This is a genomic window from Prevotella sp. P5-64 (genome assembly GCF_002251285.1).
Taxonomy (GTDB): Bacteria; Bacteroidota; Bacteroidia; order Bacteroidales; family Bacteroidaceae; genus Prevotella.
The window spans coordinates 1-48,648 of record NZ_NPJK01000031.1; the positions used below are offsets into that span (position 1 = coordinate 1).

Below are 48,648 nucleotides of genomic sequence, written 5' to 3' on the forward strand. Positions count from 1 at the left end.
TTATTTACAAACTTTATGTCACAGTTTCGCATCGGAGTATATTCTTTTTTTCGTGGTAAAGTTAGTAAATATTTATAAATCAAGCATATACAAAGCTGTTTTTCTAATGGCGGTCATTAGAAAATGACAAGAAACTTTTTCTAATGACCGATTTGGGTTTAAGGTTTGTCACATAACCGAGTTTCAAGAGACCGGTCTTGGAATTGATGTTGGATTTGTTTTCCATAGTTTCAACATTTTTGTTCCTACCAACTTGTTTGTAGCGTCAATCACCGTGGTAGTTTCGGTGTTTTGACGTTGCAAAGATATATACTTTTTTTTGTGCGGTCAAGTTTTTTTCCAACTCTAATGGTTCTGCTCCATTTGGAACCATTAGTCATATATACAATAGAGTTGTTAATGTGTTTTTCATGCCGAAATCCCCTGCTGTTTCCATCATGATTTGCTGTCAGGAACCTCTTTCTCGTCGCATGTGTCTTTTCGTGAACTTTCATCGGTACGGTAGGGCGAAGAATGACGGCCGCCGTCCTTGTCGCTTTTCAGCAAGTTTTATCATATTGTACATAAAAGTGTATAATAGGTGTATAAATCAAAACAGGGAGAAAACGCAGTTGCTTTCTCCCTGTTTAGATCGTCGCTTACTCTATTCTGGCATACTCGCCGAACAGGTCTCTCATCTCTTCGGCTATCTCGGGCAGAGTCACCACATTCACCACGCCTGTCCTTGGGTAGTTATTGTGGTCAAAGGCGTTTCTAATCAGACGCAGTGTCTCCTTTTGTGCTTCTCCTATCCTTTTGTTTTCAAGGAGCACATCCAGGATGTAGTTGAAACCTACCTTGTTGTCCTCTCTGTCGTTCATTACCTTGGCTTTCAACTCTGGGAAATTGTCAAAGGCCCATTTCTCGAGGTCAAGAATCATTTTCACCACTTCCGGACGACAGACATCATAACGCTTCAGCTCTTGCTCTATCTCGTCTTTTGACACGCGGTCTTGGTTGACCAGTGCCAGCAGATTTACCAGACGCTTGTCGTTGGCCAGAACGAAGAAATCTCCATAGTTCTTTATCTTCATTTCCTGGGCGTATATGATATAGGTCTTGCCGTTTTTCTCGAACTTGAAGTCCATCGACATTTTCTCTGACAAGATTCCACGCTCGGCATCAGGAGTGATGTCTTTGAGCTTGAACTGCTTGCCTTTGAAGTCCATGTGCTGGGTCAGCGTGTCGTTGGCGGCAATGAACAGCAGTGCGTCTTGCACCTTGTAGCGCCTTATCATCTTCTCGCTCCTCTGATAGTCGTTGCGGCTATTGCTTAGCCTCTTGGCGATAATCTCCCCACGCTCGTCCTCTGTCAGCCTTCTGGTCTGAGGATTGTTCTTCATCTGTCCATCAGCCCAAGAGCGGTATTCCTTTGCCAGCTTTTCACGTTCCTTCCATATCTTCTCCCGTTCTTCGGTCGTAGTCCATGTTTCAACCAGTTTGGGGATTCTCTTTGTACGGTCCACCTCACATTTCAACAGGTCGATATAGCGGTAGTTGCGTCGCCAGGCATAGAACTCCTGGAAGGCATCGTCGCGCACACGCTTCATATATTCGCCTATGAGATAGGTGACATTGGCGTGGTCAAAATCAACATCCTTCATCTGGTCCAGAGTCTTGAGATGGTTCTTGATATCCTCGTCAAACATCTGCCGTGGCAGTTCTATTGCTTTGTCTGCCATGTATTCTGCGCCCAAGTATTCCTGCGTGGGTTTCTTCCACTTGCTCTGGTCTCTGTTGACAAAGGGCACATTCACCACTTCTCCCTGTTTGGCCTTCTTGAGGAGAGAATTGATGTAATACTTCTGCTCATTGAGGTATTTCTCATAAAAGTCCACGATGTCTGCAGGCAGCCTATAGCCGAAGACTTTATAGAGGAACGGGTGGTTCTTCTGTCTGTCACCGCCTATCAGATTAGCCCGCTCAAACATGGCCTTGAAGCGTCTTGCCTCTTCGTCTTTGCCACGACTGTCATAAGTGGCGATAGCCGCCTGCATCACCCTGTAGTTGAGTCCCGTCAGTCTGTCGGTGCCATAGTCGTCTCCAGCAGACAGCGTGGGCTGCCATCTTACGATGTCCTGTATCAGATATTCTGCCAGTTTCCCGGGTTTTATCTGTCGATAGCCGCGCTTGCCCATCTTGTTGGCAGCCGAACCTATAGCCCGCTTGTCCTGGCGCAGATTGTCTATCCGTTTGCAGGCATGGTCATACAGCTCCTGCAGCGTCTTGAGGATATACTCATTTGCGTTCTTGCCTTGGGCATTCCCGTTGATTACGTCAAGCACCTTCTGCGGCATGTCCTGTTCCTTGATGCCAAACTCGCCGATATTCTCCTTGCTGACAGCGCCTTGCTTCAAGGCGTCAAACAACTTGCAGTACCGCTCATAGAAGTCTATTATCCGGGCTTCGGTACGCTTGCTGCCCAGCAGGTGCATGTGAAACATCATGGCCGGCAACTCCAAGGTGCTCATCCTGCACGAAGGCACCGTCTTGTTGACATACCATTTGCCGTCATACTCTTCTATCTCGGGCATATCCATTGGCTTGCCTATCAGCATCTCCACATGATTGTCGTCGAGCATGTAGTGGGTATAGGTGTCTACGATGTAGGGGTAGTTGGCAGGATTGGCATCGTCGCGCTTCACGTTGTCAAAGTCACGTATCTGTATGCCGGTCTTGCCGAAGGTGCCGTCTTCCTGCTTGCGCATAGCTTCCATCTCGGCCATACGGCCGAAACCATTGAGGGGATGCTCTATCACGCGGACGCGCACCTGCCCGTCTACACAGGTCTTCTCGGCATTGAAGAGGTAGCGCAGTTTGCCCATGTTGACATGGAAACGTATACGGTCAAACTTCTCGCCATAGTCGATATACTGCAGCGTCAACTGGGCAAAACGGTCAGAGCTACGCTTGAGCAGCACCTCGTTGTGGTCAGACGATATCAGTCTGAAACTCGACTGTCTGTCGGCAGAGAGTGTGTCAAACAACTCGTTGGGACAGCGCTTGATTTCGCCCAGCATGTCCATGGCTATCGACATTTCGCCCTTGTCAGAGTGTATGCGGTCCTTGGGCAATACGATGTTGTGTATGCCCAACGAGCGGCGTATAATCTGTGCCTCTTTGGATGAGGGCAGATGCTTGCTTGTCAGTTCCAGATTGCTTGCCAACTGGTTGATATACTGCTTGTCTAAGAAGAGACATACCAGCTGTGCTACGCCTACTCCAGAGAGATGCAGCTTCTTGCCCGCGTCTCCGTTATAGTCCACCATGCTCAGATAGAAGTTGGTGTTCTTACACATGGTTGGTTTGCCATCGGGCATGCGTACTCTTTTATAACGATAATACTGGATAAATCTCAGGTCATCGGTGGTATAGCTGTATCTTTCTTTCAGGTCGCGCAGAGCCACTTCATAATAGTTGTCTATCATGAAGGCCAACCGTTGTTCCTTTGCCAGAAAGTCGCTTCCGTCATTCCAGCATGTATCATTGGTCATGTAGTGCGTCGTCGTGTCCCTGTACTTCTTGATTACCCTGAACACTGTGTTCAGTATGCCATTTAGGTCGGTACTGTTTACCTCAAGTCTGTGGGTATTGTTTTTCTTGTTCCAATAATCACGTTGGTTCTCTGCCATGATCTTCAGGAAGGAGAAGTGATGCAGCAGCTTCTCGATGACAGCCTGAGTCTTTTCGGGCTGGTCGTCTTGCTTATATGCCACATGGTTTATATAGCGCATTACGGGATGCTGCCACAGGTCCTCCTCAGGAGGAGTAAATTCTTTTCCTTCTTTGTTTATTGCCGGGATAATGGGCAGCTCCGTCACCTTCTGTATGTGGTCCAACACTGTCTGCGCATTCATCAGCGCCATTACCGTATACGTTCCAAAATAACGCTTTTTGTCTTCTACTAATTTAGGTATGTTCATAAGATTCTTAGTTAGTGAATGTTTTACAATATAACAAATGCAAATATAGGAAAAATATTAAGCCGTTGTTCCGTTTTTCTCGTTTTTATTGTATTTTTTCCATAAAGTCCTAAGTTTTGGCGATGCCCATCGTGTTTTTCATGTCTGTCTGGGAACGCGGACATCGCCTCGGCTCAGCCTATACCATCCTCGGGAGAATTCATTCCCTAAAGAACCATTCTCTCCCTATTCTGGCAGACGGTCATGGGAGTTTTACGACCGGAGGATACAACGGCGATAATAGACGTTGCCATTACTGGAGACATACAGGGCTTCGCCGTAGTCTATATTTTCGTGTATGGCCTGTGCCTGGCGCTTCTCTATGATGCTGCGCAGAATCTCGTGCTGCATTTTCTGGCTTTGGTCGCCGTTGCGCTTGCTCTGCTCGAGCATGACTCTGTCATAGAGCTTGTCTTTGGCTTTCTTGATAATCTGCTCGTTTGACTCTCTGGCCAATGCACGTTTGTAACTCACCTCCTTCGAGGCTTTCTCCCAAGACTTTGCCAACTGGGTGGCAATCTTTTTTTCATCTACGCTCATGTCGTTTTGCGTTTAGGTTCCCGCCATTTGTTATCTTCAGTCTCCACACCAGTGGCGGTTTCCAGTGTTTTGACATCGCAAAGATACGATGGTTTATTGTCGGCTGCAAACTTTTTTGCCTCTATAATGGTACTTTTGTTTTTGGAACCATTCCTGTACCATGTTATTACTATGTTTTTCACTTCCCGTCAGTTTTTCCTTGCCTTGCAATGGCTGCATCTGGCATTCTGCCGACCGAGAACAATCCTTATTGCGACGCTGCAGAAACCGCGTTGCAAGTTGCGTAAAAAAGACAAACCTGTCGTGACCGTTTGTCTTGGTCTTGGCGACTGAGCCGCCTTGAGCGTCAATTCCTCTCCGGGCTGCGTGCCTTTCAGTCTTCCGTTGGGAGCTGATAGCGTGCGTGCATCCGGCTTATGCGTTGGGCTATCATGTCTCTTGCTTCATCGGGCGCTATTACTTCCAGACTGTCGCCCATCTGCAGGATACGGCCTATCAGCTCGTTGTTGAGTTCTACATGCAGTGCAAACTCACCGTAACATCCATCCGCATATTCGCCATAGTCCTTCACACATCGCTGCGAGTGGTGTATGGGCTTGGTCTCCGTGAGCTTGAACATCTTCTGTCCGTAGGCTCTTATTGTTACATTGTGTGCCGTGCGGTCTTTGCCCTGCGACACTCCCACCTTGTCTTCCAGATAGCTGGCATAATATCCTTCGGGGGCAGAGTGCCATGTCATGCGGGGATTGTTCTTGAAGTTTCCCTCTATACGGTCAAGAGCCATTATGAATCCCATTTCTGGCTCACAACCTTCGGCATAGCCCATCAGAAACCATCGTCCATTATATTCTTTCAGGAAGTGAGGGCAGAAATTTATTACCCTCTCCTCTTCGCCGAAAGGTTTATAGCAGATGATGAGTGCGCGCTGGTCGCGTATGGCCTGATAGAGTCTTGGTAACAGGTCTATGTTTTTCAGTTCGCGGTTTTGGTCGGCGCTTATCATCTGCTCGCCCTTTTTGCGTCGACGATTTATTTCCAGCAGGTCTGCGCTCCCTTGCAGGAAGTGTTCGAGCCACGAGGTGGGCAGCAGTCCAGCTGCGTCTTGGCAGAAATACCAGTATTGGCGTATGTCGTTGATGGCTTTGGCCATACGCATTTCTCTCAGCGGGTCTTTGTCCTCGCCCACGTATCTCATCTTCTGCCGACGATTGTTGCCCTCTATCACTATGCAACCTGGGTCCTTATCTTCTATGGCGCTGCGTAAGAGAGGGATTACCTTTTTGAGCTCGCCGATATAGGGCCATTTTGATATGCCATTCTTTAGTACCTCCTCTTTCTCTACCTTGTCTGCTTTGACCACGATATCAAGGTTGGTTACCCAATCGCCGGTCATCAGCAGCTCGTAGGCGGTTTTGGCATACGTAGCCTGCTTGCCTGCACCTCGGAATATGTTGTTTCTCTCCATGTTCTTCTCCTCCACTTATTATCAATATGCAATATTCGCACTTTTTGGCCATATATGCAAGATTTTCGTCCGAAAAATGTTGGGGATGGGAGAAGTTTGTGTTGTTATGGCCCTTCAAAATAAGGCCTTCTACAACGCGACAAACACAGGCAACTACTCCGTTGCGGTTGTAATAGCCTTTCAAAATAAGGCCTTCTACAACATGGAGGTAATAGGTAAAATTAAGAGTGAAGTTGTAATAGCCTTTCAAAATAAGGCCTTCTACAACGTTATGAACCGAATCAAAGCTCAAGAGGAGGTTGTAATAGCCTTTCAAAATAAGGCCTTCTACAACACACTCATCGGCAAATACATACTCCCACTAGTTGTAATAGCCTTTCAAAATAAGGCCTTCTACAACAAGAAGAGTCATCAACAAATAAAGTAGGGTGTTGTAATAGCCTTTCAAAATAAGGCCTTCTACAACAAGAATTGCGATGATTTAATGAACAAGGGAGTTGTAATAGCCTTTCAAAATAAGGCCTTCTACAACATCCCGTCTGACCAAAATGGTCTTGACCGCGTTGTAATAGCCTTTCAAAATAAGGCCTTCTACAACTCGTGTGTTATATTTCTCTCATTTTTAATCGTTTTTCTATCATTCTTATCCATAAAAATAAGAGATTAATGGTTTATAACGCTGCAAAGATAGGCATTTTTTCGTATATCCAATACCTTTTTGCTATTTTTCTTGCTTCGCCCAGCATTTTTTGAATATATGACGAGCCAAGGCTAATGTTGCCTGATTTCTATGCTGGCTTCACGGGGCGTGCCAAGGAGACTCCCTGTCATTTGCCCATGACGTATGGGCAGGCAAGCGAAAAAGGCATAGCTGTTTCTGAAAGCCACGCCGTTGTGGAGATGACACTGATACCACTCGGAGCAAGCGCTGCGTCACCAGAAGCAGCCCTACGCAACGGCAACACCGAACCGAAGGCCACCATCGCTACCCACGCCAACACAAAGGGCCAGATTCCAAACACGGAATCCAGCCCTGACAGTAAACGCGATGACGAGGCTGGCTTGGTGTTGATTGCCAGACCCCGGCTGTCATCGCTTGTGCCTTTTCTGATATTAGAGCGGCCAAATGTTCTAAGCCTCAGCCTTTGTCTTCTCATCTTTAGCCGCCGCGACATCCCTCATGTGGCTATACGATGTCGGGCTGTCACTCTTCTTGTTATGCGCATTTGGGCTTAGAGCCACTGATGAAGTGAGTAGTTTGATAGTATTGTGTCCGCGTTCTCTGATACTACTTATATATACATCTTCAGTCCCAGAATGTCCCAGAATTCTGAGGGCAGGGCTACATTCTCCAGCGACAGACAGTCATTGAAGAGTGGAGCGACCTGACCTACGGTATAGCCGGCTGCCCCACAGCCTACCCTCGTTACCAGGAAGCGCAATTCAGGGTGCGCTGCGGCGTAGGAGGTGAACCTCTTGACAGCCGCGCTCATCTCTGCGATGCCTCCGGTGGTCGGGATGGCATAACTCTGTCCTTGACGCCCTTCGCCCTGACCCCAGATGGCTCCGAAAGAGTGCATCGCCTGGGCAGCGGCACCTCCGTTGTGCTGGCCATTAGCGTTGCTGCCAAATACGAAGATCTCATTCTCCTCAAGATGGTCCACGTGGTCGCTTGTCACTCTTGGTCCATAATATTCCTGGGCATATTTGCGTTTCCTTTCCAGTATTTCCGATCTTGACAACGAGCCTTCTATCTCGTACATCATGTTTATCTTCCCATAATATGAGCGTCTTGATGCCCGTTCGTGTTGCCAGGTGCTGCCAGACCCCATCTCGCTGTGGCTGAACTCGACCACATTCTCGATAGAGAGCAGGTCGGTCACTTCCTTCACATTATGGGCAGAACCCATATAGGCGAATGACCAGCCCTCCGATTTCAACATCTCTATCAGCCGACGCAGTCGGGCGGCATCCCATTCCGTAGATGTGTTTTCCATGCCGTCTGTCAGTACCGTTACCACCGCTGTCGCATCCTTGTCTCGTCTGATGCGTTGGTGCAGACGGGTCAACGACTGCCCCATAGCATCGTATAGCGGAGTGCATCCTTTGGGCATGTAGTCACAGAAGTCTTCTACCTCAGAGATGGGCTTGTCGTCAATCATCGTACGCACGTCGGGCCTGCTGCCCGAGTTGAAGGTGACCAGGGTCAGGGTGTGCTCCTGCGTGGCAACAAACTCCTCTTGCGCACTGCGTATCGTGCTGATCGTCTCGTTGATGCCCGACAGCGTAGCCTTTCTGAGGTGGCTCATAGAGCCGCTCTCGTCTACGATTATCAGATTGTGGATTCTTGCCTTGTTGTCCTTCGTCGTGCCTTCTTCCGAGGCTGTCCCGGCTGCAGCGCCTTCTGCTTCGCTCTCGTTGACCGACGTGTTCTCCATTGAGGCTGTCTGCTGAGCCTCAGCTCTCTCTGCGGTTGACGCAGCGTGGTTGTCGACCTTGCCAAACAACTTCCAGATTTTCCTGATTTTCTTCATTTCGTTTCGCCTTTACTCTTACCAAACTTTTTTTCAAACTCATTGACAATCTCCCGCAACTCTTCAGGCAGATAGTCCATAGCCCTACTTCTCAGGTCATCGCCGACGCCAAAGTATGCCTCGGCGATGCTTCCCGTTATACACCCTATGGTGTCGCTGTCGCCACCTATGGAGATTGCGTTTCTCACGGCGTCTTCATAGTCCGCTCCGTCGAGGAAGGCGACGATGGCCTGCGGCACGCTGTCTTGACATGTCGCGCCCCAAGTGTAGGTCGGCCTTATCTGGTCGCACGTGAACTGCAGGTCATACCCGAAGCGACGCTCTATCTCTGCCTTTATCTCGTTCTTGCTGCACCCCTGTCTTGCCATCATTATCGCCAGAGCCGTAGCCTGTGCGCCCTTGATTCCTTCTGGGTGATTGTGCGTACACTCGGCACTCTCTTTGGCCTTGGCCAGAACCTCTTCGACGGTGTCAAAAGCCCATCCCACGGGGCCCACGCGCATAGCCGAGCCATTGCCACAGCTGTTGTAAGGCTGAAAATCATTCAGTCTGACTGTGCCGACAAGCCATCGCTTGAAGCCGCTGCCATATCCACCCATCGGCCAGGGATAGTCATTACCATACTTGCTATAGTAGTGGCCAGCCTCGCCTCCGTGGAGCAGCCAGTCTGCCGTTGCCACAGTCAGGATGCTGTCGTCAGTATAACTGCCATGGGGGTTGAAAAATTCAAATTGCTTTGTCTTGTTGGGCTCGAACTCATATACGCTGCCCACGATGTCACCAATAATGCTGCCTATCATAATCCGTTGTTTTTAGGTTGTTAATCTATATTCTTTTAAGCGCCAACCGCGCCACCGAAGGCGTCGCCAGCCGCGTCGTCGCTATAGTCCGTTCCGTATTCACCATTGCAGGAAGCGTCCCGATGCATGTCACTATCGCACAAGTCATTCATATTCATTCGTCGTTGGATGTTAGTCCATTCTTTATTGTGTATTATTAACGCTATGGCCATCAGCGCCATTAAAACCTCCCATTCCGGGAGGCTATTGATGGTCTTCCTGTTAGAATTCCAGTCTCATGCCGAGCTTCTTTACGTTCTTATAGGCTTCCTCGTCAAAGACATACAGCTTGGGAGAACGATGCGGGTTGCCGGTGAGCTTCTTGCCGGTCTCCTTGATATAGCCGAGTTTCAGCATCTTCTTCGGGAAGTTACGTCTGTCACGTATGGCCATGTCGTCTTCGGGCGGGTTGAGGATGGCTATGTATATGCTTTGCAACTGAGGCATGGTAAACTCCTTGTCGAGCAGATTGAAACCGATGGGTTCAAAGTGTATTCTCTCGCGCAGCCTCTCTATGGCGTCCTCTATAATCTGGGCATGGTCGAAGGCGAGCCTCAGCCCTTGCAGTTCGCCGATGGAAAACCATTTGGCCTCGGCAGCGTCGTCGCCACCCCTTATGTCATACCTGTCGCGCTTTACCAGTGCATAGTATGCCACCGTCACCACAAATTCTCGTGGGTCTCTGCCTCTTGCCGAGTAGGTCTTCAGCTGTTCGATGAACTCTGGTTTGATGCCGTCGTCGCTGTCGAAGAGGCGCATGGCCGACTCCTCATACAGCTCTCTGTACACGCACTCGTCGGTGGGCTCGTCTTGCTTGAGGAATCCACCCGGCAATGCCCAGCAGCCCTCATACGCCCCCACCTCACCGGCTTTGGCTTTGCCGCGCTTGATTAGCAGCACCTGCAGAGAGGCGTCCTCTTTGTCGAAGCCGAAAACCACTGCGTCGGTGGTCAGCGCAGGATGCCAGAACTTTGACTCCCATTTGCCAGTCGTCTCATTGTATTCCATACTACTGTCTGTGCTTTGTGTAATATTTACGCTGCAAATGTACAAACTATTTTCGCAACCGTCAAATATTTCTGCGTAAAAATTACACATTATTCGAAAAAAGTGGAGATCCGCCCTACAGACCTTGCGCCCCTCTTCGTCTGATTCCCCTTCGTGGTCACCGCCTTGCGAGCTTGATGCCCATTGGCGATGCTGCCCTCTGCCGGCGCCGGGCTATGCTATCAGCAGGATAGTGGTGATGAAGACGGGCAGCAGCAGGCAGATGATGACAGACCATAGATAATAGTTGCCAAAGGAGAGGATAAACACCTGCGAGAGTTTGAAGAGGGTGTCGCAGAACCTGTTGAACTGCTTGCGCTGCAGTATGATTACGGCGATGCAGAGCAGCAGCCACGCTGGCGCAAACAGGATTTGGTGCAGCTTGTAGTCCAGTATGGCAGCCCAAGCCAATGGCAGGAGCATATACCACACGATGATGTTCACCGCATTATAGGTCAGGCGGAAGGTGCGGCCCAGAAACAGCAGTACGTTTACCGTGGCGTCAAACACCTTGTCTATCATTTGTCTTGTTGTAACAGTTTTATTTTTTATTTATGTTTCCGTTATTTTTTATGTGGTTTCAGCCCGCGCCGTTGGCAGCTTCGCCGCTCTGCTCTCCTGACTCGGCCTGCTCCTTCAGTGCGTAGTATTCGTGGACGAGGCTGCGGTAGCCCAGCTGCTTTATCATGTCGTAGCCAAACTTGAAGCGGCCCTTCGTGCGTTGCTCAGTGACGATATATCTTATGCAGTCCTGCATGTAGAGGTCCAGCATATGGAGCGACCGGGTGGTGTTGATAATCGGGAAGTACCATCTGCTCCATGTCAGTTCCGAGCTCTTGGGGTTGTCATAGAGCTTGATGTTAAACGACTTGACAAAGGCCCTGGCGGCATGGATGTTGTCTACCTCCTTGCGCCGTTTCCACCGCAGCAGTGCGCGGCTCTTGCGCCACATCTTCTTCTTGAGTTTCGCCACCGACACGGGAGAGACGTCGAATACGCCGTCCTGATAGCCGATGCCCAGGAAGTCCCACCGCTCATGGGGCTCGCTGGTGCGCTCCTTGTCCTCGTTTACGGTCAGCGCCATACGGGCCAGACAGTCGCGTATGTAGGCCATGTCTTCCTGGCGCTCGGCGCTGCTGCGGGCAAAGACGATGATGTCGTCTGAGTAGCGGGCGTAGCGGTTGCCTCGTTCGGCGAAGTGCCAGTCCATCTGGCTCAGATACACATTGGCAAGAAACGACGATATGGGCACTCCCGCCATGATACCCTTGCTCTCGCAGACCGTCGCCCCGTCGGCCAGCACCGCCCGAGGGTCGCTCAGCAGTCGCTCGATGAAGGCGTAGGCCTCGCTGTCGTCGACCATCAGCTGCCGGAGCTGACCGAGTAGAATGTCGACATCCACCGTGTTGAAGTAGTTGTGTATGTCTACCTTGTATACATACCGGTCTGACAGGTGGCGGTCTGAGCGCAGATAGTCTATGGCCCTCTTTACGCCCTGTCGGGCACGAAAGGAGTAGAGGTTGGGGGCAAACACGTGGTCATACTGTCTCACCAGGAGATAGGTAAGCAGCTTGAGCACATAGTTTTCTGCCCTCGAAAACGAGTATACCACCCTCTTCTTCTGACTGTTCTGCTTGCTTATCGACTTTTTCAGGGGCGGCTGGAAGTTTTCGCCACGCCTTATCTTGCCGACAACGTCCATATAGCCCTCGTCCTGGATAAACGCCTGCAGGTCTTCGGCCCGCCGCTTGTCCATATTGCCCGTCGCCATCCTCTCTTCCATGAAGGACAGCCAGAGCTCTTTGCTGTCTAATCGGTCTATTACGCTCATAATGAAAGGGCACCCCACGGTGAAGACCACAGGAGGTGCCGCTGGATAAAGGAAATGTTAAATACCGACAGTTCGGTATACGGGACCGTACATGCAGAGGTTACCTGCACAACCATGGCTTGTTTTCCGCATGCTGGGCCCTTCGCAGGTGCCACGAGTGGCATCCTTTAGTTTTCTTTTACAGATGTTTGCTGATTTTGGTCACCAGCCAGTTCTTGCAGAACTCGACCGTCTCGGGCGACACGGGCTCTGACGTCTCGGCGCTATAAGTGCCGGGATACTTCGTGCCCACTATCCAGTCGGCATAGCAGCCTTCGGCAAACACTCTCACATACCTGATACCGTTCTGCTTGCAGGCTTCGGCCGTCTCCATCACGTGGGTGGTTTTGTAGCCATTGGCGGTGACCATGACCACTGCCACTGCAGGGCGGCCGGCCTTGCGGAACAGGAAGTGAACGGGCAGTGCCTTCTCGCTGACGCCGGCGGCAAACTCGGAGGGATACACCATATACGACACGTCGGCATCGGGCAAGCGCTCGGCTATCACCTCGGCCACCTTCAGCGCACCTATAGCCAGCGCCTTCAGCGACGGCTTGGAGTAGTGGGCGTTGGCAGCCTTGCGTATCTCGTCCATAGGCAGACAACAGCCGCCACCACATGCCGAGGTCATGGCTGAGACGGGCTTCATGGCGTCTTTCGCTTTGGGCATGGGAGCTGTGGTCTCGGCTGACAACGTGGGAACTACGTACTGCTCTATCAGCTTGTGGCCGCACATGCAGCAGAACTTTCCGCTTGAGGCTTTGTGGCCACATGACGGACACACCAGTTGGGGCTTCATCTCTTGGAGCTTGGCTCCGCACTCCTGGCAGAAATTGCCGGACTCATATTGCGCTCCGCAATCAGGACAAAACAGTTTCATTGTATATATAGGATTAAAGAGTTATTTTGCGTATAGTTATTCCGGTTTTCATACACCGGTCATCATCGTATTATCGTTTCAGGTAGGGCGCCTCCGCCTTTAAGAGCGAAGTCCCATCAGGCCGATGACTGCCAACGGAGCGGCCGGCATAATCGGCAAGAGGCAAAAGTACGACAAATCTGCGATAACGACCAAGAATATACAATCTTTAACAAAAGACACATTCCCACCGTCCATCCCCATGCCTCCATCCCGTCCACCCACCGCCCCCGCAACCAGGCTCAGCCAAGCCGGATATATCTCCAGCAATCTGCTGACCACCTCCAGCGAGCCCGAGACCACCTCCAGCAATCTGCTGACCACCTTCAGCGGCTCGTATCGTCCGACACGAGCTTCCGCGTCGTCTGACACGTGCATCCGTACCTTCCGATACGCGCTTCCGTATCGTCCGATACGAGCCGGCCAAGTGGCTCACGGCGGCAGCAGATATACCCCTGACAGCGAACCAAGCAGCCCATCGCGGATGTTACGCACCCCCGGCAACTCTGTAAGAGTTGCGATTTCATAGCCCAGGGTTGAGGCGAGCAGCGCCTCTACCCTGGGTATCGGTACAAAGAGGGATAGCAACGCTGTAGGTGTTGCGCTTAGCCGAAGGCGTTATACTCAATCTGATTATATCCACCAACCATTCCACCCCATCATCCTCCTGCGGGTAACGCCTACGGCTAAGCGCAACTCCTACAGAGTTGCCAGGTTAGTGGGGGGGACGCTACCCAGGGTAGCGGACTTCGCCCGCAACCCTGGGCTGGGGAATCGCAACTCCTTCAGAGTTGCTGCTGCTTGCGCCTTTTCATCCATTGTGGACAATACGCCCCATGACAGCGAACCAAGCAGCCCATCGCGGATGGTGCGCACCCCCAGAAACTCTACAAGAGTTGCTGCCGCTTGCGCCTTTTCACCCATCGTGAACAATGCGCCCCATTACAACGCTACGGGAGTTACTTCCGCTTGCGTATCAATGCAATGGGAACTCCTCTTCGGCCCCGCCTTGGGGATAGCCACTGACTAAACGATGCTGGTGGTCAAAATAATTGGTTGGTTCTTGATTTATATCGAAAAAAAATGGTACATTTGCATCATGAATATACCTGAAACAGGCAATATAAAATGGAGCGAGACGGTGATAATCGTCGATGCCGATTTCCTGGACCATGTGGCATTTGACCTCATAGTCAACTTTGAACGTATGATAGGCCGCCGCATCCCCCAGGCCGATATAGCGCAGTGGGCTGTGTGTGCCGCTCTCGACGGCGGACTGCGCCCCGGAACCCACGAGACCCAGGTGGTGCTGATACACGATGCCGGCTCGCGCAAGATGGCCAACTTTGCGCCGGCAGACTATGAGGCTGAGCTCGACGGCAAAGCCTTCGCCGACGAGCAGTTGGGCGAGTTTGTCTTCAGCCACATCCCCTCGGGCGAGATGGCTGCCAAGCGCGACATCATCCTCGACCTGCTGAGCACGCTGCTCGGCCACGAGGAGGTAAAGCGGCTGGTAATAGTGCCCGACGACCAGGATGCCGAGCTGATGGACATCGTGAGGTCTACGCTGCGCAACGCCGATGACGACAAGCGCATCACCGTGATGGCCATGCAGCCCATGATGGGCGGCAACTTCCGCCAGGAAATCTTGGGCTACTCGTTGATGAAAGCCTTAGGAATAGAATCTAATGAAATAAAATAAAGTGAAATGAGCAGAGTATTGATGATTGGCGCCGGAGGCGTCGCAACGGTAGCGGCATTCAAGATCAACCAGAATGCCGACGTGTTTACTGATTTCATGATTGCCAGCCGTCGCAAGGAAAAGTGTGACAAGATAGTCAAGGCTATAGGTAATCCCAATATCAAGACAGCACAGGTGGATGCTGATGATGTGGAGCAGCTGAAGGCTCTCTTCAACGACTTCAAGCCCGAGCTGGTAATCAACCTGGCCCTTCCCTATCAGGACCTCACCATCATGGAGGCCTGTCTGGCTTGTGGCTGCAACTACCTGGACACCGCCAACTATGAGCCCAAGGACGAGGCTCACTTCGAGTACAGCTGGCAGTGGGCTTACAAGGAGAAGTTTGAGCAGGCAGGCCTCACCGCCATCCTCGGTTGTGGTTTCGACCCCGGTGTGAGCGGCATCTATACCGCCTATGCTGCCAAGCACTACTTTGACGAGATACACTATCTGGACATCGTAGACTGCAACGCCGGCAATCACCACAAGGCTTTTGCCACCAACTTCAACCCCGAAATCAACATTCGTGAGATTACCCAGAAGGGTCTCTACTATAAGGACGGCGAGTGGCTCGAGACCGAACCCCTGGCCGTACACCAGCCCATCACCTATCCCAATGTAGGTCCCCGTGAGAGCTATCTGATGCACCACGAAGAGCTGGAGAGCCTGGTCAAGAACTATCCCACCATCAAGCAGGCACGCTTCTGGATGACCTTCGGCCAGCAGTATCTCACCTATCTCGACTGCATCCAGAACCTCGGCATGTCGCGTATCGACGAAATCGAATACGAGGCTCCGCTCGCCGACGGCTCGGGCAAGAACGTGAAGGTGAAGATAGTGCCCCTGCAGTTCCTCAAGGCTGTGCTGCCCAATCCTCAGGACCTGGGCGAGAACTACGACGGCGAGACCTCTATCGGCTGCCGCATACGTGGTATCAAGGACGGCAAGGAGCGCACATACTATGTATACAACAACTGCAAACACCAGGAAGCCTACAAGGAGACTGGCATGCAGGGAGTAAGCTACACCACCGGCGTGCCCGCCATGATTGGTGCCATGATGTTCTTCAAGGGACTCTGGCGCAAGCCCGGCGTGTGGAACGTGGAAGACTTCGACCCAGACCCATTCATGGAGCAGCTCAACAAGCAGGGACTGCCATGGAACGAGGTGTTTGACGGTGACCTGGAACTCTAAAACCTGAATAATCATTATGGCAAAGAAAGAAACAAACGAGGAAATGCAGCTGGCACAGGAGGGCAAACTCAAGGCGCTCCAGGCTGCCATGGCCAAGATAGAGAAGGACTTTGGCAAAGGCTCTATCATGAAACTGGGCGACCAGAACATCGAGAACGTAGAGGTGATTCCCACCGGCTCCATCACGCTCGACATCGCACTGGGCGTGGGCGGCTACCCCAAGGGCCGCATCATCGAAATCTATGGTCCCGAGTCGTCGGGTAAGACCACACTCGCCATCCATGCCATCGCCGAAGCACAGAAGCAGGGCGGCATAGCTGCCTTCATCGACGCCGAACACGCCTTCGACCGCTTCTATGCAGCCAAGCTGGGTGTGGATGTCGACAATCTGTGGATTTCGCAGCCCGACAACGGCGAGCAGGCACTGCAGATAGCCGACCAGCTCATCAGTTCGGCTGCGGTAGACATCGTGGTAATCGACTCGGTGGCAGCTCTTACGCCCAAGTCGGAAATCGAGGGCAGCATGGGCGACAACAAGGTAGGTCTGCAGGCACGCCTCATGAGTCAGGCGCTGCGCAAGCTCACCGCCACCATCTCAAAGACCAACACCACCTGTATCTTCATCAACCAGTTGAGAGAGAAAATCGGCGTGATGTTTGGCAACCCCGAGACCACCACCGGCGGCAACGCGCTGAAGTTTTATGCCTCGGTGCGTCTGGACATCCGCAAGGGCTCGGCCATCAAGGATGGCGACACCGTGATAGGCAACGAGACCCGCGTGAAGATTGTCAAGAACAAGGTGGCACCTCCCTTCCGCAAGGCCGAGTTTGAAATCATGTTTGGCGAAGGCATCTCCAAGACCGGAGAAATCCTGGACCTCGGCGTAGAGTATGACATCATCCAGAAGAGTGGCAGCTGGTTCTCCTACAATGGTGCCAAGCTCGCCCAGGGCCGCGACGCCACCAAGGCGCTGCTGCGCGACAACCCCGAACTGTGTGATGAACTCGAAGCCCTCATCAAGCAGGCTATCGAAGAGAAGAAAGACTAAGACCGCATAGACCATAAGTAAGCTCTCCCCTGAACAGGGAGGGCTTTTTTTATGCCATTGCGCGCGTGCGCGCACGTACCTTTATATTATATATACCCCTGGGCGGCGCATCTGTGGCAAGGGCGAGGCTGGCGACTGTCACACTTTTGGCAGAAATGGCCATCGCGGGAATGACACAACTGACATATTTGGCAGATATTTGGTGCGCAAGTCGTCTCTTGGCACACCTTTTGTATTAAGATGGTTGTAAAAATAATAACGTAGAATAAAAATAAAAAATATACAATTATGGGAAAGATTATTGGAATCGACTTAGGTACAACAAACTCTTGTGTATCTGTATTCGAAGGCTCAGAGCCTGTAGTTATCACCAACAGCGAAGGCAAGCGCACAACTCCTTCGGTAGTAGGTTTCGTCAAGGACGGCGAGCGTAAGGTGGGCGACCCCGCCAAGCGTCAGGCCATCACCAACCCTACCAATACGGTATTCTCTATCAAGCGTTTCATGGGTGAGACCTATGCACAGAGCCAGAAAGAGGCTGAGCGTGTGCCTTTCAACGTAGTCAACGAGAACGGTTATCCTCGTGTAGATATCGAAGGCCGCAAGTATACTCCTCAGGAGATTTCGGCCATCATCCTGCAGAAGATGAAGAAGACTGCCGAAGACTATCTGGGCCAGGAGGTTACCGACGCCGTAATCACCGTTCCTGCATACTTCTCTGACTCTCAGCGTCAGGCTACCAAGGAGGCTGGCCAGATAGCTGGTCTTAACGTACAGCGTATCGTCAACGAGCCTACCGCAGCCGCTCTGGCTTACGGTGTAGACAAGGCCAACAAGGATATGAAGATTGCCGTATTCGACCTCGGTGGCGGTACATTCGATATCTCCATTCTGGAGTTCGGTGGCGGCGTGTTCGAGGTACTCTCTACCAACGGTGATACCCACCTCGGTGGTGATGACTTCGACCAGGTTATCATCGACTGGCTTGCCAACGGCTTCAAGGCCGACGAAGGCATCGACCTGACCAAGGATCCTATGGCTATGCAGCGTCTGAAGGAAGCTGCCGAGAAGGCTAAGATAGAGTTGTCAAGCTCTACCTCAACCGAAATCAACCTGCCTTACATCAGCGCCGAGGGCGGTGTGCCCAAGCACTTGGTTAAGACCCTCACCCGCTCGCAGTTTGAGCAGTTGGCCCACAACCTGATTCAGGCTTGTCTCGTACCCTGCCAGAACGCTATTCGCGATGCCAAGCTCAACACGTCAGACATCGACGAGGTAATACTCGTGGGCGGTTCGAGCCGTATCCCCGCCGTTCAGACGCTGGTGAAGAACTACTTCGGCAAGGAGCCCAGCAAGGGTGTCAACCCCGACGAGGTGGTAGCCATCGGTGCAGCCATCCAGGGTGCCATCCTCAACAAGGAAAGTGGTGTGGGCAACATCGTATTGCTCGACGTGACTCCGCTGACACTCGGTATCGAGACCATGGGTGGCGTGATGACCAAGCTCATCGAGGCCAATACCACCATACCTTGCAAGAAGAGCGAGACATTCTCTACCGCTGTAGACAACCAGACGGCTGTTACCATCCATGTACTGCAGGGTGAACGTCCGATGGCCGCACAAAACAAGAGCATCGGCCAGTTCAATCTCGAAGGCATCGCCCCCGCCCGTCGTGGCGTGCCCCAGATCGAGGTGACTTTCGATATCGACGCCAATGGTATCCTCAACGTGTCGGCCAAGGACAAGGCCACTGGCAAGGAGCAGGCCATCCGTATCGAGGCTTCGAGCGGCCTGAGCCAAGAGGAAATCGACCGCATGAAGGCAGAGGCAGAGGCCAATGCAGCAGCCGACAAGGCAGAACGTGAGCGCGTGGACAAGCTGAACCAGGCAGACTCGATGATCTTCACCACCGAGAACTTCCTGAAGGACAATGGCGACAAGATTCCTGCCGACCAGAAACCCGGCATAGAGGCCGCCCTGCAGCAGCTCAAGGATGCCCACAAGGCAGGCGATGTGGCAGCTATCGACTCGGCCATCAACAACCTCAACCAGGTGATGCAGGCAGCCAGCGCACAGATGTACGGTCAGGCAGGCGGCGCACAGCCCGGTGCCGGTGCCGGATTCAACGGCGGCCAGCAGGCAGGTGACCAGCAGTCCAACAGCTCTGACAACATCCAGGATGCCGACTTCGAGGAGGTGAAGTAATATTGACAACTATCAATAACGATAAATAATGAAATGGGTGTAGCTCAATGAGTTACACCCATTTTTATTTTGGTTAATCTTTGTATAATTACCGATTTCTTCCGATTTTTATCTTATATTTGTACCATATTTGGAACGCGACCTAATTTCTGACAAGGTGCGACTTATCCATACTTATACATACATAATCCCACTTAAAACGGTACAACATGCCATCTGCTAAGTTTGAGATTAAACGGAAGTGCCAGTATTGCGGTAATACATTCATCGCAAAGACACTTGATTCGAAGTACTGCTCTCGACGATGCTCTCAAAGGGCCTATGACCAAAGAGAGGCCGCCAAGAAGAGGATGAGCCAGCTGAATGACATCGTGGAGAATATATCCGAGGCCAGAGATTATATCTCTGTCCACGAAGCGGTAGCCATGTTTGGCATCAGTAGAGATACCATTTATCGGTTGATAAGGAAGGGAAACGTTCCTGCCATCAATATTGGGCAGCGACTTACAAGAATCAGCAAAAGTAAGTTGAGCGAAATGTTTCCGCTTCGCGCAGAACCTATTGACAGAAGTAGAGCATTGCCTAAGTCCTATCACCTTGAGCCAGAAGACTGCTACACCATTGGCGAAATCTCCAAGACTTATGGTATAGACGACAGTACGGTCTATGCCCATATTCGAAAATATTCCATACCAACAAGGCAGATAGGCAACTTCGTCTATGCGCCCAAAGAAGATATTGATCACCTTTATAAAGATGTTGTGAAGTCATGAAGAAACCACTCCCCAACACCAAGTGTACTGTAAAGCTCCGTAAATCGGAGTATCGTGAAGAATGGTATCTCATCATTGAGAGCTACCCAGTGTTTGCCTATCCTGGCGCTAAGCCGTCACGGCACAAAGAGGCGCTGAACCGTACCGTTACTACCCCGGTATGGGATAAGAGTCGACCATCACGGCCTAAAGCCGACGGCTCTGTGTCGTACAAGCCCAAGCGGGACATCAACGGAGTCATTGTATGCCGCTCGGATATGGATAATGAAGCGTGCCGCTATGCCGACAAGGTGAGAGCCTTGAGGCAACGTGAATACGACAATGCCGCACTCTATACGGACAACGAGGCTGAGCAGGCAGCACAAAACGAGCGGTCGATGCAAAACTTTATCCCTTACTTTAAGCAGGTATCGGAGAAGAGGCATAGAAACAGTTCCGATTCGATAATCATCAACTGGGGACGTGTCTATGAGCTACTGAAGATTTATGCCAATGGCGATACGATACTCTTCAGGGATATTGACCTGAGCATGATAGAGAACTTCAAGTTCTTCGTACTGTATGCTCCCAAGGGAGGCAATAAGTCGGGGACTATATCACAAAACACGGCTTCCACCTATTTTGCCATCTTCAAGGCAGGACTGAAGCAGGCTTTTGTGGACGGATACCTCACCGTGGACCTTTCTGCTAAGGTGAAGGGTATTCCCGAAGAGGAAAGTCGGCGCGAACATCTTACCATTGGGGAGCTCAACACCCTTGCACAGACACCTTGCGACTGTCCGGTCATCAAGCGGGCAGCCCTTTTCTCTGCTCTAACCGGTCTTCGTCATGTCGATATAAAACTGATGACGTGGCAGGAAGTGATAGAGGACGGAGAACACTACCGGCTCGATTTTACGCAGCGTAAGACGCATGGCGTGGAATACATGCCAATATCCTCTCAGGCTTATCAGCTATGCGGAGAGCGGTTGGATGGCAAACGACTGGTGTTTGAGGGGTTGCCGGACCCTTCATGGATTTCTAAGCCACTGCAACGGTGGATTCAATCGGCCGGTATCACTAAGCATATCACCTTCCATTGTTTTCGCCATACCTATGCTACGCTACAGTTGGCCAGTGGTACCGACATCTATACTGTGAGCAAGATGCTTGGACATACTAACGTGAGAACGACGCAAGTTTATACCAAGGTGGTCGATAAAAAGAAGGAGGATGCTGCTAATGCAATCAAGATCGACCTGGACTTAACAAAATCATAAAATTTACCGCACATGGCAAATCTTATTGAAGAGATAACCAATCGTCTGCTATTGGTAAACAAAACTATACCTTCCAAGAAAGCACCCGAAGAGATCGTATTCGAGGATGCTTCGGTTCTCGCAGAGTTCTTTGCTGATTTCCAATATACGAACCACCTGATTGATGCTGCGGAGAAACAGGCGCAAGAGAATATACATGCCCTTATCGAATGTAACGGTAAACTGCTGGATGCCATTTTCTCTTTCAAGTCATTGGACCTTCAAATTTGGAAACAGGTGGATTATATTCGTATGGCGAAGAAACATGATGACATCAATCTGAAAGAATTGAGAGTGGTGGAAGAGGCAGCAACTAAGCTTTGGAAACAATATCAGTCAGAGAGCAACCGACTGGGTATGATGCCTTTCGACACACCGGAATTCATCCAGTTGGACAAGAAATGCGATCAGAGTAGAGAAGATTATTACAAGGCTCATGAGTTGGCAGAAAAACAATTTGACATATACAGGAAAGTGATGAACAAGTGTGCCCATGTGTACTACTTTGAAATGCAGTTCCTGGAAATTTTGATTGATAAGATAGCGCACATAGCACAGTCGATTATGGCAGATGCTAAGCGAATGGAAAAGGAGGTTGGCACATGAACAACGAGATTCTCCTCTTGAAGGAAACAGCGAAGTTGAAAGACATCGTTGACTTGGGCGTTTGCGTTGCCATTTATCAAACTTGTAATGGTCGCCAGTTTCGGGACATGCCGGGAAGTGTCTTTGTCAACTTCATGAATTTGCAGGTGTCTAAAGATGTAGTGTGTCCGCTGCCCCGTGAGAATCAAAGAATCTGCTACATGATCTATGCGGTATCCCTCACCATCACTCCCGCCAATTATGCCCGTCATTGGGTCTTGGGAGTGCTGGAAGTATGTGGTATTACTGTCGACTACTATGATAAGCACCACAAGGATTTCCTTAGTGTTACAGCCTCAGAAAAGAACAAAATATACGTTGAACAGATTAAGGAGGCCATAAAGAGGGCCTTATAAGGACAAAAGCCACAGAAAAAAGGCATTCTTCCACAATCCTTACATACATTAACAAATATCGGATGTATTAACTGCTCATTATCAAGTAGTTGTCGCATCCTATATTTTTGTATTCCCACAAAATGCCACACAGAGCCACACGAGGGCTTTGCTAATTTTGCATACAGAGATTTACTAATTAAAAGGATAAAATCATGTTGCAAAACCAGATTACATTTAACGACATACCCCAGCTGATGGTGGATGTGCTTGCGAAGCTCAAGGAGTTAGACGAGAAGATGGACAGACTGGCGCCTTCCGTGAAAGCTGATGAACCACAGTGGTTCAACGTGTCCGCTTTGATAGATTATCTGCCCAACCATCCGGCCGAGCAGACCATCTATGGCTGGACGAGTGCGAAGAAGATTCCTTTCCACAAGAGAGGAAAGAGTATTCTCTTCAACAAAGCCGAGATTGACGAGTGGTTGAACGACAGCACTCATCATAAGTCGGTGCAAGAGTTGGAGCGTGATGCCATGTCTTACATCAGTAGCAAGCGAAATGGAGTCGCAAAGAAAGGAGGTTGGAGATGAACTTAAGAAACTGCATCAATGGACTCTACGACTTGGACAGCAAGCGCTATGTAGAGTATGTAGTTAAGAAGGAAAACGCAGAGTCTTCTTACTCATTAGCATCAAGCCGTGTGAAGATGCTTGGTATCGAGTTGGGGAAAGTCCAGCAGAATGCTGATGGCATACCTTCCAATGTAGGGGTGTTGTCCATCAAGAGTGTCAACCAAGCCATGAGCGAGGCCAGTCTGCGGAGCAACCCAAAGGAGTTGTTCGGACCGTTTTGGTTTGAAGGAGAAATAGGATGTCTCTTTGCCGACTCCAATGCCGGTAAGAGTATTCTTGCTGTGCAGATTGCAGAAGAGATAGCGAAGAGCTATAAGGTCCTCTACTTTGATTTTGAACTTTCCGACAAGCAGTTTCAACTACGCTATACAGACAATCAGGGCAACTTACACCATTTCCCGCCAACGCTGTATCGAGTGTCGCTGGAGCCTGACAATCTCGCTAATCTCGATATACCCTTTGAGGATGCTGTGATCCGAGATATTGAAAAGGCAGCCGTTGCTTGTGAGGCCAACATCATCATTATCGACAACATTTCCATCCTGTGCATGCAGATGGAGAAAGGTGATGACGCTGCCAAACTGGTTCAAAATCTCAGAGCATTGAAGAACAAATATGGCTTCTCCATACTGATTATAGCACACACGCCAAAGCGTGACATGAGCCGTATCATCACGCAGAACGATTTGGCAGGTTCGAAGAAGTTGTTTAACTTCATCGACAGTTGTTTCGCACTTGGTACCAGTGCCCAGGGCAACAGCATCCGTTATCTTAAGCAGATAAAGGTGCGTAATTGTGGAATCAAATTTGGAGCAGACAACGTGAGAGTTTACAGTATAGAGAAGGATGGTGCGCTCCTGCATTTCGTCTACCATCACGACTCGCCTGAGCATGATCATCTCAAAGAGCAGAATCGGGAGGATTTGAAAATGGAGGTGAAAAAGCGTGTCGGAGAAGGACAGACCGTTCGGGATATCAGCCGCGAGCTGGGCATCTCAAAATCAGCTGTTGGACGTATCAGACAGGAGGTTTGTCACAGCACGAATAAAGCTGTCCCAACAAAAGACATGGGACAGCAGGGACAGTCGGGACAGCAAACGACGCAATCGAGACGGGAGTGTCTCGCTAATGGCAACCTTATGTTTGATTCCGTTACGGAAGGAGGTGACGATGTGCCATTCTGATCTGATCCACTATCTTCCCTTCGACTATGTGGTTAGCTCATGGAGCATGGAAAATGATTTCTTCCGTTTCCTTCGTGAGAAGTGCCACGTCTGTACGGCTGAACTCGAACGGTTATTGTGTCGTTATCTTATCGGTTCTACCCGTGATGGAGGTATCATCTATTGGCAACTGGACTTCAACGGCAATGTCCGGACGGGAAAGGTTATGTATTATGACGCAAATAGCGGTCATCGAATCAAGACAGGCATGGCAGTTGATTGGATACATTCCCGATTGAAGCGAAAAGGCTTGTTACCCGAGAATTTTGCGATTACACAGTGTCTTTTTGGTGAACACTTGCTTCATAGTGATGACATTGGAAAGGCTGTTGCTTTGGTGGAATCTGAAAAGACGGCCTTGCTCGGCTCCCTCGTCTTCCCCGACTATATCTGGGTGGCGGTCGGTGGAAAAGCAAACTTCAAGCCTGAGCGTATGGTAGCACTATGCAACCGCACGGTGATTATCTTCCCTGATGTGGATGCCTATGACGAATGGAAGGAAAAGTCAAGAAGATTCTTCTTACCTAAACGCGTAATCGTGTGTGATTTGCTCGAACGCCAGTCTTCAGCAACAGAGCGTGGAGCCAAGATAGATATCGGCGATTGGCTGATAGCAAGTCTCATAGAACGGGCAAATTTCTCCTGAAGGCAAGCTACGAATGTGGTTGTGTAGTCGTTTTTGTTTACAGATAGAGGTCTTTATTCCGCCCTGAGCTTGCTCCACAAGAGCCTTCTTGTAAGGGCGAAAATTCCGTTAATGTAAGTTAACGGTAATTAGGCTTACCGATTTTGCAAACCGGCGGTTGCTTTAGGGCTGAGTCTTGGAAGATGCTACGAGATAAGCAAGCTTATCAGTTGGAAGAATAGTTTACATCAAGAAAGGACAAGGTTCATTACAAGGCCTTGCCTTTTCTAGTTGATTAGCCTGTTCCGTCACAACATCACTGTCCCACATGTCCCAGTCGTCCCCTGTCTCTATATGGGACAGCTCTATCATATATAGCTGTTCGATATCTACTTCCTTCAATAACCAATAAGAATAAACTATCACAATCGAAGACGTTCATCGTATCGAAGATAGAAACGTACAACTTCATGATTTGTAATATGTAAAAAATATTTTTTGTCTGGCGGCTTTGCTTGTAAAGATGTTCTTTATGAGAATTTGCTTCTATGCAACAGCGATTTTTTGAAATCGCTAAGCCTAATTAGCGTTAATATACATTAACGCAAAAATCAGCCTTGCAAATGAAGGCATATGTGGAGCAAGCTCATGGAAAAGATGAGATGTTTTGTAAATAAAAGAGAGAAGGGTGCGTGTACTATTGTAACGTGAGTTCGATGAATTTAGCATAGCCGTCCTCATGGATGTGTATTCCTTCAAGTTGTACATATTCCATAATTTGCCGAATCTCTTTCACATAATCTGGAAAAAAATTGGTGATACCAAATAAAAGTATTACCTTTGCAAAAAATTTATTGCAATCATGTAAGAAACGGAACTATACACATATCAGTAGTTGATGGTCGGAAGTGGTTCGACACATTAAGTATAGTGTATTTATCTATATCGTTTTTCTAACATTTTGGTAATTGCAATAATTATGAGCATTAAAGTTCATGGTTTGTCTTATATACATCCCAATAAAGACATTCTTTTCCAAAACATCAGTTTTTCCGTTTCCGAGGGAGAAAAATGTGCCATTGTTGGCAACAATGGCATAGGCAAATCAACACTTCTGTCAATAATAGCAGGCAACACCTCAGCAGCAACAGGTAGTGTATTATGTAGTACAACTCCTTATATTATACCCCAGCATTTCGGTCAGTTCAATAGCAAGACTGTCGCCGAGGCATTAGGCGTATCAGATAAGTTAAACGCCCTGTCTTCAATTTTAGGAGGGAATGCCTCAATGGATGACTTCACTGTGCTTAATGATGAGTGGGATATTAAAGAGAGACTGCAAGAAGCATTTGCCCGATGGGAAATAGGGTATGTGACCCCCGATATGTTTATGGGTGATCTCAGTGGTGGAGAAAAAACAAAGGTGTTTTTAGCCGGAATGTATTTTTTTCATCCCTCAATTATATTGATGGATGAACCTACCAACCATCTCGATATAAGAGGTCGCGCTTTGTTGAATGAGTTTGTTCGCCATACAAACGATACAGTTTTAATTGTCAGCCATGACAGGGTTTTGTTAAACATATTGTCCTCTATATATGAGTTGTCGCCATCCGGGATACAGTTCTATCCAATGTGCTACAGTGATTACAAAAAAACTGTTGACGCAAGGATAGCTTCAATTGAAGCCCGTGTGCAGAATCAACAGAAGGAATTGGCAAAAGCCGAGAAAGAAGCCCAAAAGGTAATGGAACGACAACAAAAACATGCTTCAAGGGGAGAGAAGCAAAGTTCAAAGAAGTGTCTTGCCCGTATTGCTCAGGGAAACCTGCGAGATAAATCGGAATCATCAACAAGCAGATTAAAGAAGATATATCAAGAAAGACTACAGGCTATGAAACAGAATGTCAATAACCTGCAGACATCAATTTCTAAACATTCTTCGATGCAGGTTGTGATTGGTAATTCACAACTTCCCGAAAACAAACGATTGTTGGAACTGGTAAATGTGACATATCAATATCCCGGCAGGACCATTATGTGGATAAACTCACCATTGAATCTGTCGATATATAGCTGTGAGCGGATTTGGCTTCAGGGAGACAACGGTTGCGGCAAGAGTACATTGCTTAAGCTTATAACGGGAGAATTGCATCCTACGGATGGGAAGATTAAGATGAATATTCCTTTCAACGCGCTTTACCTTGATCAAGAGTATTCTTTCTTGAATGACAATATCACCGTATATGAACAACTTGAATCCTGCAATGGTAAAAAACCGGAACATGAGCTGAAAATGCTATTGAACCGTTTTCAATTTCCAGTGCATACGTGGGATAAGAAATGCTGTAATCTTAGTGGAGGCGAGAGAATGAAATTGGCTCTATGCTGCTTGCTGGTCTACGAAAAGGTTCCCGATATGATTATTCTGGATGAGCCAACGAATAACATAGATATATCAAGTATGGAGATTCTGGCTGATACTTTGAAGAATTACTCCGGAACACTTCTGATTGTCAGTCATGATGAGCAGTTTGTTCAGGATGTAGGAATAACGCGAATAATTAAACTGAAATGAGGATGTTAGCTGAACTGTGTCATAGACTAAGACAATAAAATTAACTATTGTTCAAGTCAGGCAAGCCCCTGTTTGGTAAGGATGGTGCCTTCCATCAAGTATTAGAAGATTTCCTAAACGACGCTCTGGAGGGTGAGATGCAGGGCCATCTTGAGGCAACGAAGCCCGAGAGTGGTAATCGGCGTAATGGTAAGATGCGCAAACAACTTCAGACCGAGTATGGCCCTGTAGAGATAGAGACACCTCGCGACCGCGACGGTCGTTTTGAACCCGAAACGGTAAAGAAGCGTCAGACCATTCTTGCCGAGGGACTTTCTGACAAGATTATCAGCCTTTACGCAAGTGGTCAAAGCCTGCAGCAGATCAGTGACTTCATAAAGGAGAACTATGGCAGCAGGATCTCAATGGAGACTATCAGCAACATCACCGATAAGGTATGGGATTAGATTAAGGCATGGCGCAACCGTCCCTTCGACGAGGTGTATCCAATCGTCTGGCTGGATGCCATTCATTATAACGCAACGACAAGGGTTCTGCTGAGTCGCGTGCTATCTATAATTTACTCATGAGGTTTCCGTAGAGTGAGCAACGGGAATGGACTAAATAACTATTGCATTATCTTGGAATCTATTATGAAAAGCCCCAAGTAAGAGTAAAATTTCCCAGTGTGTGGTGTTACCAAACGTTAACTACTTATTTGCCGTACACCTGTTAGAATCCACCTTATTGATGTTTATCTTTCTCTATTTATTCCTATCTTAGAAGCAATCCATATTTGTCCCAAGTAAAAGTAAGCGTCTGATAAGCAGTATGGTACATTTTCGAGGAGGTGAAGTAAGCACATATATAAATAAGAATACAATATCAAATGGAAAGCGTGTAGCTCAATGAGTTACACGCTTTTCTTGTTTTTGGCCGTACACAATAATATTGCTATCTTTGCGTTAATATTATAAACATCTGTACCTCATTTGTACCTGTAAGAAAAAGTAGATATGATGAGAAGAATAGATATTAAGAACTACAAAATGAATGAATTATGGCAGTAGCAAAGTATAAGATAGTACGGAAATGTCCTGTGTGCGGAGAAGAGTTCTTCGCAAGGACTTTGGAGTCCTGGTATTGTTCACCCAAATGCTCCAAGGTGGCGTGGAAGCGTAAGCATGATGAAGAAAAACGCCAACTTGAACTGGACAAGATTGTAAGCAATATACCCAAGTCTAAAGAGTATATCAGCATAACGGAAGCGTATGCTATGTTTGGTGCAAGCCGCTCAACCATTTATAGGCTCATCTACATGAAAAAGATTTCCTTCATTGAGCCAGAGAAAGGAATACGACTTGTATGCAAAGAAGAATTAATGAATATGTTTCCGTTAAGACAGTCTCCGCTTGACACCAAGCCAAGGAAACCAGTTACCATGTACCGCATGGAACCAGAGGATTGCTATACAATAGGTGAGATTTCCAAGAAATTTCATCTGGATGACAGCACCGTGTATGCTCATATACGAAAATACTCAATACCGACCCGGCAAATCGGTAATTATGTGTATGCTCACAAGGCATCAATAGACAAACTTTATAAAGACATAAAACCATTATGAAAAGATTAGATTATACTAAAGTCTCCGTCAAATTAAAGAAAAGTGAGTGGAGAGATGAGTGGTTCATCTATCTTGAAGCTTATCCTGTTTATGAGACGGGAAGTGACAAACCCAAACGAGTGCGTGAATATCTCAGGAGGTCTATTACTACTCCGATATGGGATAAAAGACGTAGTGAGCGAGCCGTTGCTGGTAGAATAAAGTACAAGCCCAAGCGAGATGACAATGGCGTTATTCAGTGTAAATCCAAGCAAGATATGGAAACTTGCCTTTATGCGGATGGCGTTCGAGTCCTGCGTCAAAAAGAATACGACAATATGGCTCTCTTTACTGACCAGCAAATGGAAATGGCAGAACAAAGCGAACGCTCAAAATGCAATGTTCTGGAGTATATTGAGAAGCTAATCAAAGAAAGAGAGGAAACTGCGTCAGAATCGATAGTTGTCAACTGGCGCAGATTGCACACTCTGTTGTCAATGTTTGCCAAGAGTGACTATATACAGTTCTCGCAGATTGACATGAAGTATATTGAGGCATTCCGTTCCTTCTTGATAAAGGCACCGCAGGGTGGTTCTAAGAAAGGAACTATTTCAAGGAATACGGCATCGACGTACTTCTCTATCTTCAAGGCGGCATTCAAACAAGCTTTTGTGGATGGCTATCTGAATTGTGATATTGCTGCCAAGGCTAAGAATATCATGTTTCAGAGTGCTCGGAGAGAGTATCTGTCACTGGAAGAACTTAATATATTGGCAAAGACTCCGTGTGATGATATACTAAAACGGGCAGCCTTGTTCTCTGCACTGACAGGAATGCGACATAGCGATATTCAAAAGCTTAAATGGTCAGAGGTGGAAGAATACAATGGTGGGTACCGTCTCAATTTCACTCAGCAGAAGACTCAGGGCGTTGAATACATGCCTATATCTCTACAGGCATACAAGCTTTGCGGTGAGCGTAAGAAAGACGGAGAACTGTTGGTGTTTGCCGGACTGCCTGACCCTTCATGGATATCAAAGCCTTTGGAACGGTGGGTAAAAGCATCTGGGATTACCAAGCACATCACCTTTCATTGCTTCCGCCACACCTATGCAACATTACAATTGGCTAACGGTACAGACATATATACCGTAAGCAAAATGTTAGGGCATACCAATGTAAAAACCACGCAAATCTACGCAAAAGTAATTGACAAGAAGAAAGATGAAGCTACAGAAGCTTTTAAGTTGGACATAGATGAATAGTGATTATCATTTGTAAGCACTTAGTATAGAAGACCACTTGTATCAATAAGTCCTTTATTGTACAGGTGGTTTTTAGTGCCTTTCATTTTCAACATTCTATGTAATGATGCTATTGTTTTGGCACTTTAACCTTTCGTGGAAACCAAACATTTATAACAATAAACAGATAAAAATGAAAAAAGACAGCCTTTTTTGGCTTCTCTCTTTTTGAAGAGAGCAAGCGTGTCCACAAACATGTGGAGTGTACAGAAGACTTCTACAGAGAACTGTATGAGTTGTTTGAGATCGCAAGAAGTTGGTATCTTCAAGCTGAAAAGAATCATATGAAGACAGAGTACTTCATAGAACTATTTGAGCGCAGTCACCAATATATTGACTGTGATTGTGCACGTTGTAAGAACTCGCGACAGATGGCAATTGGCATTATTGGTACTTTGTTTAGAGACTCTAAGTGTGTGTCAATAATCAAGAAAAAAGAAGATTATTCCAAGCAGGAACTTATTGAGTTGTTTCTTCAACATGTGGGTACTGGTCTGCCAATCCTTACCCGAAAGAAATCGTCCATCCTCACTTTGGGATGCCAATTGTCAGACAGACAGATGGATTTGTTGGTAGAACTTGTCCAGAGTCACGATATATTTGACTTTGCCGACAACAGTGATGTGCGTAGCGAGTTGTGTCGCCTATTCAAGTGCGACTTGGACGCATCTATCCGTGTAAAAAATGTACGTAATGTAGCCATACTGTTTGACGCTATGGCTCAATACCATTTGATAAACAATAATTGGCAATATGTCATGGGAGAAGGTCGCTTCTTAATCAGTATCAAAAAGGACGGAACAGAGAAATTCATAACTTCAAGTTGTCTTTCCTCTTCTCTTTCAAGGATAAGAAGAAACGTTTCCATGACAGCAAGTCAATATGCCATCTGCAAATCCATCGAACAGATATTAAGAGAGGAATAAATCACAATAATTCTGCTAAATGAAAGTAAAAACGTGATAGTTTGGTTGATACTGCCTTACTATCACGTTACTTTTTCTATTTAGTGACAGTCTCCCCATAACTTTGCATCAAAAATCATAAAAAATAATTAGCATGGAAGAAAATAGTATAAGATTTGAAGATATTCCCAACGCTATAACGGGGGTACTGAAAAAGCTGTCATCATTAGAAGACAAGATTGATGGTATATATGAACTTGTTCAATCAGAAAAAGAAGAAACATGGTTTACGGTTGCTGAATTATGTGCTTATCTCCCAACACATCCGGTAGAGCATACCATATATTGCTGGACAAGCAATCGGGAAATACCGTTTCACAAGAGAGGCAAACGCATCATGTTCCTCAAATCTGAGATAGATGAATGGCTTCAAGGAACCAAGGGCAAATCGAAGAACGAGATTCAAAGAGAAGCAGAGGAATATGTACTATCTACACAAAGAAAGAATAGACGGCTAATATAACCGTGCTACTGTCTGTAAACAATTTAATTAAGGTACGTGACACATGAATGAAAGACATTTTAGACTCTATGAGCGAATTGTCGCAATAGAAGACAGTTTGGAGGCTTTGGGACCTATTGACAAACTAATAGAGCGAATCGAGGAATTGGAGAAGATGGTCAAGCAGACCAAAACCGTCTTGGGGTTTGACGAAGCATGTAAGTATATTGGTGTTTCTGAAAGCCTGCTATACAAACTTACAGCCGCAAAAGAAGTTCCACACTATAAGCCAAGGGGAAAAATGCTGTATTTTAATAGAGAAGAAATCGACAAGTGGCTGCTCCAAAACAAACAAGAGGTCATTGGAATGGTAACGAAAATAGAAATTGATAATCCGAAAGAATGAAAATGGAAGAAAATAACAAACATGTACAGCCTAACTCAAAAGAGGAAGGAGTACAGCGTCTCAATCGCATATTGAGCGAATCGTTGATAAAGGCAACAGATACTTATAAAACACCTCCTCAGATTATATGGGTTGATAATTCCAGCATAGCCACATTGGGCAACTTCAGTGCTTCTACTGGTAAGGCAAAGGCGAAAAAGACCTTCAACGTGTCTGCCTTGGTAGCCGCTTCCCTCGCCAACGGCAAGGTACTGAACTATCGCGCCAGTCTGCCAGAGGGGAAACGCAAGATACTGTATGTAGATACGGAGCAGAGCCGCTATCACTGCCATAATGTGCTGGAGCGCATCCTGAAGCTCGCTGGTCTACCTACAAGCATCGACAACGAGAACCTTGACTTTATCTGTCTGAGAGAGTACACGCCCTCCGTCAGGATAGAGGTCATAGACTATGCGCTTGCCCAAGACCAAAGCTATGGACTGGTCATCATCGACGGAATCAGAGACCTGCTTCTCGACATCAACAATGCGGGAGAATCGGTCGAGGTCATCAACAAGATGATGGAATGGTCATCAAAGTATGACCTGCACATCCATTGCGTATTGCATCAGAACAAGGGCGACAATAACGTGCGCGGGCATATCGGTACGGAGATGAACAACAAGGCAGAGACGGTGCTTGTCATCACCAAGAGCACCACCAATCCCGACATCAGCGAGGTGAAGGCGATGCACATCCGTGAGAAGGAGTTCAAGCCGTTTGCCTTTACAGTCAATGAGGAAGGGTTGCCAGAGATTGTCGAGCACACGCCGGAGAAGGAAGAAGGTGACAAGCAACCGTCAAGGTTTACTTACCAAGACTTGACATCCGAACAGCATAACGAGGCGCTGACGGCTGCATTCAAGGAGAAACCTATCAAAGGATTCGATCGCATGGTGGAGGAATTAACGCAAGCCTATGCAGACATTGGCTTTAAGCGTGGCAGAAGCGTCATCATCAAAATGCTGAAATACCTGATTAACGAGCAAAAGCTCATAGTGAAGCGGGATAATCATTACTATTTCGGATATACACCTGCCGAGATTGACCTGTTCCATGAAGAGGAATAAAAACAGTTCAGAAACCAGTTTAGTTTACGTCCGTACCTATATATAAGAAATAAGGCCAAAGTAAACCGAAATCGGAGGCTGAATTGGGAAGCGGAAAAGTAGTTTAGCAAATGGTTTAGTTTACGGGTGTGCCTATATAGGAGAAAGGGTAAAGTAAACTGTTTCCATGGACAAAGTAAAACCGAACAAATGAAAGTACAATGAATATTGAACAATCGAAGAAACTGAGCATTATAGACTTCTTAGACAAGGAGAATGTAACGCTGAAAAAGAAGAAGGGCAATGCCTACTGGTATCTGTCACCCTTCAGGGACGAGAAGACCGCATCGTTCAAGGTCAGCAAGAAGGAGAACCTGTGGTACGACTACGCCATTAAGGAGGGCGGTGACCTTGTGGAGCTGGTAAAGCGTATGTATAACAAACAATCCGTTTCCGATGCCCTTGCCTACCTTGCGTCCAAGAGTATTGCCACTGTGGATAAGGCAATCGAGACCGCTATCGCAGCCAAGGAATACACGACAACCAAGATGAACGATGTGAAGCTGCTCCCACTGAGCAACCATTCTCTGCTGTCCTATTTCAGTAGCCGACGGATAGACATCACCATTGGCAGGATGTATTGCAGGGAGATACACTACAAGGTTGAGCAAAAACATTACTATGGCATTGCCTTTGGCAATCTGAGTGAAGGACATGAGGTGCGCAATCCCTATTTCAAGGGCTGCATCGGGCATAAGGACATCACCCTGCTTGCCCATACGTTCAACGAGTGGCAAAACGGTTGTCTGGTCTTTGAGGGCTTCATGGACTTCCTTGCTTATATGACCCTCGTTAAACAGCAAGACCGATGGTTTGTCGTTGAAAGCCCTTGCGACTATATGATACTGAACTCAGTCGCCAACCTCAAACAGGCATTGCATTACCTTGACCGTTACACCCACATCCATTGCTTCCTCGACAACGACCAGGCAGGACGCAAGACGGTTGAGAGCATCAGCAATGTATTCGAGTACAGGGTGACGGACGAGTCCTTCAGATATGCCGACTACAAGGATGTCAACGACTATCTGATGAGGAAGAAACGAACGGCATCTGAATGACATTATAAAGACGAAAACACCATCATTTGATGCAAAAATGGCTCAAATGCATTGAAATTACATATCAAATCTGCACTTTTTCGCCCAAACATGCTTGATTCTCAATTATTATCCTTATTTTTGCATCGTTTTAATACATTATTAAAATGTAGCAGAATGGAATTGAAAAAAGAAATAAGGATATTGGGCAGACGCTTTGAGGTGGAACCTCGTGCCAAGGAAAGCCTGAAAGGCATCACGGTTGGCGAGAAACTCTCATACCGTTTCTATGATGGCACATACCAAGGCACGCCCCTGCTGTTCGTTGAGCCCAAGAAGGGCAATCCCTCTCCACGGACTTGCGCCATCACGGGCAAGCGGTTGACCGAAGCCCTGGGACTGCCTGCGGTGTTTATCCTTGCGCCCGGACCCACCTACGAGCGACACAGACTGGCAGACAAAGGAGTCTTCTTTGTCATGTCCGAGGAATATGCCCATCTGCCAGGCATCATAGCATTGGAGAAGACAAGCAACAGGAAGATTGCCGAAGTATTGACCCCTGTGGCGCAATACATACTACTCTATCACCTACAGGTGGGCAGTATTGAAGGAATGTCGCCAAGGGATATTGCACCGTTGCTTCCATATTCTTACGAAAGCGTCACGTTGGGTGTCACCTGTCTTGAAGATGTAGGACTGTGTCAAAAGATTCAGAACGGACAGCGCAGCAAGGTGGTACACTTCGAGTTGAAGGGCAAGGAACTGTGGGACAAGGCTCAGAACGTCTTGCTGTCACCTGTGGAGAACCGCATCTTTTGCGATGACATACGCTTGGATGCGGAATACCCCGTATGCGGCATCAATGCCCTGGCACATTATTCCATGCTTAATCGTGACCGGGAAGAGATGATAATGATGACAAGCAAGGAATATCGTGCCGTCAAGTCGGCTGATGTCATGGAGAATCCCAACATCTATGACGGCAACTATATCATAGAGGTATGGAAATACCCTGTTGTCAGCAAAATGGGCGACAAAAGCCAGTGGGTTGATCGCCTTTCCCTTGTCCTTTCGTTGAGAGATGATGATGATCCGAGAGTAGAAAAAGAAGTAGAACGAATAATCAGTGAACAGAAATGGAAGGATTAGTCAAGTTCCGTGAAGCATTTGCGGAATACTCAGAAAACTATGTGGTGATAGGCGGAGCAGCCTGTGACATCACCATGACCAATACCGTGGTGCGTCCACGCGCCACACACGACATCGACATGATAGTCATCGTAGAGAACATGACCGAGGCTTTCGCCAATCGCTTCTGGCAGTTTGTGCGGGAGGCTGGCTATCGACCTGAAAAGAGGAAACAGGAGGCTGGTGAGCCACCAAGGTATGAAATGTATCGTTTCCTTGATGGTAAAGACGGCTATCCCGAGATGATAGAACTGCTGTCACGCCACCCCGACGTGCTTGGAGAGCCAAAGGGATTTGTCATAGAACCTATCCCGACCGATGAAGATGTGTCGAGTCTTAGTGCCATCATCATGGACGATGATTACTATCACTTTACTATCGCACACAGCCAACTGACTGATGGCATACGCCATGCCAATTCCGCTGCCTTGATAGCACTGAAGGCAAGAGCCTACCTAAATCTCATGGCAGACAAGCGGGACGGCAAGCATGTGAACACCAAAGACATCAAGAAGCACCGTTCGGACATCCTGAAAAATGTGGTCATAATGACTGAGGACAACATTGAGGCTCCTGCTTCAATAGTGGCATGTATAAGGGAGTTTGTCGCCTCCATCAGAGCCGACTGGTCAACTCTCGCAGAACCATTGTCAAAGTCACTCGGTCAAGACGAGGCATTTGTGACCGGACTGTTAGATCAACTGGATGAATTGTTTATAGAAGCATGACCAATATGAAGATACAATACGCATCCGACCTGCATCTGGAGTTTGCCGACAATTGGCGGTATCTGAAAGCCCACCCCTTGGAGGTGACGGGCGACATACTGCTGCTTGCCGGCGACATCGGCTATCTCGGCGATGACAACTACTCCAAGCATCCCTTTTGGGACTGGGCATCGGAGAACTACAAGGAGGTGCATTGCTGCATGGGCAACCATGAGTTCTACAAATATTATGATGTGGCGACACTGCCCGACGGCTATCTCTTGGAGGTACGTCCCAATGTATTCAGCCACTACAACGGTATTGCGAGGATTGGCGACACCGACATCATCCTCTCCACCCTTTGGTCGAGGATTCCTTTGGAGGACGCTTACTTCACCGAGCAAGTGATAAGCGACTTCCGCCGTATATTATATAAAGGTGAGCTGATGACCCATGCCCAATTCAATGCTGAGCATGAACGTTGCCTCACCTTTATCAAGGATGCAGTGGCATATTCGCAAGCAGCCCATAAGATTGTTGTCACCCATCATGTACCATCGTTCCGTATGCTCCACCCAAAGTTTCAAGGCAGCAAGGCAAACGTGGCGTTCACCGTAGAGTTGGAGGACTATATCACCGATAGCGGCATAGACTATTGGATATACGGACATTCGCACACCAACATCGATGCCAGGATAGGCAACACCCAATGCTTGTCCAACCAGTTGGGCTATGTTTTCTCTAACGAACATCAGGACTTCTCCCATGGCAAGTACCTGACCATATAGCCATCCACATTTTTTTCATCCACCCTCTTTACAAGCTCTTCCCTATCGGAAGGGCTTTTTTTGTGCCTTTCGAGTTTGATTTTTGAGTATGATTGCGAGTGTAATCAAAATTAGAGTTAAGATTTGGCTCCGCGGAAAGTCATTTCGGTTTAAGATTGAAGAAAAGGTAGTTCCTTTGCATCGGCAATAAGCCAAACCATAGTAAAATCAAACTTGAAAATATGAAGTCATTTGTAATATTCGCCATTGTCGTGACCATAATCTATGTCATCTACTATACGGTCATCATCGTGCAGGATCTGTACGGAAAGCCCAAGGACGAGAAGTCACAGGGCGAGTCGTTTGATGTCAGTGACATGACCGACGAGGAAGAGTCGATAGCGGTCAGCGAGAGCGACGGTGGTTTCAGCGTAGGCGACAACCAATATGAGACAGCCTACGAGGAGAAGCAGCTTGCAGAGCCTACAGAGGAGGCAGCCGCCACTGCGGAAGAGAGCAAGCCTCATGTGCTTGAAAAGATACAAAGCGCAATCGAGAAGAAGATGGAGGAAGTGAATACCACCTATTCCGACCCCATGTATTCGGAAGAATTGAACAACACCATCATCGCCCGCGGTCTTCGTCACAATGGACGTGACATGGTCAAGGTGGAATCACTCAATAATGAGATATGATGTCAAAAACAAGAAGTGCATTTCTATCATTATATGCCGCTTTAACCCCAGCTCTGGCCAGTGCTAAGTGTGGCAACGTGGACTACAGCTGGGGAGCGGACGCACTTGCGAGTGCCCATGACTATGCCGTGACGATGATGCTCTATATCGTTTATCTGTGCTATGCAGTGGCGGGCATCGTGGTCATAGTCAGCGCCTTGCAGATATATATAAAGATGAATACGGGCGAAGAAGGAGTGAAGAAGAACATCATGATGCTGGTGGGAGCCTGCCTGTTCCTCATAGGAGCGACCATCGTCTTCCCCGCTTTCTTCGGTTATCAGATTTGAGATACAGGTGATACGAGATAAGATAACTCAAAGTGTAACAAATTAAAAGGTAAAAAGAATGTTTGAAAGGATTAACAAGAAGGTGAAGGGATTCTTCTCTTCACAGCGCATGAAAACGCTCGCCCTGATGTTGCTTGTCGGCACCACCGCAGCAATGGCACAGAACGCAGCCGGCGACTACTCGGCAGGAACGACCGCGCTTACCACAGTGACGGAGGAGATTGCCAAGTATGTACCTATCGTGGTGAAGCTCTGCTATGCCATTGCAGGTGTCGTTGCAATTGTCGGAGCCATAAGCGTTTACATCGCCATGAACAACGAGGAACAGGACGTGAAAAATATCTTAGTCCTCCAAAATTGGTTGGAAAGGATAAGAAAGGAAGTGACAAATAAAGTGCTTAGTATCAAGCGAATAAGCGATTTTTTGATTTTTCCGATTCTTGCTCAACCGACTCTTAAAAAGATATAATAAAATGATTTTTGTTTCTGATTTGTTTCTCATATATGGCTTGATTTTCATATCTTTGCACATGCTTTCAAAGGCATAATCACGATGCAGAAACGATATATCAGCATCCGAAAAGCCCAACCCTCGCAGACCCTCTGCAAAATTCATTTTCCCTTCTTTCGGGAGTAAATTACCAAAATAAAATATAAACAAGCATGGCAAGACCAAAGAAACAAGTCAAACTGAAGGAGCCGATTAAGATTCGTCTCAAACCTCTCGCAGATGGCAACAAGAGTATCTATCTTGACATCTACTGGAAGGGAGTCAGAAAGTATGAGTATCTGAAACTCTATATCATTCCTGAGGTCAATCCACTCTGCAAGGAGCAGAACAAGGAAACGATGGCACTCGCAGAACGTATCAAGGCAGAGCGCATCAAGGCTCTCCATGGTCACGGAGTGCAAGACTGGGAAACCGTCAAGCAGGGTTCACAACTCTTGACAGGATGGATCAAGAAGTATTGTGAAGGTGGAGTCAGCACCAAGAAGTCAACCCTCCATTGTCGTGTTGAAATGCTTCACACCGTGGAGAAATATCTTGAAGAGTCCAATCAGACCTTCATCACCCTTGAAGAGGTCAATGCTGATTTCTGCCGTGGGTATGTGAAGTTCCTTCGCACCTTCCCAAACTCACACTGCAAGTACATTGAGCCAAGACCTATCAGCCAGAACACGGCAAGCCGTTACCTCGGCATGTTCTCGACTACTCTCAACAATGCTGTCCGTCAAGGTATTATCCGAAACAATCCAATGAAGGAACTGGATGCCAAGGAGCGCATTCAGCCAAAGGATGGCAAGAAGGAATACCTTACCATTGAGGAACTTAAAGCCCTCATGGCAACCGACAGTTACCGCCCAGAGGTCAAGCAAGCCTTCATCTTTGCTTGTTTCACTGGATTGCGACTCAGTGATATGTACAAACTTGCACCGATTCACATTTTCAAGACTCCTGACGGCAAGGGCGAGTATATTGACATGGAAATGCAGAAGACGGAGAAGCCTGTCATCATCCCACTCTCTGAAGAGGCAAAGCGTTGGTTACCAAAACCAAAGGGAATAACAACTCCCTTCTTTGATATACCAACTACTCAGACCGTCATAGGCAGAGCCCTTCGCAAATGGGCAGAGGCAGCAGGTGTAGAGAAGCACATCAGTTTCCACTGTTCACGTCACACCTTCGGAACAATGATGCTGACACTTGGCGCAGACCTGTTCACCACAAGCAAGTTGATGGGTCACACCAATGTTCAGACCACTGAAATCTATGCGAAAATCGTAGATAAGAAGAAGGAGGAAGCCATCAACCTCATTGATGGAATGTTCAAGTAAAGGAGGTGACTTGAAAGCACCCCCTTTGATAAACCAGGGTGGTGTTTTACCCCAGTGGTATAACCAATTATAACAATCATTGATATGACCATCACACTTCGACAAAAAGACCTCGAAAACGACAACAAGAGCCTGTATCTTGACATCTATGACAATGGCAAGCGCAAGTTTGAGTTCCTTTCCCTCTACCTAATCCCTGAGATTAACCAAGAGACAAAGGAACGCAACGAGGCTACCTTGAAACGTGCGCAGGAGATTCGTGCCGAGCGCATCCTTCATCCCGAGACCATTCCCGAGAAAGGTCACTTGATGGTCGTACCCGACATTCCAGATGATGATTCTCCCGAGGTCATTGACTGGATCCAGACCTACATGGAGTGGATGGACGGCAATCCCGAATATTCCAAGAGGACTGTCGAGCAGACTCAATACCTTCAAGAACGCATGAAGGAGTTTCTGAAAGCCAAACGCAGACCTCACATCACTCTGATGAAGTTCGATAAGACATGGTTTAAGGCATTCTTTCTTTGGCTGAAGAATGACTATGTACCTCAGAAGTATGTGAGAGTCAAGGCAAAGCCATTGAGTAATGCCAGTTTGCGGAACATGCAGCAACGCATTGTTGCAGTATTCAACAAGGCAGTCAAGACTGGCAAGTTGAAGGCAAACCCCTTCTATCAGTTGGAGAAGGAAGACACAATCTCCAAGCCAAAGTCTGGTCACAAGCTGTACCTTACACCCGATGAACTCAAACTCTTCATGGCATCCGAAGAGACTAACGGAGTCAGGGAAACCCAGTTGGCATTTGGCTTCGCTTGCCTTACAGGACTACGCATCAGCGACATAAGGGCTTTGCGATGGTCAAACATCATGAGGAACGAGGCAACGAACACACTTGTAATCGTCCAGAAGAAGACCAAGGAACTCAATGCCGTCCCAATCTGCTCAACCGCAGAAGCATGGATGCCACCCAAGAAGGATGACAAGGTTTTCCACCTTCCTGCCCATGCCAATGTGGATGCAGCTCTCAAAAGAATAGCCAAGAAGGTAGGTATTACGAAGACAATCTCCTTCCATACCTCCCGACACACCTTTGGCACTTTGATCCAAGCGGCTACTGGTGACATCGAGACCACCAAGAAACTCATGGGTCACAAGTCGCTCAAATCAACCGCAGTCTATGCAGACGTGCTGACTGAGGAAAAGGTCAAGGCTATCTCCAATACCAAGACGGTATTCAGGAGTCGCAAGCCACACACCGAGAACAAGAAGATTCCACGAACCAAGCGAACGGCAGCGACCAACACGCACCCTCGCAAGGTCATAGATATACAGGATAACGAATAACGGCTAACGAGCCGATTCAGGATAACAACCAGTTTCATTTCATCAAAAGCAGTGCCCTGATTCAAGGTAGTGGTTTCCGCTACCCTTAGGGGCTTGCTATCTCAAAACCAAGCATTCAGGATAACGTAAACAACTAAATATCAAGATTATGAATAAGACTATTGACAACGAGACTCTTCTTTTGAAGGTAGAGTCATTTGAGCATCGCATCGAGGTTCTGGAGAACACTCTCAGCGCAGCCAAGGAGGTATTGACACTTGAAGAAGCAGCCCTTTTCATGGGTATATCAAAGAGCAGTCTCTACAAGATGACCCATCGTCATGAGCTTCCTTTCTTCCGTCCAAACGGCAAACTCATCTACTTTGAGAAGGCTGAACTTCTGAAGTGGATGCGTCAGAACCGCAGCATGTCTGAGGCTGAGACCAAGGAGGCAGCAGCCCAGAAGCTGAATGAACTTGCCAACCACTAATCAATGAGTATTATGAATCAGGATTTCAATCAACAGCAGTACAACGACAAACTGGCTCAGGTAGCCAGCCTTGCCGTTACCTATGCCAAGGATGGCACAGGCTATCACAGTATGAAGGATGCCTTCAATGAACTGTGCGAGATTTCACATGCCAACAAGGGCATTGACCAAGAAAACACTATCGGCAGACGAACCCTGCTTGTGCAGAGTGTCTGCATCAAGGCTATCCATGCGCTCACTCCATACCAGAACGAGCGACTTGAACAGCAGCTGAAGGACATTGCTTCGGACTATCCCGAGCATCGTCACCTGCATTTCCGCAGATAGTTTCTTCTTTCCCTTTTGTCATATCATAGACATATCAATGAGAGTTACCGCTTACATACGTCAGAAAGATACATCGAAGAACGACCTTGACAGCCGTGCTTCGGTGTACTTCCGTGTCCGTGACAAAGGGCTTGATGTCAAGTGCGCAAGCGAACTTCAGATCAATCCCAATCACTGGAGCCAAGAACGACAGGGCTACAAGAGCCGTGTCAATCTTGTGGATGACGATACCAGAAACCTCTTTGACTCACAGGTCAAGGAGATTACAGGTATCATAACCAGGGAATACTATATCGGAGCAAACTCCGACTGGCTAAGACGACTGATATTTGCCTATCACCACCCCAATGCCTATTGCATGGGCAGTGGCATGGCGGTAAGCAAATCCTTTGTCATCTGGGCAGAGAGGTACCTTCAGAACAAGCATTTCGGCAAGCATCAGGAGTGCAACACCCGATGCCTGATTGACAAGGTTACTCGTTTTGAGGATGAACACAAACACCCGATGAACATTGACAGCATGACTGCCGATGATCTTCGTGTGTTTGCGGATTTCCTGTCTTCTGACTATGACATATCTATGAATACCATCGTCACTAACATGACCTTGATGCGTACCGTCTGCAACTGGGTACGAAAGCAGGGAGTCACAAACAATGACCCCTTCTTTGGCTATGACATGCCCAAGGCACTCTATGGCACTCCATATTTCCTGACCATTCAGGAGCGTGACCAAGTTCTGGATGCAGACCTAACGGATGATGCAGAACTTGCTGAGTATCGTGATATGTTCGTGTTTCAGTGTATGGTCGGATGCCGTCATAGTGATCTTGTGACCTTCACCCCCAAGAACATTATTGACGGTGTTCTGGAATATATCCCCATCAAGACCAAGGGCAAGTTAGGTGACGTTGTAAGGGTTCCTCTTATCCCCAAGGCTATGGCTATCCTTGATGGCCATGACCATGGTGATGATGAACCAATCTTCCCCAAGCATTATAACTTCAAGTTCAACGATGCTATCCGTAGAATCTTGAAGCGTGCCAAGGTAAATCGTGTTGTCACTGTGATTAACCCTAAGACACGGCTTGAAGAGAAGAAGCCAATCTCAGATGTGGCTACCTCTCATCTTGCACGAAGGACTTTTATCGGTAATCTTTACCGCATGGTCAAAGACCCTGATTTGGTTGCTTCTATGTCTGGTCATGCCAAAGGCAGCGTTGCTTTTGCCCGATACCGAGTCATTGATGATGACATGAAGAAATCCCTGGTTGAACTTATCCAGTGATTCTCTTCTTTTTGATGGCATATTCCTTTTCCCTTTATTCGGTTACATTTCAATAATATCATAGACTATGGACGATAAAAAATTACATCGTTGCTTCACTTTCTCTGAAGAGCAGTTGAAGCATCTTCGAAGCAAGAAGTACAAGATTGACCGTATGGAATGCTTCATGTCGCTTGTGGATCTTGCCGAGCCAGTTCCAAAACTTGTGCAAATCAGCAAGACCAAGCAAGTAGAAATCTTGGCAGGTCAAGTTATGGTTGACAATACCCAACTTGCCAAACTCTGGGACAAAGACCGCAAGACGGTTCCAAAGCTGTTGGATGCTATGGAGGCTGTGGGCATTTTCTCTTCTCAGGAAGTGGAAGATAACCGCATCTACACCCTTCATTGTCTCTCAGGCTGGTATGTTGATGCCAAGTTCGTGTCGAATGCCTTTGCCTTAAAGCGCAATAACGACAGTACGGCAATCATCCATGCGGAAGTTCCTGCCTCCAAGGTCATCATCACTGAGGATCCTGATGACAAGAAGAAGGACAAGGAAGGTTCTGCTTCTGCCGATGACAAATCCAATGACTCTGCCGAGGGCAACAATCCTCAGACAACTGGCAATGTGTCGCACCAATCACCACAATCTAATGATAGTGGCAATGTGGGTAAGTCTGGAGCAGATGGCAACAAGTCACCATCACCTCCTGAAAACAATTCCCCGCAGTCTGCTGACAGCCCTTCTCCCCAAGGTGAAGCCGATGGCAAGCAGAATGAAGGGAAGCAGCATGAGCAGATACCTTCTCAGCAAGGAGGACAGCAGCCACAACAGCCTAACGGCAATCAAAGACCGCCTTTCAACGGCTATCAGAAGCCTAACGGCTACTACAACCAGAACGGCAACAAATAGCCGTCTGAGGACTCAGGAATGCGACCTGCACCGCCAAACCATCCCAAAGGACGTTTACCGATACAGGACAACACGGCAAGCCGAAACGACTTTCTAAGCCCTGACGGGAACTTAGCAGGTAAAAGGACCGATTTTTAAGAGGTACTTTTCGAGAAATCCTTTTGTACTACATTATTTGTGACCAAATTTATGCAGTCCTAAAAGTTTCTCGGGCTACTCGCAGGCTCGCAGACCTATGTCCTTCTTTTTTACTGATTTATATTCATCCCTTTAATCATATTCAAAGATATGGCTAAGAAAAAGAAGATTATCAAGAAGACACCCACAAGGGTGCATTCCTTCCGCTGTACCGATAAGGACTGGAAGGAACTGAAAAAACTCGCTAAGGAATGTGGTATGAGCATAGGCAAGTATCTCGTTGAGACTGGCAAGAAGCATCACCCACGTCAGCGACTCACTCCAGAGGAAAGCAAAGCCCTGAACTCTCTGACTGAGGCACGTACCGACTTGATAAAAGTCCGCAGTAAGTTGCACGATGCTTCACCCGAGGAAAAGCAGAAGATGTTCAGATCTCCAAAGTTCATGAAGTGGTGGATTGAAGCCGTTGAACGACTCATCAAACACTGGTATAGCATTGAAGACAACCTTACTTCTCCTGTACTGACCAAAGTTCAAGAAGACGAATGATTATACTCGCAAGACCAGTAGCCTATGGCGGCAATGCCGCAAGGTACGCAATGGAGAAGGAGGATGCAACCGTGGTCAAGGTGAACCACATGCCTGACTATCTCGATGCCACCGAAATCTGGTATCGGATGAAGCATCACTGCCAGTTGCATCAACAGGACAGGACTGTTGGGCGAAAGTTGGAACGCTTCATGACCACGTTTGTACTCTCCCCATCCAAGGAAGAGTCAGAGAACTATACCTTGGATGACTGGGCAAACCTCGCTGATGAAGGATTGGAAGCTTTGGATTCAGTCGGACTTTTACCCAAAGGCTTTAAGGAGAAGGTCAAGACCAATTTCCGCAATTCTATGAGTGTTGCTGCCTTGCATCGGGATTCCAAGTCTGGAACCCTTCACCTGCATCTTGACTGTTGCCGTGTGGATAATGACGGCAAGACCAACGATGTTCACGATGTTCACATCAGAGCAATAAGGGCTGCGGAAATTATCAACGCAAGGCATGGTTGGGAGCAACCTCAGGAGGTTCGTGAAATGCGCCAACAAGATATAGCGGAGTTTTGCGAATATACCCTTCAGAAGATGGATAGTTTCGACATTGACCGTTACTTTGATATGCTTCGCATGAGAGGCTATGAGGTCAATCCAAGGTATGACACTACTAACTGCAAACTTGTGGGCTACACCATCGGCAAGAATGCCTCAGTGTTCAAGGCTTCTGCCATCGGTCGAAAGTTCATGGTATCACAGCTTGAAGCCACATGGAAGAAGATGCATCCTAAGCCTACTCAGGTCAAGATGCGACCTGCTTCACCTTCCGTTTCACCGGCTCGCCCTGCTCGCCATGTTGCTCAGACAACGAAACCTACCCAGTCCAATTCTAAGCCATTGCCAGTTGCTACCAAGACTGCCTTCAATGTCAATGTTAGCGGTGAAATGAAGAGAATCTATATTCCGAACACGGTCAAGGACATCTTCCTCAATGAGGTTCAGGTTCCTGATTCTGATATGACTGCATCAAGAGAGGACATTTCTCATGTAGGTATGCTTCTCTTCCTTGATATGATTGATGCAGCAACAACCGTGTCCGAATCTTGTGGCGGTGGTGGTTCTGCTCCTTCCTCTGGTTGGGGTAAGGATGATGACGAAGACGAGCGTGAGCGGGCTCGCCGTTGCCTCCAGATGGCTCATGCCATGTGCAAGCCACCGCAGAAAAGACGTTCATTCCACCGTTAGACAAATCCTACATATCAATGAGAAGAACAAAACATGTAGAAGAACTCATCGAAGATGACGAGCAGAAGCCTGACTTCGATGACATGATGAACGAAGTCCAGGAAGAGATTGAAGAGCATGATGCCGAGGATGCTGTTGTCAGTCGTGCGCCTGAACTCAGGCAGTTGAGTGAGAACATTGACAAAGCGACCAACACTTGGATCAATGCAACTCTTCAACTGGAGTCTGCCATCCGTAAGTACAATTCAGCTCAGACTGCTCTTGGCAATGCCGTTGACACTATCAGTGGTAAGGTTGACACCATCAATACCCACATTGACAATGTTCTGAAGGATGCCCCAACCAAGTTGAAGGTTTCAGTCAGAGTCGATGATGTTGACTGGAAGAAGATTCAGGACATGTTCGACAAACAACATGAATGGATGACCACTCAGATGCAGAAGCATATCCGTGAGGTCAATCAAATGTTTTATGAAGAACGTAGAAGGGTTCAGGAAAGGTACAAGGAGTACGACGGAACCTACCTCGGACACTATGTGCAGTATTTCTTCTGGTTCTTCTTTGTCCTTGGACTCGTTATTTTCGGCTTGGCTATCTTCCTGATGCTCGACAGTCACTACCACTGGACGAAGTAATCTAATGTTTATACCCTCCAAAATCCCTACGAAACTTGGCATAGTCTAAGTTTGTAGGGATATTTTTTTTCTTGAAAACGTCATTTTCTTGAAAATGTGCACTATTGCCCGTTGTGGGAGCCAGATAGCATGAGTAACTTTGCACCGTCAAAATAAACGAGTGTAAACCTAATTGTTATAAAGTAAGCATTCCGTAAACCACGTATAGATGGTTATGGAATACTTTTTATATAGTCCGCTAAATGGGAATTTACAATTCTGATATACTTCAGATGTAGGTTGCCGTTTCTAAAGCAATATAAAGTTTGTTTAAACTATGGTTGGCATTGTTCAAGCCTTTGGCTTCATATCCATTTGTATCCAAAATGTCACCTGTTTCAAAAAAAGCATACAACTTCAAATTGTAGAAGTCGCACACAGATTGAACTCCAGCCAATTCCATTTCTACAGCGATGCACCCTTCTTCCATACGTTTGCGTACAAGTCCTTTTGTTTCTCTGATCATCGAATCTGTCGTCCATATTTTACCTGTAATATATGGTACAGATAATTTGTCGAAAATTATGGAAAGTTCCTTGCTTGCGGCTATATCAATATAGTCGGATGGTGCTGCAAAATAATATGAACACCCGTCCCCTCTGTAACTTTGTGTCGGTATGATAAATCTACCTTGTGTGGTTGTACGGTCAAGACTGCCACAGGAACCGAACATAATGAACTTTGATGCTCCAGTTAGCCAGCTTGCAAGATGACATTGAGAGGATGCTACTGCTGAACCTATTCCTGACAGGTAGAAAGTTATCGTAACTCCTTTATAAGTTGTTTTATAGATATGCGTATCGCCATTGCAAGCCGGCATAGTTGCAATAATTTCAGATTCGTAGGAATCAAGTAAATGCCGATGAATCTCCTTCGAGAATATTATCAGGCATATATCTGCAAAATCTCCACGTCTGCCGTAGAAATCAAACAGATTGATCATTGGTTCAGTTTCAATATCATAACTATCAGTAATCATAGCATATTGAATCAGATGTGAGTTTTATATTGCTCCGGTATCTCAAGATTGAAAGTTCTGCATAATAACAGGACGTCGTGGACATCATTTTCATCGTATTCATATCCAAGATGGAACTGTACCTGTGCCTCCGGGTTTATGCATGTTACCTCAATATTCCCGATATTTCCTTTACCTGAGAAAGTTTCGCTTGGGAAAGTGTATCCGTCATATAGAATTCCATCTTCGACATATTCGAAACAATGCAGATCGATTATTCTTCCGTTGTCATCTTTCCAGACAGTATGGCTATCGGTCGTATAGTCCATTACAACTTCTCTGTATCCCTTCCAGGTAATCACGGATATGGCCTTACCATAGTCTTTCTTCTCTACGAACAGATCGATGTCGTTATGTATTCTTGTTTCTCTGCCTATAAGTGCATCGACACCCCAACCGCCGTCCAGAAACACCTTTACAGATGCTTCAGACAGCATTTCAAGAATCTCACATGTATCAAAATAAGTGACCATAAAATTGCAATTAAAACCTTAATTCCGCAACACTATAATTTAACTTTATTTATAAGTTCCTGAGCAACAATAAGTTGCCTAGGATTTTGCCGTGTCAGATTTTTCACTTATCTTAGTGTTGCAATTAGAAAACAAGCGAAAATCGTAACAAGGCGCTGCAAAGGTACAAATAAAATTCGAAAAACTCACACCTTTTGGAGGAATTTTTTCAATCATGGAGAAATTTGACTCCATGCTTTCACCCGTTATCGACTCAACACTGGGTCAGAGATGCAGCAGTATCTTCGGATATCAGTTCAGCGAGATAG

General features: G+C 47.4%; 47 protein-coding genes, 1 pseudogene and 1 CRISPR repeat array. Of the genes and pseudogenes, 37 read left to right on the top strand and 11 right to left on the bottom strand.

The annotated features are described in order from the left end of the window. Window positions 1-638: 638 nt before the first annotated feature. The 9 genes from cas13b to CIK87_RS05820 form a co-directional block, all read right to left on the bottom strand. On the bottom strand, window positions 639-3,962 hold the full coding sequence (gene cas13b, locus CIK87_RS05765; protein ID WP_144008125.1) for a type VI-B CRISPR-associated RNA-guided ribonuclease Cas13b: 3,324 nt from the start codon (window positions 3,960-3,962) through the stop codon (window positions 639-641). A gap of 252 nt (window positions 3,963-4,214) precedes the next feature. After that, a complete protein-coding gene (locus CIK87_RS05770) occupies window positions 4,215-4,541 on the bottom strand; it encodes a hypothetical protein (protein ID WP_094386251.1) in 327 nt (108 codons plus the stop codon). Window positions 4,542-4,914: 373 nt separating this feature from the next. Continuing rightward, window positions 4,915-6,006 carry a YafY family protein gene (locus CIK87_RS05780; RefSeq protein WP_144008126.1) on the bottom strand — a complete coding sequence of 364 codons (1,092 nt, stop codon included), beginning with the start codon at window positions 6,004-6,006 and terminating at the stop codon, window positions 4,915-4,917. Window positions 6,007-6,106: 100 nt separating this feature from the next. Further along, a CRISPR array of direct repeats spans window positions 6,107-6,605; the repeat unit is 36 nt; unit sequence GTTGTAATAGCCTTTCAAAATAAGGCCTTCTACAAC. Window positions 6,606-7,298: 693 nt separating this feature from the next. After that, window positions 7,299-8,540, bottom strand: a complete 1,242-nt coding sequence (locus tag CIK87_RS14825) for a VWA domain-containing protein (protein WP_144008127.1) — start codon at window positions 8,538-8,540, stop codon at window positions 7,299-7,301. Further along, on the bottom strand, window positions 8,537-9,340 hold the full coding sequence (locus CIK87_RS05795) for an ADP-ribosylglycohydrolase family protein (RefSeq protein WP_094386259.1): 804 nt from the start codon (window positions 9,338-9,340) through the stop codon (window positions 8,537-8,539). The genes CIK87_RS14825 and CIK87_RS05795 overlap by 4 nt, the downstream gene beginning before the upstream one ends. 261 nt (window positions 9,341-9,601) lie before the next feature. Next, on the bottom strand, window positions 9,602-10,387 hold the full coding sequence (locus CIK87_RS05805) for an NUDIX domain-containing protein (protein ID WP_094386263.1): 786 nt from the start codon (window positions 10,385-10,387) through the stop codon (window positions 9,602-9,604). A 213-nt stretch (window positions 10,388-10,600) separates the two neighbouring features. Next, a complete protein-coding gene (locus CIK87_RS05810) occupies window positions 10,601-10,948 on the bottom strand; it encodes a hypothetical protein (RefSeq protein ID WP_094386265.1) in 348 nt (115 codons plus the stop codon). Window positions 10,949-11,006: 58 nt separating this feature from the next. After that, window positions 11,007-12,257 (bottom strand): reverse transcriptase domain-containing protein, encoded by a 1,251-nt coding sequence (locus CIK87_RS05815; protein ID WP_094386267.1) that lies wholly within the window; start codon window positions 12,255-12,257, stop codon window positions 11,007-11,009. Between the two features lie 178 nt (window positions 12,258-12,435). Next, entirely contained in the window at window positions 12,436-13,176 is a 741-nt protein-coding gene (locus CIK87_RS05820) for a zinc ribbon domain-containing protein (protein ID WP_144008128.1), read from the bottom strand. A gap of 241 nt (window positions 13,177-13,417) precedes the next feature. Between CIK87_RS05820 and CIK87_RS13955 the strand changes: the two genes are divergently transcribed. The 36 genes from CIK87_RS13955 to CIK87_RS06010 all read left to right on the top strand — a co-directional run bounded on the left by CIK87_RS13955 (window position 13,418) and on the right by CIK87_RS06010 (window position 46,810). Beyond that, window positions 13,418-13,744, top strand: coding sequence for a hypothetical protein (locus CIK87_RS13955; RefSeq protein WP_144008129.1), 327 nt, complete (start codon window positions 13,418-13,420; stop codon window positions 13,742-13,744). A 570-nt stretch (window positions 13,745-14,314) separates the two neighbouring features. Further along, the gene (locus CIK87_RS05835) at window positions 14,315-14,917 is read left to right on the top strand and encodes a DUF6621 family protein (RefSeq protein WP_094386276.1); all 603 of its coding nucleotides are present in this window, start codon (window positions 14,315-14,317) and stop codon (window positions 14,915-14,917) included. A gap of 6 nt (window positions 14,918-14,923) precedes the next feature. Further along, the gene (locus CIK87_RS05840; RefSeq protein ID WP_094386278.1) at window positions 14,924-16,150 is read left to right on the top strand and encodes a saccharopine dehydrogenase family protein; all 1,227 of its coding nucleotides are present in this window, start codon (window positions 14,924-14,926) and stop codon (window positions 16,148-16,150) included. 16 nt (window positions 16,151-16,166) lie between these two features. Next, a complete protein-coding gene (recA, locus tag CIK87_RS05845) occupies window positions 16,167-17,198 on the top strand; it encodes a recombinase RecA (protein WP_022311312.1) in 1,032 nt (343 codons plus the stop codon). A 288-nt stretch (window positions 17,199-17,486) separates the two neighbouring features. Then, window positions 17,487-19,403 carry a molecular chaperone DnaK gene (gene dnaK, locus CIK87_RS05850; RefSeq protein ID WP_094386280.1) on the top strand — a complete coding sequence of 639 codons (1,917 nt, stop codon included), beginning with the start codon at window positions 17,487-17,489 and terminating at the stop codon, window positions 19,401-19,403. A gap of 209 nt (window positions 19,404-19,612) precedes the next feature. Continuing rightward, window positions 19,613-20,176, top strand: coding sequence for a helix-turn-helix domain-containing protein (locus CIK87_RS05855; protein ID WP_094386282.1), 564 nt, complete (start codon window positions 19,613-19,615; stop codon window positions 20,174-20,176). Continuing rightward, a complete protein-coding gene (locus CIK87_RS05860; protein WP_094386285.1) occupies window positions 20,173-21,435 on the top strand; it encodes a site-specific integrase in 1,263 nt (420 codons plus the stop codon). The genes CIK87_RS05855 and CIK87_RS05860 overlap by 4 nt, the downstream gene beginning before the upstream one ends. A 12-nt stretch (window positions 21,436-21,447) precedes the next feature. Beyond that, on the top strand, window positions 21,448-22,080 hold the full coding sequence (locus CIK87_RS05865) for a hypothetical protein (protein ID WP_094386287.1): 633 nt from the start codon (window positions 21,448-21,450) through the stop codon (window positions 22,078-22,080). Continuing rightward, window positions 22,077-22,475 (top strand): hypothetical protein, encoded by a 399-nt coding sequence (locus CIK87_RS05870; RefSeq protein WP_094386289.1) that lies wholly within the window; start codon window positions 22,077-22,079, stop codon window positions 22,473-22,475. The genes CIK87_RS05865 and CIK87_RS05870 overlap by 4 nt, the downstream gene beginning before the upstream one ends. Before the next feature lie 194 nt (window positions 22,476-22,669). Continuing rightward, window positions 22,670-23,047 carry a helix-turn-helix domain-containing protein gene (locus CIK87_RS05875; RefSeq protein ID WP_094386291.1) on the top strand — a complete coding sequence of 126 codons (378 nt, stop codon included), beginning with the start codon at window positions 22,670-22,672 and terminating at the stop codon, window positions 23,045-23,047. Next, a complete protein-coding gene (locus CIK87_RS05880; RefSeq protein ID WP_094386293.1) occupies window positions 23,044-24,273 on the top strand; it encodes an AAA family ATPase in 1,230 nt (409 codons plus the stop codon). The genes CIK87_RS05875 and CIK87_RS05880 overlap by 4 nt, the downstream gene beginning before the upstream one ends. 46 nt (window positions 24,274-24,319) lie before the next feature. Continuing rightward, window positions 24,320-24,958 (top strand): DUF6371 domain-containing protein, encoded by a 639-nt coding sequence (locus tag CIK87_RS05885; protein WP_144007714.1) that lies wholly within the window; start codon window positions 24,320-24,322, stop codon window positions 24,956-24,958. Window positions 24,959-25,916: 958 nt separating this feature from the next. Continuing rightward, window positions 25,917-27,515 carry an ABC-F family ATP-binding cassette domain-containing protein gene (locus CIK87_RS05890; RefSeq protein WP_094386297.1) on the top strand — a complete coding sequence of 533 codons (1,599 nt, stop codon included), beginning with the start codon at window positions 25,917-25,919 and terminating at the stop codon, window positions 27,513-27,515. 47 nt (window positions 27,516-27,562) lie between these two features. Then, a complete protein-coding gene (locus tag CIK87_RS05895; protein ID WP_254046412.1) occupies window positions 27,563-27,961 on the top strand; it encodes a transposase in 399 nt (132 codons plus the stop codon). 593 nt (window positions 27,962-28,554) lie between these two features. Beyond that, complete coding sequence (locus tag CIK87_RS05900; RefSeq protein ID WP_094386299.1) at window positions 28,555-29,121, top strand: DNA-binding protein; 567 nt, start codon at window positions 28,555-28,557, stop codon at window positions 29,119-29,121. Further along, the gene (locus CIK87_RS05905; protein ID WP_094386301.1) at window positions 29,118-30,365 is read left to right on the top strand and encodes a site-specific integrase; all 1,248 of its coding nucleotides are present in this window, start codon (window positions 29,118-29,120) and stop codon (window positions 30,363-30,365) included. Before CIK87_RS05900 ends, CIK87_RS05905 begins: the two co-directional genes overlap by 4 nt. 323 nt (window positions 30,366-30,688) lie before the next feature. Next, window positions 30,689-31,330 carry a hypothetical protein gene (locus tag CIK87_RS05910; protein WP_173823483.1) on the top strand — a complete coding sequence of 214 codons (642 nt, stop codon included), beginning with the start codon at window positions 30,689-30,691 and terminating at the stop codon, window positions 31,328-31,330. Between the two features lie 133 nt (window positions 31,331-31,463). Beyond that, on the top strand, window positions 31,464-31,832 hold the full coding sequence (locus CIK87_RS05915; protein WP_004320284.1) for a helix-turn-helix domain-containing protein: 369 nt from the start codon (window positions 31,464-31,466) through the stop codon (window positions 31,830-31,832). Window positions 31,833-31,875: 43 nt separating this feature from the next. Next, window positions 31,876-32,217, top strand: a complete 342-nt coding sequence (locus tag CIK87_RS05920; RefSeq protein ID WP_005812869.1) for an AlpA family transcriptional regulator — start codon at window positions 31,876-31,878, stop codon at window positions 32,215-32,217. Window positions 32,218-32,219: 2 nt separating this feature from the next. Then, entirely contained in the window at window positions 32,220-33,326 is a 1,107-nt protein-coding gene (locus CIK87_RS05925) for an AAA family ATPase (protein ID WP_005812867.1), read from the top strand. 200 nt (window positions 33,327-33,526) lie between these two features. Then, complete coding sequence (locus CIK87_RS05930; RefSeq protein ID WP_005812865.1) at window positions 33,527-34,426, top strand: toprim domain-containing protein; 900 nt, start codon at window positions 33,527-33,529, stop codon at window positions 34,424-34,426. A 156-nt stretch (window positions 34,427-34,582) separates the two neighbouring features. Further along, complete coding sequence (locus tag CIK87_RS05935) at window positions 34,583-35,554, top strand: hypothetical protein (RefSeq protein ID WP_005812863.1); 972 nt, start codon at window positions 34,583-34,585, stop codon at window positions 35,552-35,554. Beyond that, on the top strand, window positions 35,542-36,321 hold the full coding sequence (locus CIK87_RS05940) for a hypothetical protein (RefSeq protein WP_005812861.1): 780 nt from the start codon (window positions 35,542-35,544) through the stop codon (window positions 36,319-36,321). Before CIK87_RS05935 ends, CIK87_RS05940 begins: the two co-directional genes overlap by 13 nt. Continuing rightward, window positions 36,318-37,088 carry a metallophosphoesterase gene (locus CIK87_RS05945; RefSeq protein ID WP_007837351.1) on the top strand — a complete coding sequence of 257 codons (771 nt, stop codon included), beginning with the start codon at window positions 36,318-36,320 and terminating at the stop codon, window positions 37,086-37,088. Before CIK87_RS05940 ends, CIK87_RS05945 begins: the two co-directional genes overlap by 4 nt. Before the next feature lie 221 nt (window positions 37,089-37,309). After that, entirely contained in the window at window positions 37,310-37,762 is a 453-nt protein-coding gene (locus CIK87_RS05950) for a hypothetical protein (protein ID WP_005812857.1), read from the top strand. After that, window positions 37,759-38,091, top strand: a complete 333-nt coding sequence (locus CIK87_RS05955) for a DUF4134 domain-containing protein (RefSeq protein WP_005812854.1) — start codon at window positions 37,759-37,761, stop codon at window positions 38,089-38,091. The genes CIK87_RS05950 and CIK87_RS05955 overlap by 4 nt, the downstream gene beginning before the upstream one ends. 58 nt (window positions 38,092-38,149) lie before the next feature. Beyond that, on the top strand, window positions 38,150-38,560 hold the full coding sequence (locus tag CIK87_RS05960; RefSeq protein WP_074909339.1) for a DUF4134 family protein: 411 nt from the start codon (window positions 38,150-38,152) through the stop codon (window positions 38,558-38,560). Between the two features lie 194 nt (window positions 38,561-38,754). Continuing rightward, window positions 38,755-39,927: a site-specific integrase gene (locus CIK87_RS05970; RefSeq protein WP_094386305.1), complete on the top strand. Its 1,173-nt coding sequence runs from the start codon at window positions 38,755-38,757 to the stop codon at window positions 39,925-39,927. An 84-nt stretch (window positions 39,928-40,011) separates the two neighbouring features. Continuing rightward, window positions 40,012-41,274 (top strand): site-specific integrase, encoded by a 1,263-nt coding sequence (locus CIK87_RS05975; protein WP_018710019.1) that lies wholly within the window; start codon window positions 40,012-40,014, stop codon window positions 41,272-41,274. 148 nt (window positions 41,275-41,422) lie between these two features. After that, a complete protein-coding gene (locus CIK87_RS05980; protein ID WP_006743470.1) occupies window positions 41,423-41,743 on the top strand; it encodes a helix-turn-helix domain-containing protein in 321 nt (106 codons plus the stop codon). Between the two features lie 12 nt (window positions 41,744-41,755). After that, window positions 41,756-42,070 (top strand): hypothetical protein, encoded by a 315-nt coding sequence (locus CIK87_RS05985; RefSeq protein ID WP_006743469.1) that lies wholly within the window; start codon window positions 41,756-41,758, stop codon window positions 42,068-42,070. A gap of 37 nt (window positions 42,071-42,107) precedes the next feature. After that, entirely contained in the window at window positions 42,108-43,358 is a 1,251-nt protein-coding gene (locus CIK87_RS05990; RefSeq protein ID WP_006743468.1) for a site-specific integrase, read from the top strand. Between the two features lie 67 nt (window positions 43,359-43,425). Beyond that, window positions 43,426-44,253, top strand: coding sequence for a hypothetical protein (locus tag CIK87_RS05995; RefSeq protein ID WP_005812835.1), 828 nt, complete (start codon window positions 43,426-43,428; stop codon window positions 44,251-44,253). 288 nt (window positions 44,254-44,541) lie between these two features. After that, window positions 44,542-44,940 (top strand): hypothetical protein, encoded by a 399-nt coding sequence (locus CIK87_RS06000; RefSeq protein WP_005812832.1) that lies wholly within the window; start codon window positions 44,542-44,544, stop codon window positions 44,938-44,940. 50 nt (window positions 44,941-44,990) lie between these two features. After that, window positions 44,991-46,175, top strand: a complete 1,185-nt coding sequence (locus CIK87_RS06005) for a hypothetical protein (RefSeq protein ID WP_227713878.1) — start codon at window positions 44,991-44,993, stop codon at window positions 46,173-46,175. Between the two features lie 17 nt (window positions 46,176-46,192). Further along, window positions 46,193-46,810 (top strand): hypothetical protein, encoded by a 618-nt coding sequence (locus CIK87_RS06010; protein ID WP_005812828.1) that lies wholly within the window; start codon window positions 46,193-46,195, stop codon window positions 46,808-46,810. 268 nt (window positions 46,811-47,078) lie between these two features. Here CIK87_RS06010 and CIK87_RS06015 read toward each other — a convergent pair whose 3' ends face one another. After that, complete coding sequence (locus CIK87_RS06015; protein ID WP_006743466.1) at window positions 47,079-47,828, bottom strand: nucleoside phosphorylase; 750 nt, start codon at window positions 47,826-47,828, stop codon at window positions 47,079-47,081. A gap of 11 nt (window positions 47,829-47,839) precedes the next feature. Continuing rightward, window positions 47,840-48,340 carry a nucleotidyltransferase domain-containing protein gene (locus tag CIK87_RS06020; RefSeq protein ID WP_044065270.1) on the bottom strand — a complete coding sequence of 167 codons (501 nt, stop codon included), beginning with the start codon at window positions 48,338-48,340 and terminating at the stop codon, window positions 47,840-47,842. Window positions 48,341-48,509: 169 nt separating this feature from the next. On the opposite strand from CIK87_RS06020, the pseudogene CIK87_RS13960 reads away from it, so the two are divergent. Further along, window positions 48,510-48,648 (top strand): annotated as a pseudogene (locus tag CIK87_RS13960) (IS1380 family transposase); the annotation flags it as partial.

Excerpts from the sequence above, each read along its gene's own strand:
- CIK87_RS05860 (WP_094386285.1), top strand. The coding sequence starts at position 20,173 with ATGAAGAAACCACTCCCCAACACCAAGTGTACTGTAAAGCTCCGTAAA.
- CIK87_RS05980 (WP_006743470.1), top strand. The coding sequence starts at position 41,423 with ATGAATAAGACTATTGACAACGAGACTCTTCTTTTGAAGGTAGAGTCA.
- CIK87_RS05870 (WP_094386289.1), top strand. The coding sequence starts at position 22,077 with ATGAACAACGAGATTCTCCTCTTGAAGGAAACAGCGAAGTTGAAAGAC.
- CIK87_RS05935 (WP_005812863.1), top strand. The coding sequence starts at position 34,583 with ATGGAATTGAAAAAAGAAATAAGGATATTGGGCAGACGCTTTGAGGTG.
- CIK87_RS05945 (WP_007837351.1), top strand. The coding sequence starts at position 36,318 with ATGACCAATATGAAGATACAATACGCATCCGACCTGCATCTGGAGTTT.
- recA (WP_022311312.1), top strand. The coding sequence starts at position 16,167 with ATGGCAAAGAAAGAAACAAACGAGGAAATGCAGCTGGCACAGGAGGGC.
- CIK87_RS05820 (WP_144008128.1), bottom strand. The coding sequence starts at position 13,176 with ATGAAACTGTTTTGTCCTGATTGCGGAGCGCAATATGAGTCCGGCAAT.
- CIK87_RS05970 (WP_094386305.1), top strand. The coding sequence starts at position 38,755 with ATGGCAAGACCAAAGAAACAAGTCAAACTGAAGGAGCCGATTAAGATT.
- CIK87_RS06015 (WP_006743466.1), bottom strand. The coding sequence starts at position 47,828 with ATGATTACTGATAGTTATGATATTGAAACTGAACCAATGATCAATCTG.
- CIK87_RS05865 (WP_094386287.1), top strand. The coding sequence starts at position 21,448 with ATGGCAAATCTTATTGAAGAGATAACCAATCGTCTGCTATTGGTAAAC.
- CIK87_RS06000 (WP_005812832.1), top strand. The coding sequence starts at position 44,542 with ATGGCTAAGAAAAAGAAGATTATCAAGAAGACACCCACAAGGGTGCAT.
- CIK87_RS05955 (WP_005812854.1), top strand. The coding sequence starts at position 37,759 with ATGATGTCAAAAACAAGAAGTGCATTTCTATCATTATATGCCGCTTTA.
- CIK87_RS05815 (WP_094386267.1), bottom strand. The coding sequence starts at position 12,257 with ATGAGCGTAATAGACCGATTAGACAGCAAAGAGCTCTGGCTGTCCTTC.
- CIK87_RS05875 (WP_094386291.1), top strand. The coding sequence starts at position 22,670 with ATGTTGCAAAACCAGATTACATTTAACGACATACCCCAGCTGATGGTG.
- CIK87_RS14825 (WP_144008127.1), bottom strand. The coding sequence starts at position 8,540 with ATGAAGAAAATCAGGAAAATCTGGAAGTTGTTTGGCAAGGTCGACAAC.
- CIK87_RS05995 (WP_005812835.1), top strand. The coding sequence starts at position 43,426 with ATGGACGATAAAAAATTACATCGTTGCTTCACTTTCTCTGAAGAGCAG.
- CIK87_RS05880 (WP_094386293.1), top strand. The coding sequence starts at position 23,044 with ATGAACTTAAGAAACTGCATCAATGGACTCTACGACTTGGACAGCAAG.
- CIK87_RS05990 (WP_006743468.1), top strand. The coding sequence starts at position 42,108 with ATGAGAGTTACCGCTTACATACGTCAGAAAGATACATCGAAGAACGAC.
- CIK87_RS05795 (WP_094386259.1), bottom strand. The coding sequence starts at position 9,340 with ATGATAGGCAGCATTATTGGTGACATCGTGGGCAGCGTATATGAGTTC.
- CIK87_RS05960 (WP_074909339.1), top strand. The coding sequence starts at position 38,150 with ATGTTTGAAAGGATTAACAAGAAGGTGAAGGGATTCTTCTCTTCACAG.
- CIK87_RS06005 (WP_227713878.1), top strand. The coding sequence starts at position 44,991 with ATGGAGAAGGAGGATGCAACCGTGGTCAAGGTGAACCACATGCCTGAC.
- CIK87_RS05920 (WP_005812869.1), top strand. The coding sequence starts at position 31,876 with ATGAATGAAAGACATTTTAGACTCTATGAGCGAATTGTCGCAATAGAA.
- CIK87_RS05805 (WP_094386263.1), bottom strand. The coding sequence starts at position 10,387 with ATGGAATACAATGAGACGACTGGCAAATGGGAGTCAAAGTTCTGGCAT.
- CIK87_RS05985 (WP_006743469.1), top strand. The coding sequence starts at position 41,756 with ATGAATCAGGATTTCAATCAACAGCAGTACAACGACAAACTGGCTCAG.
- CIK87_RS05855 (WP_094386282.1), top strand. The coding sequence starts at position 19,613 with ATGCCATCTGCTAAGTTTGAGATTAAACGGAAGTGCCAGTATTGCGGT.
- CIK87_RS06010 (WP_005812828.1), top strand. The coding sequence starts at position 46,193 with ATGAGAAGAACAAAACATGTAGAAGAACTCATCGAAGATGACGAGCAG.
- CIK87_RS05885 (WP_144007714.1), top strand. The coding sequence starts at position 24,320 with ATGGAAAATGATTTCTTCCGTTTCCTTCGTGAGAAGTGCCACGTCTGT.
- CIK87_RS05900 (WP_094386299.1), top strand. The coding sequence starts at position 28,555 with ATGGCAGTAGCAAAGTATAAGATAGTACGGAAATGTCCTGTGTGCGGA.
- dnaK (WP_094386280.1), top strand. The coding sequence starts at position 17,487 with ATGGGAAAGATTATTGGAATCGACTTAGGTACAACAAACTCTTGTGTA.
- CIK87_RS05905 (WP_094386301.1), top strand. The coding sequence starts at position 29,118 with ATGAAAAGATTAGATTATACTAAAGTCTCCGTCAAATTAAAGAAAAGT.
- CIK87_RS05770 (WP_094386251.1), bottom strand. The coding sequence starts at position 4,541 with ATGAGCGTAGATGAAAAAAAGATTGCCACCCAGTTGGCAAAGTCTTGG.
- CIK87_RS05930 (WP_005812865.1), top strand. The coding sequence starts at position 33,527 with ATGAATATTGAACAATCGAAGAAACTGAGCATTATAGACTTCTTAGAC.
- CIK87_RS05975 (WP_018710019.1), top strand. The coding sequence starts at position 40,012 with ATGACCATCACACTTCGACAAAAAGACCTCGAAAACGACAACAAGAGC.
- CIK87_RS05925 (WP_005812867.1), top strand. The coding sequence starts at position 32,220 with ATGGAAGAAAATAACAAACATGTACAGCCTAACTCAAAAGAGGAAGGA.
- CIK87_RS06020 (WP_044065270.1), bottom strand. The coding sequence starts at position 48,340 with ATGGTCACTTATTTTGATACATGTGAGATTCTTGAAATGCTGTCTGAA.
- CIK87_RS05915 (WP_004320284.1), top strand. The coding sequence starts at position 31,464 with ATGGAAGAAAATAGTATAAGATTTGAAGATATTCCCAACGCTATAACG.
- CIK87_RS05780 (WP_144008126.1), bottom strand. The coding sequence starts at position 6,006 with ATGGAGAGAAACAACATATTCCGAGGTGCAGGCAAGCAGGCTACGTAT.
- CIK87_RS05890 (WP_094386297.1), top strand. The coding sequence starts at position 25,917 with ATGAGCATTAAAGTTCATGGTTTGTCTTATATACATCCCAATAAAGAC.
- CIK87_RS05940 (WP_005812861.1), top strand. The coding sequence starts at position 35,542 with ATGGAAGGATTAGTCAAGTTCCGTGAAGCATTTGCGGAATACTCAGAA.
- CIK87_RS05840 (WP_094386278.1), top strand. The coding sequence starts at position 14,924 with ATGAGCAGAGTATTGATGATTGGCGCCGGAGGCGTCGCAACGGTAGCG.
- CIK87_RS05835 (WP_094386276.1), top strand. The coding sequence starts at position 14,315 with ATGAATATACCTGAAACAGGCAATATAAAATGGAGCGAGACGGTGATA.
- CIK87_RS13955 (WP_144008129.1), top strand. The coding sequence starts at position 13,418 with ATGCCTCCATCCCGTCCACCCACCGCCCCCGCAACCAGGCTCAGCCAA.
- CIK87_RS05950 (WP_005812857.1), top strand. The coding sequence starts at position 37,310 with ATGAAGTCATTTGTAATATTCGCCATTGTCGTGACCATAATCTATGTC.
- CIK87_RS05910 (WP_173823483.1), top strand. The coding sequence starts at position 30,689 with ATGAAGACAGAGTACTTCATAGAACTATTTGAGCGCAGTCACCAATAT.
- CIK87_RS05810 (WP_094386265.1), bottom strand. The coding sequence starts at position 10,948 with ATGATAGACAAGGTGTTTGACGCCACGGTAAACGTACTGCTGTTTCTG.
- cas13b (WP_144008125.1), bottom strand. The coding sequence starts at position 3,962 with ATGAACATACCTAAATTAGTAGAAGACAAAAAGCGTTATTTTGGAACG.